Below are 57,671 nucleotides of genomic sequence, written 5' to 3'. Positions count from 1 at the left end.
ACCGCCCCCGGCGGTACGTTTCTGCTCAGATTTCCGCGGTTTCCGCCACGGTCTGCGCAGAAGACGGCGACCGAACGCTGACGCGTCAGGCGTCTTCGTGCTGCACGGCACGGCGCGCGTCCGCGTCGAGCACGCCCCAGCTGATCAGCTGCTCGGTCAGCACCGAGGGCGACTGGTCATAGATCACCGCGAGGGTGCGCAGGTCGTCCTGGCGGATCGACAGCACCTTGCCGTTGTAATCGCCGCGCTGGCTCTGGATGGTCGCGGCGTAGCGCTGGAGGGGGCCCGCCTTCTCGGCCGGCACGTGGGCCAGCCGCTCCAGGTCCAGAACGAGCTTCGGCGGCGGCTCGGCGGCACCGCCGGGCGTGGTGCCCGGCAGCAGCTCCTGCACCGGCACGCCGTAGAAATCGGCCAGCTCGGCCAGGCGCTGCACGGTCACGGCACGGTCGCCGCGCTCGTACGAACCCACTACCACGGCCTTCCAGCGGCCCTGGGACTTCTCCTCGACGCCATGGAGGGAGAGGCCCTGCTGGGTGCGGATGGCACGGAGCTTGGCCCCGAGCTGTTTGGCGTATTCGCTGGACATAAAGCTCCCCAGACAGCGTATCGATATGCGGCTCCGCCGCGGGCTGGTAACTCACTGTGAGGTTACGCAGCGTAATCTGGCTTCGTCAAGCCGAATGGTCCACACCCTGGCCCGCGTGGGGCGGTGGTGAGTGTTTCGCTGGGGCCCTGGTACCGTGAAACACGTTAATCCGACGTCCTTTAATGTCCGTCCCGTGAGGCGGAGAAGGAGGTCCGTTTCGTATGGACGCAAACCGTGACGTGAAACCGGCGGCGAAGCCCACCGGCTCCGCGCGTCCCGTGCTCGAAGCACCGGACATCGCCCGGGTACTGACCCGCATCGCCCACGAGATCGTCGAGCGCGCCAAGGGCGCCGACGACGTGGTGCTCCTCGGCATCCCCACGCGTGGCGTCTTCCTCGCCCGCCGGCTGGCCGCCAAGCTCGAAGAGATCACCGGCGGCAAGATGCCCGTCGGCTCCCTCGACATCACCATGTACCGCGACGATCTGCGGCTCCGCCCGGCCCGCGCGCTCGCCCGCACCGAGATCCCCGGTGACGGGATCGACGGCCGGCTGGTGATCCTCGTCGACGACGTGCTCTTCTCCGGCCGCACCATCCGCGCCGCGCTCGACGCGCTCGGTGACATCGGCCGCCCGCGCGCGGTCCAGCTCGCGGTCCTCGTGGACCGCGGCCACCGTGAGCTTCCGATCCGCGCCGACTACGTCGGCAAGAACCTCCCCACGTCGCTGCGGGAGACGGTCAAGGTGCAGCTCACCGAGGAGGACGGCCGCGACAGCGTGCTCCTCGGCCTCCGCGAGTCCACCGCGGCCGACGAGCAGTAGCGCCACGCCCCACCGCCCGGGTCTCCGGCACCTCGCCCAGGGCCCGAACGGTCCCGGGGCCGTGCCGCCGCATGCCCGGCAGCCGCTCGCCCAGGCACCCCCATACCTCCTCGACCACGGAGTAACCGGATGAAGCGCCACCTCATCTCGGCCGCCGACCTCACGCGCGACGACGCCGTCCTGATCCTCGACACCGCCGAGGAGATGGCGCGGGTCGCCGACCGGCCGATCAAGAAACTGCCCACCCTGCGCGGCCGTACCGTCGTCAACCTCTTCTTCGAGGACTCGACCCGCACCCGCATCTCTTTCGAGGCCGCCGCCAAGCGGCTCTCCGCCGACGTCATCAACTTCTCCGCCAAGGGCTCCTCGGTCTCCAAGGGCGAGTCGCTCAAGGACACCGCCCTGACCCTGGAGGCGATGGGCGCGGACGCCGTCGTCATCCGGCACGGCGACTCCGGCGCCCCGCACCGGCTCGCCACCTCCGGCTGGATCGGCGGCTCGGTCGTCAACGCCGGCGACGGCACCCACGAGCACCCCACGCAGGCGCTGCTCGACGCCTTCACCATGCGCCGCCACCTGGCGGGCGCCGCCGACGGCGGCCCCACCCACCACCAGGGGCCCGGCGACGGCACCGGCCGTGACCTCGAAGGCCGCCGGATCACCATCGTCGGCGACATCCTGCACAGCCGCGTGGCCCGCTCCAACGTGCACCTGCTGACCTCGCTCGGCGCCCAGGTCACCCTCGTCGCGCCGCCCACGCTCGTGCCCTACGGCGTCGAGCGCTGGCCCTGCGAGGTCTCCTACGACCTCGACGCGGTGCTGCCGAAGTCCGACGCCGTGATGATGCTGCGCGTCCAGCGCGAGCGCATGAACGCCGCCTTCTTCCCCACCGAGCGCGAGTACGCGCGCCGGTACGGGCTGAACGGCGACCGGATGGCCCGGATGCCCGAGCACGCCATCGTCATGCACCCCGGCCCGATGAACCGCGGCATGGAGATCACCGCCGAGGTCGCCGACTCCGTGCGCTGCACGGCCGTCGAGCAGGTCGCCAACGGCGTCTCCATCCGGATGGCCGTCCTGTACCTGCTGCTCGGCGGGGCCGTGCTCGACCCCGAGAGCGCGCCCTCGGCACCCGCAGCGTCCGCCACCACCGCCCGCAACGAGGAGAACAAGTAATCATGAGCAAGATCCTTATTCGCGGCGCGAAGGTCCTCGGCGGCGAGCCGCAGGACGTCCTCATCGACGGCGAGACCATCGCCGAGGTCGGCACGGGCCTGTCCGCCGAGGGCGCCCAGGTCATCGAGGCCGACGGCCGGATCCTGCTGCCGGGCCTCGTCGACCTCCACACCCATCTGCGCGAGCCCGGCCGCGAGGACTCCGAGACGGTCCTGACCGGCACCCGCGCCGCGGCGAGCGGCGGCTTCACGGCCGTCTTCGCCATGGCCAACACCTTCCCCGTCGCCGACACCGCGGGCGTCGTCGAGCAGGTCTGGCGGCTCGGCAAGGAGTCCGGCTACTGCGACGTACAGCCCATCGGCGCCGTCACCGTCGGCCTGGAGGGCAAGAAGCTCGCCGAGCTCGGCGCGATGCACGAGTCGGCCGCCGGGGTGCGGGTCTTCTCCGACGACGGCAAGTGCGTGGACGACGCGGTGATCATGCGCCGCGCGCTGGAGTACGTGAAGGCCTTCGACGGCGTCGTCGCCCAGCACGCCCAGGAGCCCCGCCTCACCGAGGGCGCCCAGATGAACGAGGGCATCGTCTCCGCCGAGCTCGGCCTCGGCGGCTGGCCCGCCGTCGCCGAGGAGTCGATCATCGCCCGCGATGTGCTGCTCGCCGAGCACGTCGGCTCCCGCGTGCACATCTGCCACCTCTCCACCGCCGGCTCCGTCGAGATCGTCCGCTGGGCCAAGTCCCGCGGCATCGACGTGACCGCCGAGGTCACCCCGCACCACCTGCTCCTCACCGACGAGCTGGTGCGCTCGTACAACCCGGTCTACAAGGTCAACCCGCCGCTGCGCACCGAGGCCGATGTCATGGCGCTGCGCGAGGCCCTCGCCGACGGCACCATCGACATCGTCGCCACCGACCACGCCCCGCACCCGCACGAGGACAAGGACTGCGAGTGGGGCGCGGCGGCCATGGGCATGGTGGGGCTGGAGACCGCCCTGTCCGTTGTCCAGCACACGATGGTCGACACCGGTCTCCTCGACTGGGAGGCCGTCGCCGACCGGATGTCCGTCCGCCCGGCCGCCATCGGCCGCCTCGAAGGACACGGACGGCCGATCGCCGCCGGGGAGCCCGCCAACCTCACCCTGCTCGATTCCGCTTACCGTGGTGTCGTGGACCCCGCGGGCTTCGCCTCCCGCAGCCGCAACACCCCTTACGAGGGCCGCGAGCTGCCGGGGCGCGTCACCCACACCTTCCTGCGGGGCCGGGCAACGGTCGTGGACGGGAATCTCGCGTGACATCTGCACTGATCAATCTGGCGGCGGAACAGAAGTCCGCGGACGTCACCGACTGGGCCGCGCGCATCGGCTGGGTCGTCGGACTGCTGCTCTTCGTCGCGCTCGTCTACTGGCTGATGCGCGAGGGCTGGAAGTGGCGGGCCACGCTCCAGGGCGACCTGCCCGAGCTGCCCGACGTCCCCGACGAGCCGGGCACGCCCTCGCTCACGATGACCGGGCGCTACCACGGCTCCACCACCGCCGGGCAGTGGCTCGACCGCGTGGTCGCGCACGGCCTCGGCACCCGCAGCCGCGTCGAGCTCACCCTGACGGACCAAGGCCTGGGCGTCGTCCGGCCGGGGGCGCAGGACTTCTTCATCCCCGCTGACCGGCTGCGCGGCGCCCGGCTGGACAAGGGCATCGCCGGCAAGGTCCTCGCCGAGGGCGGCCTGCTGGTGATCACCTGGGAGCACGGCGGCAAGCAGCTGGACTCCGGCTTCCGCTCCGACCGGGCCGCCGAGCACGCGGCCTGGGTCGAGGCGATCGCCACGGCACAAGCACAGCACAACGAGAACCAGACGGAAGGCGCACGATGACGACCTCCACCCGGGGAGCCAGCAAGGTTCCCGCCGTACTCGTCCTGGAGGACGGCCGTACCTTCCGCGGCCGCGCCTACGGGGCCGTGGGGGTGACCTTCGGCGAGGCGGTCTTCAACACCGGCATGTCCGGCTACCAGGAGACCCTGACCGACCCCTCGTACCACCGTCAGGTGGTCGTCATGACGGCCCCGCACGTCGGCAACACCGGCGTCAACGACGAGGACCCCGAGTCCGGCCGCATCTGGGTCGCCGGTTACGTGGTGCGCGATCCCGCCCGGATCCCCTCCAACTGGCGCTCGCGCCGCTCCCTCGACGAGGAACTCGTCGCCCAGGGCGTCGTCGGCATCAGCGGTATCGACACCCGCGCCCTCACCCGCCACCTGCGCGAGAGCGGCGCCATGCGGGTCGGCATCTTCTCCGGCGACAACCTGCCCGACGCGGACACCATGCTCGCCGAGGTGCGCCGGGCCCCCGAGATGAAGGGCGCCGACCTCGCCGCCGAGGTCGCCACCAAGGAGGCGTACGTCGTCCCCGCGATCGGTGCGAAGAAGTTCACCGTCGCCGCGATCGACCTCGGCATCAAGGGCATGACCCCGCACCGGATGGCCGAGCGCGGCATCGAGGTGCACGTGCTGCCCGCCACCGCCACCGCGGAGGACATCTACGCCCTCGACCCCGACGGGGTGTTCTTCTCCAACGGCCCGGGCGACCCGGCCACCGCCGACCACCCGGTCTCCGTGATGCGCAGTGTCCTGGAGCGCAGGACGCCGCTCTTCGGCATCTGCTTCGGCAACCAGATCCTCGGCCGCGCGCTCGGCTTCGGCACCTACAAACTGAAGTACGGCCACCGGGGCATCAACCAGCCCGTGCAGGACCGCACGACCGGCAAGGTCGAGGTCACCGCGCACAACCACGGCTTCGCCGTCGACGCCCCGCTCGACGCCGCGACCGACACCCCCTACGGCCGCGTCGAGGTCTCCCACGTCTGTCTCAACGACAACGTGGTGGAGGGGCTCCAGCTCCTCGACCAGCCGGCTTTCAGCGTCCAGTACCACCCCGAGGCAGCAGCCGGTCCGCACGACGCCGCGTACCTGTTCGACCGCTTTGTGAAGCTCATGGAGGGCCAGCGTGCCTAAGCGCACCGATATCCAGTCCGTCCTGGTCATCGGCTCCGGCCCGATCGTCATCGGCCAGGCAGCGGAGTTCGACTACTCCGGCACCCAGGCCTGCCGGGTGCTGAAGTCCGAGGGCCTGCGGGTCATCCTCGTCAACTCCAACCCGGCCACGATCATGACCGACCCGGAGATCGCCGACGCCACGTACGTCGAGCCGATCACCCCGGAGTTCGTCGAGAAGATCATCGCCAAGGAGCGCCCCGACGCGCTGCTGCCCACCCTCGGCGGCCAGACCGCGCTCAACACCGCGATCTCCATGCACGAGAACGGTGTGCTGGAGAAGTACGGCGTCGAGCTCATCGGTGCCAACGTCGAGGCGATCAACAAGGGCGAGGACCGCGACCTGTTCAAGGGCGTCGTCGAGGCCGTCCGCGCCAAGATCGGCCACGGCGAGTCCGCCCGCTCGGTCATCTGCCACACGATGGACGAGGTCATCGCGGGCGTCGACACCCTCGGCGGCTACCCCGTCGTCGTCCGCCCCTCCTTCACCATGGGCGGCGCCGGCTCCGGCTTCGCCCACGACGAGGACGAGCTGCGCCGCATCGCCGGCCAGGGCCTCACGCTCTCCCCGACCACCGAGGTGCTCCTGGAGGAGTCCATCCTCGGCTGGAAGGAGTACGAGCTGGAGCTGATGCGCGACAAGAACGACAACGTCGTGGTCGTCTGCTCCATCGAGAACTTCGACCCGATGGGCGTGCACACCGGTGACTCGATCACCGTCGCCCCGGCGATGACGCTGACCGACCGCGAGTACCAGCGGCTGCGCGACGTCGGTATCGCGATCATCCGCGAGGTCGGCGTCGACACCGGCGGCTGCAACATCCAGTTCGCCGTCAACCCCGACGACGGCCGGATCATCGTCATCGAGATGAACCCGCGCGTCTCCCGCTCCTCGGCGCTGGCCTCCAAGGCCACCGGTTTCCCGATCGCGAAGATCGCCGCCCGGCTCGCCGTCGGCTACACCCTCGACGAGATCCCGAACGACATCACCGAGAAGACCCCGGCGTCCTTCGAGCCCACGCTCGACTACGTCGTCGTCAAGGTGCCGCGCTTCGCCTTCGAGAAGTTCCCGGCCGCCGACGCCACGCTGACCACCACCATGAAGTCGGTCGGCGAGGCCATGGCCATCGGCCGTAACTTCACCGAGGCCCTGCAGAAGGCGCTGCGCTCGCTGGAGAAGAAGGGCTCGCAGTTCGACTTCGCCTCCGAGCCCGGCGACAAGGCCGAGCTGCTCGCGAAGACCGTGGTGCCGACCGACGGCCGGATCAACACGGTCATGGACGCCATCCGGGCCGGCGCGAGCGCGGAGGAGATCTTCGACGCCACGAAGATCGACCCGTGGTTCGTCGACCAGCTCTTCCTGATCCACGAGATCTCCCAGGAGCTCGCCGCCGCCGAGAAGCTGGAGCCGGGGATCCTCGCCGAGGCCAAGCGGCACGGCTTCTCCGACGCCCAGATCGGTGCGATCCGCGGCCTGCGCGAGGACGTCGTCCGCGAGGTCCGGCAGGCGCTCGGCGTCCGCCCGGTCTACAAGACGGTCGACACCTGCGCCGCCGAGTTCGCCGCGAAGACCCCGTACTTCTACTCGTCCTACGACGAGGAGTCCGAGGTCGCGCCGCGCGAGAAGCCCGCAGTGATCATCCTCGGCTCGGGTCCGAACCGCATCGGCCAGGGCATCGAGTTCGACTACTCCTGTGTCCACGCCTCCTTCGCGCTCAGCGACGCCGGCTACGAGACCGTGATGGTCAACTGCAACCCCGAGACCGTCTCCACCGACTACGACACCTCCGACCGGCTCTACTTCGAGCCGCTCACCCTGGAGGACGTCCTGGAGATCGTCCACGCCGAGACCCTCGCCGGTCCCGTCGCGGGCGTCATCGTCCAGCTCGGCGGCCAGACCCCGCTCGGCCTCGCCCAGGCCCTCAAGGACAACGGCGTGCCGATCGTCGGCACCTCGCCCGAGGCCATCGACCTCGCCGAGGAGCGCGGCGCCTTCGGCCGGGTGCTGACCGAGGCCGGGCTGCCCGCGCCGAAGTACGGCACCGCCTTCTCCTTCGAGGAGGCCAAGGGCATCGCCGCCGAGATCGGCTACCCGGTCATGGTCCGCCCGTCCTACGTGCTCGGCGGCCGCGGCATGGAGATCGTCTACGACGAGCCCTCGCTGGGGGAGTACCTCACCCGCCACGCCGGTCTGATCTCCGAGCACCCGGTCCTCATCGACCGCTTCCTCGACGACGCCATCGAGATCGACGTCGACGCGCTCTACGACGGCCACGAGCTCTACCTCGGCGGCGTCATGGAGCACATCGAGGAAGCCGGCATCCACTCCGGCGACTCCGCGTGCGCGCTGCCCCCGATCACCCTCGGCGGCTTCGACATCAAGCGGCTGCGGAACTCCACCGAGGCCATCGCCAAGGGCGTCGGCGTCCGCGGCCTGATCAACATCCAGTTCGCCATGGCCGGCGACATCCTCTACGTGCTGGAGGCCAACCCCCGCGCCTCCCGGACGGTCCCCTTCACCTCGAAGGCGACCGCCGTGCCGCTCGCCAAGGCCGCGGCCCGCATCTCGCTGGGCGCGACCGTCGCGGAGCTGCGTGCCGAGGGCATGCTGCCCAAGGAGGGCGACGGCGGCACCCTGCCGCTCGACGCGCCGATCTCCGTCAAGGAGGCCGTGATGCCGTGGAGCCGCTTCCGCGACGCCTCCGGCCGCGGCGTGGACACCGTTCTCGGCCCGGAGATGCGCTCCACCGGCGAGGTCATGGGCATCGACAAGGTCTTCGGCACGGCGTACGCCAAGTCGCAGGCCGGCGCCTACGGCGCGCTGCCCACCAAGGGCCGCGCGTTCGTCTCCGTCGCCAACCGCGACAAGCGCTCGATGATCTTCCCGGCCCGTGAGCTGGTCGCCCACGGCTTCGAGCTGCTCGCCACCTCGGGCACCGCCGAGGTACTCAAGCGCAACGGCATCAACGCCACCGTCGTGCGCAAGCAGAGCGAGGGCGAGGGCCCGAACGGCGAGAAGACGATCGTCCAGCTCATCCACGACGGCCAGGTCGACCTGATCGTCAACACCCCGTACGGCACCGGCGGCCGCCTCGACGGCTACGAGATCCGCACCGCCGCGGTCGCCCGCGCGGTGCCGTGCCTGACCACGGTCCAGGCCCTCGCGGCCGCCGTCCAGGGCATCGAGGCGCTCACCCGCGGCGACGTCGGCGTGTGTTCCCTGCAGGAGCACGCGGAGCGCCTGACCGCCGCCCGGCAGTAGTCCTTCCCCCGACCGCCCGCCCTCCCCGCCCCGGGGAGGGCGGGCGGTCCGGAACGGATACCCCGCTCGCCCTACGAAGGTCTGGCCCCATGTACTCCCTCCTCTTCCGACTGCTCTTCCAGCGGATGGACCCCGAGCAGGCTCATCACCTGGCCTTCGGCTGGATCCGCCGCGCCGCCCGCGTCCCGGTGCTGCGCACGTTCGTCGCGGCCGTCCTCGCGCCCCGCCACAAGGCGCTGCGCACCGAGGCGTTCGGCCTGCGCATGCACGGCCCCTTCGGCCTCGCCGCAGGCTTCGACAAGAACGCCACCGCCATCGACGGCATGACGATGCTCGGCTTCGACCACGTCGAGATCGGCACCGTCACGGGCCGGCCGCAGCCCGGCAACCCCAAGAAGCGGCTCTTCCGCCTCGTCGCCGACCGCGCCCTCGTCAACCGCATGGGCTTCAACAACGACGGCTCGGCGGTCGTGGCGGAGCGGCTGGGCGCACGGAAGGCCGCCCTCGGCAAACAGCACAGCCGGACCACTGTCGGCGTCAACATCGGCAAGACCAAGATCGTCCCCGAGGACGAGGCCGTCGCCGACTACGTCACCTCCACCGAGCGCCTCGCCGCGCACGCCGACTACCTCGTCGTCAACGTCTCCTCCCCGAACACGCCGGGGCTGCGCAACCTCCAGGCCACCGAGGCGCTGCGCCCGCTGCTGACCGCCGTGCGCGAGGCCGCCGACCGCACGGTCACCACCCGGCGCGTACCGCTGCTGGTGAAGATCGCCCCCGACCTCGCCGACGACGACGTCGACGCCGTCGCCGACCTCGCGCTCGAACTGGGCCTGGACGGCATCATCGCCACCAACACCACCATCGCCCGCGACGGGCTCGGCCTGAAGACGCCGAAGCGCACGGTGGAGGCCATCGGAGCCGGCGGCCTGTCCGGCGCCCCCCTCAAGGCCCGCTCGCTGGAGGTCCTGAGCCGTCTGTACGCCCGTGTGGGCGACCGGATCACCCTGGTGGGTGTCGGGGGCATCGAGACCGCCGACGACGCCTGGGAGCGCATCCTGGCGGGCGCCACCCTCGTCCAGGGCTACAGCGCCTTCATCTACGAGGGCCCGTTCTGGTGCCGGAAGATCCACCGGGGTCTGGCCGAGCGCCTCGCGGCGAGCCCGTACGCCACCCTCGCCGAGGCGGTGGGCGCTGCCGCGCGGGAGACGACGGCGTGATCTCGCCGCCCGGGTCGCAGCCGACTCGCGCGCCCCGCCCCGCCCCGAACCCCGGAGGAACCCCGTGACCGAGAGCACCCCCCTGGAGCCCTTCGGCGCCCGCCTGCGCCGTGCCATGGACGAGCGCGGCCCGCTGTGCGTCGGCATCGACCCGCACGCCGCCCTGCTCGCCGACTGGGGCCTGTCCGACGACATCGCGGGCCTGGAGCGCTTCACCCGCACCGTCGTCGAGGCCCTGGCCGACCGCGTCGCCGTCCTCAAGCCCCAGTCCGCCTTCTTCGAGCGCTTCGGCTCGCGCGGCATCGCCGTCCTGGAGCAGGCCGTCGCCGACTCCCGGGCGGCCGGCGCGCTGGTCCTGATGGACGCCAAGCGCGGCGACATCGGCTCGACCATGGCCGCCTACGCCGCGACCTACCTCGACCCGGCCTCGCCGCTCTTCTCCGACGCCGTCACCGTCAGCCCCTACCTCGGCTACGGCTCGCTGCGCCCCGCTCTGGACCTGGCCCGTGAGAGCGGCACCGGCGTCTTCGTCCTCGCGCTCACCTCGAACCCGGAGGGCGCGGAGGTCCAGCACGCGGTGCGTGCCGACGGCGCGAGCGTCGCGGCGACGATGCTGGAGCACGTGAAGGCCGAAAACGCCGATGCCGCGCCCATGGGCTCGTACGGCGCGGTGGTCGGCGCGACCCTGGGCGACACGCTCGGCGCGGCCGGCGTGGACCTCGCGATCAACGGTCCGCTGCTCGCCCCGGGCATCGGCGCGCAGGGCGCCACCCCCGCCGACCTGCCCCGGGTCTTCGGCGCGGCCGTCCGCGACGTCGTCCCGAACGTCAGCCGCGGTGTGCTGCGGCACGGTCCGGACGTGACCGCGCTGCGCGCGAGTGCCGCCCGGTTCGCCGGTGAGGTGCGGGACGCCGTGGACACGGCAGCGTCGCGTTAACGCCAAAATTGTTGGTCAGTATGTCCCGAAAAGTCCTGGTCGAGAGAGTCTGACCAGGACTTTTCGTCTGTTCTCGCTGACTGGAGCGGGATCGGCCGCTAGTCTCCGACGAGAGCGAACGAGCAAGCGCGTTGCTCGTTGCTCCGCAGGTGTGGGCCGACTAGGTTCCTCACCGGTCCTTATCCGACAGTTCGACATCCGAGGTGACGTAGGCGTGGCTCTTCCGCCCCTTACCCCTGAACAGCGCGCAGCCGCGCTCGAGAAGGCCGCCGCGGCTCGCCGGGAGCGCGCCGAGGTCAAGAATCGACTCAAGCACTCCGGCGCCTCGCTGCATGACGTGATCAAGCAGGGCCAGGAGAACGACGTCATCGGCAAGATGAAGGTCAGCGCTCTCCTGGAGAGCCTTCCCGGTGTGGGCAAGGTTCGCGCGAAGCAGATCATGGAGCGGCTCGGCATTTCCGAGAGCCGCCGCGTGCGCGGGCTCGGCACGAATCAGATCGCCTCTCTTGAGCGTGAGTTCGGCGGCAAAGCCGCCTGACGTTCCCAGGCACTCCCGGGAACCGGGATAATCGCTGCATGAGTACTGCAGTCTCCCGGGGGACGTCCCCCGTACCCCCGGCCAGACAACCGCGGCTGACCGTGCTCTCCGGCCCCTCCGGGGTCGGTAAGAGCACGGTCGTCGCCCATATGCGCAAGGCACACCCCGAGGTATGGCTCTCGGTCTCCGCCACCACCCGCAAGCCGCGGCCCGGTGAGCGGGACGGCGTCCACTACTTCTTCGTCGACGACGAGCAGTTCGACAAGCTCATCGCCAACGGCGAGCTGCTGGAGTGGGCCGAGTTCGCGGGCAACCGCTACGGCACGCCCCGGCAGGCGGTGCTCGACCGCCTGGAGGCGGGCGAGCCCGTCCTGCTGGAGATCGACCTCCAGGGCGCGCGGCTGGTCCGCACGTCCATGCCGGAGGCCCAGCTGGTCTTCCTCGCCCCGCCGAGCTGGGACGAGCTGGTCCGCCGGCTCACCGGCCGCGGCACCGAGTCGCCGGAGGTCATCGAGCGCCGGCTGGCCGCCGCGAAGATCGAGCTGGCGGCCGAGCCCGAGTTCGACACGACGCTGGTCAACACCTCCGTCGAGGACGTCGCGCGTGAGCTGCTAGCCTTGCTGCGTTGAGCTGGGATTGGCTCGGATAACCGCGCCGACCCCGAGCTCGAAGCTTCACCTCCTTCTCCACCCCCCTTCGGAAGGCAGAGAGTGTCCTCTTCCATCACCGCGCCCGAGGGCATCATCAACCCGCCGATTGATGAGCTGCTCGAGGCAACCGACTCGAAGTACAGCCTGGTGATCTACGCCGCCAAGCGTGCGCGCCAGATCAACGCGTACTACTCGCAGCTCGGCGAGGGCCTGCTGGAGTACGTCGGCCCGCTGGTGGACACCCACGTCCACGAGAAGCCGCTCTCCATCGCGCTCCGCGAGATCAACGCGGGCCTGCTGACCTCCGAGGCCATCGAGGCCCCGGCTCAGTAAGCATTCGGTTTTTCATCACCACAGGCCCGGCAGCGCAGCTGCCGGGCCTGTGGTGTGTCATAGACGCATACGACCGTACGACTGCATGTACGACTGCGCGGGGAGAAGCGAAGCGATGGACAAGCCCAAGGTCGTCCTGGGGGTCAGCGGCGGGATCGCCGCCTACAAGGCGTGCGAGCTGCTGCGCCGCCTCACCGAGTCGGGCCACGACGTCCGGGTCGTACCGACCGCGTCGGCCCTGCACTTCGTGGGCGAGGCGACCTGGTCCGCCCTGTCCGGGAACCCGGCGGGCACCGAGGTGTGGGAGAGCGTCCACGAGGTGCCGCACGTGCGGATCGGGCAGGAGGCCCAGCTCGTCGTCGTGGCGCCCGCCACCGCCGACATGCTCGCCAAGGCCGCCCACGGCCTGGCCGACGACCTGCTGACCAACACCCTGCTCACCGCGCGCTGCCCGGTCGTCTTCGCCCCGGCGATGCACACCGAGATGTGGGAGAACCAGGCCACCCAGGAGAACGTCGCCACCCTGCGCCGCCGGGGCGCGATCGTCATCGAGCCCGCCGTCGGCCGCCTCACCGGCGTCGACACCGGCAAGGGCCGGCTGCCGGACCCGGGCGAGATCTTCGAGGTCTGCCGCCGGGTGCTGGCGCGCGGCGCCGGGCAGAGCGCGGCGGACCTGGCCGGCCGCCATGTGGTGATCAGTGCGGGCGGCACCCGTGAGCCGCTCGACCCCGTCCGCTTCCTCGGCAACCGCTCCTCGGGCAAGCAGGGGTACGCGCTGGCCCGTACGGCCGTCGCCCGGGGGGCCCGGGTGACGCTCGTCGCCGCCAACAGCGAGCTGCCCGACCCGGCCGGCGCGGACGTGGTCCGGGTCGGCACGGCGGTGCAGATGCGCGAGGCGGTCCTGGCGGCCGCGGCGGACGCGGATGCCGTGATCATGGCGGCCGCGGTGGCCGATTTCCGGCCCGAGCGATACGCCGAGGGCAAAATCAAAAAGCGCGACGGACGGGAACCGGAGCCGGTCGCGCTCGTCCGCAACCCCGACATCCTCGCCGAGATCTCGGCGGACCGGGCGCGCCCCGGACAGGTCGTCGTCGGCTTCGCGGCCGAGACCGACGAGGTACTCGCCAACGGTCGGGCCAAGCTCGCCCGAAAGGGCTGTGACCTGCTGGTTGTCAATGAGGTGGGGGAGCGGAAGACGTTCGGTTCCGAGGAGAACGAGGCCGTGGTGCTCGGGGCGGACGGCAGTGAGACCACCGTTCCGCACGGCCCGAAGGAGGCCCTCGCCGACACCGTCTGGGACCTCGTGGCACCGCGCCTCTCCTGAGGTCTGCGGGGGCAGGTGTCGCAGGTCACGCAGGGCTTGATGCGCGACAGGATGCCCCAACCACGGGAACGCCGGATAAACTGACCTCCGGATCCGCGTCGAGCGCAGCTCTCGGCCGGGTCCATAAATGATCAGCCAGCAGCCGCTGCAACCCCAGGGAGCGATGTGTCCCGCCGCCTGTTCACCTCGGAGTCTGTGACCGAAGGTCACCCCGACAAGATCGCTGACCAGATCAGTGACACCATCCTCGACGCGCTCCTGAAGGAGGACCCGACGTCCCGGGTCGCCGTCGAGACCTTGATCACCACCGGCCTCGTGCACGTCGCCGGCGAGGTGACGACGAAGGCTTACGCGCCGATCGCCTCTCTGGTGCGCAACAAGATCCTCGAGATCGGTTACGACTCGTCCAAGAAGGGCTTCGACGGCGCTTCCTGTGGCGTCTCGGTCTCCATCGGCGCGCAGTCGCCGGACATCGCCCAGGGTGTCGACACCGCGTACGAGCAGCGGGTCGAGGGCGACGAGGACGAGCTCGACAAGCAGGGCGCCGGCGACCAGGGCCTGATGTTCGGCTACGCCTGCGACGAGACCCCCGAGCTGATGCCGCTGCCGATCCACCTGGCGCACCGGCTCTCCCGCCGTCTGTCGGAGGTCCGCAAGAACGGGACCATCCCCTACCTGCGCCCCGACGGCAAGACCCAGGTCACCATCGAGTACGACGGCAACAAGGCCGTGCGCCTGGACACCGTGGTCGTCTCCTCGCAGCACGCGTCCGACATCGACCTGGACTCGCTGCTCGCTCCCGACATCCGCGAGTTCGTCGTCGAGCACGTCCTCAAGGAGCTGATCGAGGACGGCATCAAGCTCGACACCGAGGGCTACCGCCTCCTGGTCAACCCGACCGGCCGCTTCGAGATCGGCGGCCCGATGGGCGATGCCGGTCTGACCGGCCGCAAGATCATCATCGACACCTACGGCGGCATGGCCCGTCACGGCGGCGGTGCCTTCTCGGGCAAGGACCCGTCCAAGGTCGACCGCTCCGCCGCGTACGCGATGCGCTGGGTCGCGAAGAACGTGGTCGCCGCCGGTCTCGCCACGCGCTGCGAGGTGCAGGTCGCGTACGCGATCGGCAAGGCCGAGCCGGTGGGTCTGTTCGTCGAGACCTTCGGGACCGCCACGGTCGAGGTCGAGAAGATCGAGACCGCGATCGCCGAGGTCTTCGACCTCCGTCCGGCCGCGATCATCCGCGACCTGGACCTGCTCCGTCCGATCTACGCGCAGACCGCCGCGTACGGCCACTTCGGCCGTGAGCTGCCCGACTTCACGTGGGAGCGCACGGACCGCGTGGACGCGCTGAAGAAGGCCGCGGGCCTGTAAGGCTCCGCTGCCCCACGCTGTACGACGACGGCCCCGGACCGCTTGGTCCGGGGCCGTCGTGCTGCCGCGGCCGCTCCCGCGAGTCCCGTCACCGCCCCTGATCCCGGGCACCCCGGCAGCACGCCGCCCCCTGTCAGTGGCGTCTGCTAAGACTGAGGCTGTGAGCAGCGAGAACGGGCGACCCGGGGAGCCCGCGGGGGAACAGGCGGAGCAGCTCGCGTTCCTGCGCGAGACCGTACGCAAGGCCAAGGTGCCGCGGGCCAAGCCGCGCACCTGGCGGGGGGCCGAGCTGGCCAAGGAGCTGCCCGTCGCGCGCGTCCTGGTCGACAAGGGCCCGGTCCACCTCGACCGCCTGTGGGACTACGCGGTGCCGCTGGAGCTGGACGCCGACGCGCAGCCGGGCACGCGGGTGCGGGTGCGCTTCGGCGCGGGCACCCGCAACGTGCGCGGCGGCCGCCGGGAGGGCGGCGGGCTGCTCGACGGCTACATCGTCGACCGGGTGGCCGAGTCCGACTATCAGGGCCCGCTGGCCGCCATCGCCCAGGTGCTGTCCCCGGAGCCGGTGCTCGGCCCCGCCCTGTTCCAGCTCTGCCGGTCCGTCGCGGACCGTTACGCGGGCTCCCTCGCCGATGTCCTGCAGCTGGCCGTGCCGCCCCGGCACGCCCGTATCGAGGCCGAGGCGTCGCCCGAGCCGGCGGCTCCGCCCGCGCGGCCGGAGCCCGGCAGCTGGGCCCGCTATCCGACGGGGCCCGCCTTCCTCGACGCCGTGGCACGGGGTGACGCCCCCCGGGCGGTGTGGACCGCGCTGCCCGGCCCGCACTGGCCCGAGGAGCTGGCGCGGGCCGCCGCCGCGGCGCTCGCCTCGCGCCGCGGCGCGCTGATCGTCGTGCCGGACGGCCGGGCCGCGGCCCGGGTCGACGCCGCGCTCACCGCACAGCTCGGCACCGGCCGCCATGTGCTGCTGACCGCCGACACCGGGCCCGAGGAGCGTTACCGCCGCTGGCTCGCGGTCAGCCGTGGTTCCGTACGGGCCGTGGTGGGCACCCGGGCCGCGATGTTCGCCCCCGTCCGCGACCTCGGCCTCGCGGCCATCTGGGACGACGGCGACTCCAGCCACAGCGAGCAGCACGCCCCGCAGCCGCACGCGCGCGAGGTGCTCCAGCTGCGGGCCGCGCACGAGAAGGCCGCGTTCCTGCTCGGCGGGTTCGGCTGCACGGTCGAGGCGGCGCAGCTCGTGGACACCGGCTGGGCACTGCCGCTGACCGCCCCGCGCGAGCGGGTGCGGGCCACCGCCCCCCTGATCCGCACGGTCGGGGACGCCGACCAGGCGCGGGACGAGGCGGCCCGCGCCGCCCGGCTGCCCACGCTCGCCTGGCAGGCCGCCCGGGAGGGCCTCAAGCACGGCCCCGTGCTCGTCCAGGTGCCGCGCCGTGGGTACGTGCCCCGGCTGGCCTGTGAGCGGTGCCGGGAGCCCGCCCGGTGCACGCACTGCGCCGGCCCGCTGGAGGCGCGCGAGGATGACGGCGCGCTGCACTGCACGTGGTGCGGGCTCCAGGCCCGGGACTGGCACTGCGGGGAGTGCGGGGGCTTCCGGCTGCGCGCACAGATCGTGGGGGCCCGGCGCACCGCCGAGGAGCTGGGCCGCGCGTTTCCCGCCGTGCCCGTACGGACCTCCGGGCGCGACCACGTGCTGGACACGGTTCCGGACCGGCCCGCCATCGTCGTCTCCACACCCGGCGCCGAGCCCGTGGCCGAGGGCGGTTACGCGGCGGCCCTGCTGCTGGACGGCTGGGCCCTCCTCGGCCGCCCCGACCTGCGGGCGGGCGAGGAGGCGCTGCGCCGCTGGCTCGGCGCGGCGGCCCTGGTGCGGGGCCAGGACGCGGGCGGCACCGTGGTCGTCGTCGCCGAGCCGACGCTGCGGCCCGTGCAGGCGCTGGTCCGCTGGGACCCGGCCGGACACGCGGTGCGTGAGCTGGCCGACCGCGCCGAGCTGGGCTTCCCGCCCGTGTCCCGGATGGCCGCGGTCGCCGGCCCCCCGGAGGCCGTCGCCGAGCTGATCGCCGCGGCGCGGCTGCCGGACGGCACCGAGGTGCTCGGCCCGGTGCCGCTGCCGGTGACGGCGCCCGGCCGGCCGCGCCGCGCGGGTGACCCGCCACCGGGGGAGAGCTGGGAGCGGGCCCTGCTGCGGGTGCGCCCCGGGCAGGGGGCCGAGCTGGCCGCCGCCCTCAAGACGGCCCAGGCGGCGAGGCTGGCGCGCCGTGACGGGGAGCCCGTCCGCCTGCGCATCGATCCTCCGGACATCGGCTAGCCGGGCCCGCCCGGCGTCGGCGACGCTAGCCCCGGACGGCTGCCGGACGGCTGCCCGCGGCAGCCCGGACGCGTGGTGCCCTCGGGCGGCTTGCCGCGCCGGTGTCGGCCGTCGCGCCGGCCCGTCAGCCGTTGCGCGGGCCCGGGAAAGCCGGGGGGCGGGGCTCGTCGCGGTGGGGCACGGCCGGCTGGCCCGGCATGGAGCGGGCGGCGGGGACGATCGGCACGGACTGCGGCTCGGCGGTGCGCACCGCCTCGGTGCTCTCGGCGGGGACCTGGCCGTTGCTGCGGCGGGCGCCGTAGCGGCGGTGCACGGCCTGCTTGGTGACGCCGAGCGCCGAACCCACCGCGTCCCACGAGAAGCCCAGCGAACGGTCGAAGTCCACCGCCGCCGTCACCAGCGTCTCGACGCTGTCGCGCAGTTCCTGCGCCAGCCGGACGGTCGGGGCGGGGGCGCGCCCGTAGACGACGAAGCCCGCGGAGGGGCCCGTGCGGCGGGGACGGTAGACATTGCCCAGCTGGGCGGTGAGGGTACGCAGCGCGTCCACCTGTCGGCGGACCCGCTCGATGTCCCGCACCAGAAGATGCAGGCTGGCCCGTGCCTGGGCGTCGTGGGTTGCGTGGTCGGCCATGAACAAGCCTCTCGGACCGGCGGTGAAAAGGACGGAGAAAGCGGAGCAAACGGAAAAGGTGCGAGCGGACCGAGAACGGGAGCGGGCCGCGGCAGCGGCCCGTTTTCGGTCAATCTCTCTTGACCACAACGCGCCACAGCCCGCCGGGTCACGGTATGGGGGCGCACGTCAGATGAAATGGGGCGCGCGGCGCCCCCTTACGCCCCTCGATTCCGGGCCTTCCGGCACGGCGGACGAGGGAGCGGACCCTGGCCCGGCACCCGGCCCGGCCCCGGAGCGGCCCGCCTGTGGTCCGGCCCGTGGTCCGCCCGTGATCACCGCACTAGACTGGGGCGCCGTTCCGCTCGGCGCTTGAGAGGTAGTTCGCCACCCATGAGGCTCGTCTTCGCCGGTACCCCCGAGGTCGCCGTACCCGCCCTCGACGCCCTGCTCGCCTCGGACCGGCACGAGGTCGTCGCCGTGGTCACCCGGCCCGACGCCCCCGCCGGGCGCGGCCGCCGGCTCGTCGCGAGCCCCGTCGCCCAGCGCGCGGAGGAGGCCGGGATCGAGGTGCTCAAGCCCGCCAAGCCGCGCGAGCCGGACTTCCTCGCCCGGCTCCGCGAGATCGCCCCCGACTGCTGCCCGGTCGTCGCCTACGGCGCGCTGCTGCCCAAGGCCGCCCTGGAGATCCCCGCCCACGGCTGGGTCAACCTGCACTTCTCGCTGCTGCCCGCGTGGCGCGGCGCGGCCCCCGTGCAGCACGCGATCCTCGCGGGCGACGAGGTCACCGGAGCCTCCACCTTCCTGATCGAGGAGGGGCTCGACTCCGGACCCGTCTTCGGCGTGCTGACCGAGCAGGTCCGGCCCACCGACACCAGCGGCGACCTGCTCACCCGGCTCGCGTTCGCCGGGTCCGGGCTGCTCCTGGCGACCATGGACGGCATCGAGGACGGCACCCTCAAGGCCGTGCAGCAGCCCGCCGACGGCATCTCCCTCGCCCCGAAGATCAATGTCGAGGACGCCCAGCTGGACTGGTCCGCGCCGGCCCTGCGCGTCGACCGCGTGGTGCGCGGCTGCGCCCCCGCCCCCGGCGCCTGGACGCTCTTCCGGGGTGAGCGGCTGAAGGTCATGTCGGTGGCCCCGGCCCCCGACCGCACCGGCCTGGCGCCCGGCGAGATCGCCGCCGCGAAGAACTCCCTGCACGTCGGCACCGGTTCGCACGCCGTGGAGCTCCTGTGGGTCCAGCCGCAGGGGAAGAAGCCGATGAAGGCCGCCGACTGGGCCCGCGGTGTCCGTATCGCCGCAGGCGAGCGGCTCGGCGGCGCGTAAGCGCAGCGCGTACGCTGGACCCCTTCACCACCCCAGCTCCGGAGCACCTTTCGTGAACGATCGCGCGCCGCGTCGCCAGCCCAGCCGCCCTGCGAAGCCCTACCGCCGTCCCCAGAAGGACCCGGTGCGGATCCTGGCCTTCGAGGCCCTGCGGGCCGTGGACGAGCGGGACGCGTACGCGAACCTCGTGCTGCCGCCGCTGCTGCGCAAGGCCCGCGAGGGCGGCGGCTTCGACGCGCGGGACGCGGCGCTGGCCACGGAGCTGGTCTACGGCACGCTCCGCCGCCAGGGCACCTACGACGCGATCATCGCGTCCTGCGTCGACCGGCCGCTGCGCGAGGTGGACCCCCCAGTGCTGGACGTGCTGAGCCTCGGCGCGCACCAGCTGCTCGGTACGCGCATCCCCGCCCACGCCGCGGTGTCGGCCAGCGTCGAGCTGGCGCGGGTCGTCCTCGGCGACGGCCGGGCCAAGTTCGTCAACGCGGTGCTTCGGAAGATCACCGCTCATGACCTCGACAGTTGGCTGGAACGAGTCGCTCCGCCGTACGAGGACGACGCCGAGGCGCACCTCGCCGTCGTCCACTCGCACCCGCGCTGGATCGTCTCCGCCCTGTGGGACGCCCTCGGTGGCGGCCGGGCCGGCATCGAGGATCTGCTGGAGGCCGACAACGAACGGCCCGAGGTCACCCTCGTCGCCCGCCCCGGGCGCTCGACGGTCGAGGAGCTGCTCGCCGCGGTGGGCGAGGACTCGGGCCTGCCCGGCCGCTGGTCGCCGTACGCCGTGCGGCTCGCCGAGGGCGGCGAGCCCGGCGCGCTCCAGGCCGTCGCCGAGGGCCGCGCGGGCGTCCAGGACGAGGGCAGCCAGCTGGTCGCCCTCGCCCTGGCCAACGCCCCGGTGGAGGGCCCCGACGCCCGCTGGCTGGACGGCTGTGCGGGGCCCGGCGGCAAGGCCGCGATGCTCGGCGCGCTCGCCGCGCAGCGCGGCGCGAGCCTGCTGGCCTCCGAGAAGCAGCCGCACCGCGCCCGGCTCGTCGAGCGGGCCCTGGCCGGCAACCCCGGCCCGTACCAGGTCATCGCCGCGGACGGCACCCGCCCGCCGTGGCGCCCGGAGTCCTTCGACCGGGTCCTCGTCGACGTGCCCTGCACCGGCCTCGGCGCGCTGCGCCGCCGCCCCGAGGCCCGCTGGCGCCGCCGCCCCGAGGACCTGGACGGCTTCGCACCGCTCCAGCGCGGGCTGCTGCGCGAGGCGCTGGCCGCCGTCCGGGTCGGCGGCGTGGTCGGCTACGCGACCTGCTCCCCGCATCCGGCCGAGACCCGCGCGGTCGTCGAGGACGTGCTCAAGGGCCGGGGCGGCCCGGCGGCGAGCGCCGAGTGGATCGACGCCCGGCCGCTGATGCCGGGTGTGCCCGCACTGGGCGACGGCCCCGACGTCCAGCTGTGGCCGCACATGCACGGCACGGACGCCATGTACCTGGCCCTGCTGCGCCGGACGGCCTGACGGCCGGTGGCGGGTGCACCTCCGCTGCGCGGCGGTGTCCTCAAGCGCCGGACGGGCTGCTGTGCTATGTCCTCAAGCGCCGGACGGGCTGGTTTTGGCTGATGTCAGCCGCCCTCAGCCAAAACCAGCCCGTCCGGCGCTTGAGGACGCGCCCGCAGGGCGCCCGCCGCCGTAGGCGGCACGACGGTCCGCAGTCGGCGGCGGAACCTTTCCTTCCGCCAAGCCGGCGGAGCCGATTGCTGACTCCGGCGTCAAGACCACGCCGCGGGCATGGCAGGCTTGGGGCATGGCCGTGCAGATCAACCCCAGCATCCTGTCCGCGGACTTCGCCCGCCTCGCCGAGGAGGCGGAGGCCGTCAAGGGCGCCGACTGGCTCCATGTCGACGTGATGGACAATCACTTCGTGCCCAACCTGACGCTCGGCGTGCCGGTCGTCGAGTCGCTGAGCCGGGCCACCGGGACACCGCTGGACTGCCATCTGATGATCGCGGACCCGGACCGCTGGGCGCCGCAGTACGTCGAGGCCGGGGCGGGGTCCGTCACCTTCCACGCCGAGGCCGCCGCCGCGCCGGTGCGCCTCGCGCGGGAGATCCGGGCCAAGGGGGCGCGGGCCTCCATGGCGCTCAAGCCGGCGACGCCGATCGAGCCGTACGAGGATCTGCTGCCCGAGCTGGACATGCTGCTGATCATGACGGTGGAGCCCGGCTTCGGCGGGCAGGCGTTCCTCGACATCATGCTTCCGAAGATCCGCCGGACCCGTGAGCTGATCTCGCGGCACGGTCTGGAGCTGTGGCTCCAGGTCGACGGCGGGGTCTCGGCCGACACCATCGAGCGGTGCGCGGAGGCCGGCGCGGACGTCTTCGTCGCCGGATCCGCCGTGTACGGCAAGGAGGACCCGGCCGCGGCCGTGCGGGCGCTGCGCGCGCAGGCGGAGGACGCCACCGCCGCGGCGGCCTGGGCCTGCACGCACTGAGCCTTCGGCCCGCTCGCCCGAAATGCTGAGGGCGAAGGTCAAGGCCTGATCAAGGACCGCCGTTTCTGACAGGATGACGGTGATAAGTCCACAGCTTCAACGTAGTGAGGAGACCGCGGTGTCGACGGGCCGTTCAGCCACGCCGATGGGGCCCGCCGAGCTGGTGCAGGCGGCGGCCATGGCCCGCCGTTTCTACCTCGAGGGCAAGTCGAAGATCCAGATCGCCGAGGAGTTCGGCGTGAGCCGCTTCAAGGTGGCCCGGGTGCTGGAGACGGCTCTCGAGCGCGATCTCGTGCGGATCGAGATCCGGGTGCCCGCCGAGCTGGACGCGGAGCGTTCCGACGCCCTGCGCGCCCGCTACGGCCTGCGGCACGCGGTCGTCGTCGAGTCCCCGGCCGACGCGAGCGATGACGCGCCCGACCCGGAGAACCTCGGCGAGGTGGCCGCAGACCTGCTCGGCGAACTGGTGAACGAGGGCGATGTGCTCGGCCTCGCCTGGGGCCGCTCGACCATCCACATGGCCGCGGCCCTGCACCGGCTGCCGCCGTGCACGGTCGTCCAGCTCACCGGCGTCTACGACGCGGGCACCGCCGAGCGCGGCTCGGTGGAGGCCGTGCGCCGGGCGGCGCAGGTGTCCGGCGGCGAGGCGCACCCGATCTACGCCCCGATGCTGCTCCCCGACTCGGCCACCGCCGCTGCGCTGCGCGGCCAGACCGGCATCGCCCGCGCCTTCGACTACTTCGACAAGGTCACCGTCGCCGCCGTCTCCATCGGCTCGTGGGCGCCCGGCATCTCGACCGTCTACGACATGCTCGGCGAGGAGGAGCGCGCGCACTACGCCTCGCTCGGGGCGGCCGCCGAGATGTCCGCGCACCTCTTCGACGCCGAGGGCCGCCGCATCGGCCGTGATCTGGGTGAGCGCTGCATCACCGTCGAGGCCGACCGGCTGCGCCGCATACCGGAGGTCGTCGCGATCGCCGGCGGGCTCCGCAAGGCGGCGGCGATCGGCGCGGTGCTGCGCTCCGGGCTGGTCACCAGCCTGGTCACGGACACCGCCGCGGCGGACTATCTGCTGCTGGAGACCGGACCGGGCCCCCGCCCGGCCCTGGACCGCGCGGACCCGGACGGCGCGTAGCGCCCGGCCGGCGATCTTCGCGGGCCCCCGGCGTCCGGCACGCGCCTCACCGCGTCGGGAGAAGCCGCCCGAGTACGACCGGTACGCGGGCGAGCCTCCGCAGGGCGATCGCACCCTCCACCGGGCCCCGCCGGACCGGCCCCGGCGCGCGGGGCGGGGGCGCCGACCGGGAGCCACCCCCGCCCGGACCCGGCGTTTTGGAGAATCGGACCACGCCGTCCCGTGCAGCCTGGACGTTCGTCCCGGGCATCGCATTCAGGTCGACATGGGACAATGAAGTACGTGCTCTTTCCTCGGCATGAGCTTGTCGAGGGTCACCTCCGAACGACTTGGATGTTCAGCACGTGCGTTTCCTCAATGACCAGAAGCCGCCGTACGACCTGACGTACGACGATGTGTTCATGGTGCCGAGCCGCTCCGCGGTCGGTTCCCGGCAGGGCGTCGACCTGTCGGCGCCGGACGGGACCGGCACCACCATCCCGCTCGTGGTCGCCAACATGACCGCGATCGCAGGCCGGCGGATGGCCGAGACGGTCGCCCGCCGCGGTGGCCTCGTCGTCATCCCCCAGGACATTCCGATCGAGGTCGTCACCGACGTCATCTCCTGGGTCAAGAGCCGGCACCTGGTGCTCGACACCCCCATCGTCCTCGCCCCCACCCAGACCGTCGCCGACGCGCTGTCGCTGCTGCACAAGCGGGCGCACGGCGCGGGCGTCGTCGTCGACGGCGAGCAGCGTCCGGTCGGTGTCGTCACCGAGTCGGACCTGACCGGTGTGGACCGCTTCACCCAGCTGACCGAGGTCATGTCGACGGAGCTGCTGCTCCTCGACGCCGACATCGACCCGCGCGAGGCGTTCAACCAGCTCGACGCGGCCCACCGCAAGCTGGCCCCCGCGGTCGACAAGGACGGCCGTCTCGCCGGCATCCTGACCCGCAAGGGCGCCCTGCGCGCGACGCTGTACACCCCCGCCACCGACGCGGAGGGCAAGCTGCGCATCGCCGCGGCCGTCGGCATCAACGGCGATGTGGCCGGCAAGGCCAAGCAGCTGCTGGAGGCCGGTGCGGACACGATCGTCGTGGACACCGCGCACGGTCACCAGGAGTCGATGATCAGCGCGATCAAGGCGGTCCGCGCGCTCGACCCGCGGGTCCCGATCGTGGCGGGCAACATCGTCGCCGCCGAGGGCGTACGCGACCTCATCGAGGCCGGCGCGGACATCATCAAGGTCGGTGTGGGCCCCGGCGCCATGTGCACCACCCGCATGATGACCGGTGTCGGCCGTCCGCAGTTCTCCGCCGTCCTGGAGTGCGCCGCCGAGGCCAAGAAGTTCGGCAAGCACGTCTGGGCCGACGGCGGCGTCCGGCACCCGCGCGACGTGGCCATGGCGCTCGCCGCCGGCGCGTCCAACGTGATGGTGGGCTCCTGGTTCGCCGGTACGTTCGAGTCCCCGGGTGACCTCCAGCAGACCGCCGAGGGGCGGCTGTACAAGGAGAGCTTCGGCATGGCCTCGGCCCGCGCCGTGCGCAACCGCACGAGCGAGGAGTCGGCCTACGACCGGGCGCGCAAGGGCCTGTTCGAGGAGGGCATCTCCACCTCCCGCATGTTCCTCGACCCGGCCCGCCCGGGCGTCGAGGACCTGATCGACTCGATCATCGCGGGCGTCCGCTCCTCCTGCACCTACGCGGGCGCGGGCTCCCTGGAGGAGTTCGCCGAGCGCGCCGTCGTCGGCGTGCAGAGCGCCGCGGGTTACGCGGAGGGCAAGCCGCTGCACGCCAGCTGGCAGTAACGATCAGCGAACATTTACGCGGACGGCCGAGCGGCCGACCGCTGAGCGTTCCCGACGGGGCGTGGCCATCCGGCTGCGCCCCGTCGCCGTTTTCCGACGGTCGCCCGCGTCCGGCGGGCCGTTTTTATGCCGCGCGAATGTCCGCCCATGCCCGTGAATTCCTTCCGAACTCGCGCCGAACATCTCGGATCGGGAGGTTCCCGCAGGTTCCTCCCGCGCGGCCGCCCGGCGGCGACATGTACCGATTCATGATGAGGCGTGCAACGATCACCCATTCCGGGCCCCCGCGCGCAACGTTCGTACGCGCATACGCAAGGATGGTGCATTACGAGCGCAGGCACCCACCTCGTAGGGTCTGCGCTGTACGTGGAGTGGCGGGTACCGCTTGCTCGGCGGTCCCCCTCGTTTTCCGGGTTTCGGCTTCGCCATGCCCGCACCCCCCGAGTGGCCCGCCGTCGGCCCCTGCCCTCGGCCGGCAGCGATGAACGGAGCCACCCAGTGTTGGACCAGGGCACAGCGCCACCCGCCTCGGACGACGCCCAGTCGTCCCCGCGGCCCACCGCCGGTCTCGGCGCCCGCCTCATGCGGCGCAAGCCCGTCGAGCGGCTGGTGTCCGAGGGCGGTCAGGGCGAGGGCGGCTCGCTGCGGCGCTCGCTGGGCATGTGGCAGCTCACGATGATCAGCATCGGTGCCACGCTCGGCACCGGCATCTTCGTGGTCCTCGGCGAGGCCGTGCCCAAGGCCGGCCCGGCCGTGGTCATCTCGTTCGTCATCGCCGGCCTCACGGCCCTCTTCTCGGCCCTGTCCTACGCGGAGCTGGCCGGCACCATCCCGGTCTCCGGCTCCTCGTACTCCTACGCCTACGCGACCCTCGGCGAGATCATCGCCTGGGTCTGCGGCTGGTGCCTGATCCTGGAGTACGGCGTCTCCGTCGCGGCGGTCGCCGTCGGCTGGGGCGAGTACCTCAATGAACTGCTCGACGGCACGATCGGCGTGACCATCCCCGCCGCGCTGTCCAACCCGCCCGGCACCGACGGCGGCTACTTCAATCTGCCCGCGCTGCTCGTCGTCCTGCTGTGCATGGCCTTCCTGCTCGGCGGGGCCAAGGAGAGCGCCCGCGCCAACACCATCATGGTCGGCGTGAAGATCGCGGCGCTGCTGCTCTTCTGCGCCGTCGCCTTCATGGGCATCCGCGCCGGCAACTACAAGCCGTTCATGCCGCTCGGCCTCGGTGGCGTCTCCGCCGCCGGTGCCAGCCTGTTCTTCTCCTACATCGGCTTCGACGCCGCCTCCACCGCGGGCGAGGAGGCCAAGAACCCGAAGAAGGACCTGCCCAAGGCGATCATGCTGTCGCTGCTCATCGTGACCGCGATCTACGTCCTGGTCGCCGCGATCGCCGTCGGCGCCATGCCGTGGGGTGACTTCGAGGGCTCCGAGGCCGCGCTCGCCGGGATCATGAAGGACGTCACGGGCCAGAGCTTCTGGGCCGTGCTCCTCGCCGCCGGTGCCGTCATCGCCATCGCCAGCGTCGTCCTGACCGTCCTCTACGGCCAGACCCGCATCCTCTTCGCGATGTCCCGCGACGGGCTCGTCCCCAAGACCTTCTCCAAGGTCCACGAGAAGACCGGCGTGCCGCGCGCGAACACCATCATCGTCTCGGTGTTCTGCGGTCTCCTCGCCGCGGCCGTGCCGCTGGGCGAGCTCGCCAACGCCACCAGCATCGGCACGCTCTTCGCCTTCGCGCTGGTCAACGTCGCCGTCATCGTGCTGTTCTTCACCCGTCCGGACATGAAGCGCAGCTTCAAGGTGCCGCTGTCCGGGATCCGGATCCCGCTCGGCTCGCGCCGGGTGCCGCTCGCCCCGGTCTTCCCGGCCATCGGCTTCGGCTTCTGCGTGTACATGATGCTGAACCTGCCCGGCATCACCTGGCAGTGGTTCGGCGGCTGGATGGCGGTCGGACTCGTGATCTACTTCCTGTACGGGAAGAGCCGCTCGCGGCTCGCCCTGGAGGAAACGCAGGTAACCCTAGAGAAGTGATCCACCCGCAGTGCGACTGAACGATCTCGACGAACGCATCGTCCACGCCCTCGCCGAGGACGCCCGGCGCTCCTACGCCGACATCGGCACCGAGGTCGGTCTGTCCGCGCCCGCCGTCAAGCGGCGCGTGGACAGGCTGCGCGCCGAGGGAGCCATCACCGGCTTCACCGTCCGGGTGGACCCGGCGGCGCTCGGCTGGGAGACCGAGGGCTTCATCGAGATCTACTGCCGCCGGAACACCTCGCCCGAGGCGATCCACCGCGGACTGTCGCGCTACCCGGAGGTGGCGTCCGCCTCGACCGTCACCGGTGAGGCGGACGCCATCGTCCAGGTCTTCGCCTCCGACATGCGCCACTTCGAGCGCGTGCTGGAGCGCATCGCGGGGGAGCCGTTCGTCGAACGCACCAAGTCGGTGCTGGTGCTCTCCCCGCTGCTGCGCCGCTTCAGCTCCGGCGCGCCCTCCTGAGCGGGCTCGCCGTGCGGCACCCCGTCGCGCGCGGCACGCGGCCGGTACCCGCGCCATGAGCCACGATCCCGGTGCGGGCGGGCCGCGGGCCGCGGTGAACCTGTCGAGAATCGACCTCAATCTGCTCGTCGCCCTCGACGCGCTGCTCGCCGAGGAGTCCGTCACCGCGGCCGCCGACAGGCTCGGTCTGTCCGGCCCCGCGATGAGCCGCACCCTCGGCCGGATCCGCCGGGCCCTCGGCGATCCCGTGCTCGTCCGTGCCGGGCGGCACATGGTCCCCACCCCGCGCGCCCTCGCCCTGCGCGCCCCCGTCCGCCGGCTCCTCGACGACGCCCGCTCGCTCTTCGCGGCCGAGGAGCCCGCCGACCCCTCCGGGCTGGAGCGCGTCTTCACCCTCAGCGCCCACGACAGCAACGTGCTGGCCTTCGGCGCCGCCCTGTTCGACCGGGCCTCCCGCGAGGCCCCGGGCGTCACCCTGCGCTTCCTCGCCGAGGGCTCCACCGGCGTGGCGCCCCTGCGCGACGGGTCCATCGACCTGGAGATCGGGGTCGTCGACCGCGACGAGCCGGAGGTCCGCGTCGAGCCGCTGCTCGAGGACCGGATGGTCGGCGTCGCCCGCCCCGGCCACCCGCTGCTGGAAGGGACCGTGACACCGCGCCGCTTCGCCGCCGCGAGCCATCTGCTGGACTCCCGGCGCGGCAGGCGCTCCGGCCCGATCGACGACGCCCTCGCCGCCCACGGGCTGCGCCGCCGCATCCTCGGCACCGTGCCCACCTTCGGCGCGGCGCTGCACGTCCTCACCGGCACCGACGCCGTCGGGATCGTCTCCGAGCGGCTCGGCGCACCGGCCGCGGCCGCCCTGGGCCTGAGGACCTTCGAGATCCCGCTGGAGCTGCCGCCGCTGGAGATCTCCATGGCCTGGCACCCGCGGCACGAGGCGGACGGCGGCCACCGCTGGCTGCGCGGCCTGGTGCGCGACGCGGTGTCGGCCTTCGGCCGACCGGCGTAGGGCAGGCCTGTCCGGCGGTTCTTCGGCTGCGGGCCGGCTGTGCCGCCTGCGGCGGCGGGCGCCCTGCGGGCGCGTCCTCCATCACCGGACGGGCTCGACGGGCACCCCGCGCAACGAATCGGCGCGAAGGGCGGCCAACGCGCAACGAATCGTCCGTCGGTGCGCAACGGTCGCGCCTTGTCCGGTCGAGAGAGCGCCCCGTACCGTCAGAGCGTCATGGCTGCTGGTCAGCCACATCCGCCCCATCGGCTGAAGAGGACGCATGACGCCGCTGCGTATCGCGCTGTACCAAGGCCCCAGCGGCGTTCCCACCTCCACCGCCGACAGCCTCGCCGCCCTGGCCGGCGCCGCCCGCCGCGCCGCGGCCGCCGGCGCCCGGCTGCTGCTCACCAGTGAGCTGTACCTCACCGGCTACGCCCTCGGCGACGCGGTGCGGGACCTCGCCGAGCCCGCCGACGGCCCCGGCGCCCGCGCCGTCGCGCGGATCGCCACCGAGCACGGCCTGGCCATCGGCTACGGCTACCCCGAGCGCGACGGCGCCGACCCGGCGGTGATCTTCAACTCCCTCCAGCTCATCGGGCCGGACGGCGAGCGCCTCGCCAACTACCGCAAGACGCACCTCTTCGGTGACTTCGAGACCACCTTCTTCCGGCCCGGCGACGAGTCCGTCGTCCAGGCCGACTTCGAGGGGCTCCGGCTCGGCCTGCTGATCTGCTACGACGTCGAGTTCCCCGAGCCCGTACGGGCCCACGCGCTGGCGGGCACCGAGCTGCTGCTCACCCCGACCGCGCTGATGCGCCCGTACGAGATCGTCCCGCAGACGATCGTGCCGGCCCGCGCCTGGGAGAGCCAGCTCTACATCGCCTACGCCAACCGCTGCGGCACCGAGGGCGACTTCTCCTTCGCGGGCCTCAGCTGCCTCGCCGCCCCCGACGGGACGGTACGGGCACGGGCGGGGGCCGACGAGGACCTGATCGTGGCCGACGTCGACCCCGCACTGCTCAAGGCCTCCCGCGCGGAGAACACCTATCTGAGCGACCGCCGCCCCGAGCTGTACGGACGGCTCACCTGACCTGAGCCGGCCCGGCCCCGGGCCCGTCACCTCAGCACCCCCCCCCGCTCTTCCCCTGCCCTTCCGCACCCCCTGCCAGTAGGAGTCCCGCCGATGACGTCCACGGTGCCCACCGCCGTCCACGACGAGCAGCACGAGGCCCAGGCCTCGCCGCCGATCACCATGTTCGGCCCGGACTTCCCGTACGCCTACGACGACTACCTCGCCCACCCGGCGGGCCTCGGCCAGATACCGGCGACCGAGCACGGCAGCGAGGTCGCCGTCATCGGCGGCGGGCTGTCCGGCATCATCGCCGCGTACGAGCTGATGAAGATGGGCCTCAAGCCCGTCGTCTACGAGGCGGACCAGATCGGCGGGCGGCTGCGGACGGTCGGTTTCGAGGGCTGTGACGCCGAGGGCGACAGCGGGCCGCTGACCGCGGAGATGGGCGCCATGCGCTTCCCGCCCTCCTCCACCGCCTTCCAGCACTACATCGACCTCGTCGGGCTGGAGACCAAGCCGTTCCCCAACCCGCTCGCGCCCGACACCCCCTCCACGGTCGTCGACCTCAAGGGCGAGTCCCACTACGCCGTCACCGTCGACGACCTTCCGCAGGTCTACCGCGACGTGATGAACGCGTGGAACGCCTGTCTGGAGGAGGGCGCGGACTTCTCCGACATGAACCAGGCCATGCGCGAGCGCGATGTGCCGCGCATCCGTGAGATCTGGGCGAAGCTCGTCGAGAAGCTCGACAACCAGACCTTCTACGGCTTCCTCTGCGAGTCCGAGGCCTTCAAGTCCTTCAAGCACCGCGAGATCTTCGGCCAGGTCGGCTTCGGCACGGGCGGCTGGGACACCGACTTCCCCAACGCCATCCTGGAGATCCTGCGCGTCGTCTACACCGAGGCCGACGACCACCACCGCGGCATCGTCGGCGGCTCGCAGCAGCTGCCGCTGCGCCTGTGGGAGCGCGAGCCCGAGAAGATCGTCCACTGGGCGCAGGGCACCTCGCTCTCCTCCCTGCACAACGGCGAGCCGCGTCCCGCCGTGACCCGGATGCACCGCACGGCCGGCAACCGCATCACGGTCACCGACGCGACCGGTGACATCAGCACCTACCGCGCGGCCGTGTTCACCGCGCAGTCCTGGATGCTGCTGTCGAAGATCGAGTGCGACGACTCGCTCTTCCCCATCGACCACTGGACGGCGATGGAGCGCACCCACTACATGGAGTCCTCCAAGCTCTTCGTGCCCGTCGACCGGCCGTTCTGGCTGGACAAGGCCGTCGACGACGAGGGAAACGAGACCGGCCGTGACGTCATGTCGATGACGCTCACCGACCGGATGACCCGCGGCACGTACCTGCTGGACGACGGCCCGGACAAGCCGGCCGTCATCTGCCTGTCGTACACGTGGTGCGACGACAGCCTCAAGTGGCTGCCGCTCTCGGCGAACGAGCGGATGGAGGTCATGCTCAAGTCGCTGGGCGAGATCTACCCGAAGGTCGACATCCGCCGTCACATCATCGGCAACCCGGTCACCGTCTCCTGGGAGAACGAGCCCTACTTCATGGGCGCGTTCAAGGCCAACCTGCCGGGCCACTACCGCTACCAGCGGCGTCTGTTCACCCACTTCATGCAGGACCGCCTCCCCGAGGACAAGCGCGGCCTGTTCCTCGCGGGCGACGACATCTCCTGGACGGCCGGCTGGGCCGAGGGCGCGGTGCAGACCGCGCTCAACGCGGTGTGGGGCGTGATGAACCTCTTCGGCGGCGCCACGGACGCCACGAACCCCGGCCCCGGTGACGTCTACGACGAGATCGCGCCGGTGGAACTGCCGGAGGACTGACCCCGACCGACACCGGTGCACCGAGACCGCTGAAGGGCCCTGGAACCACCCCGGTTCCGGGGCCCTCGGCCTTTCCCGCCTCAGCCCAGCGGGGTGAGCAGACAGCGCCCCACCAGGCCGACGCTCGCGTCGACGCGGTCGGTGAACTCCGCCGCCAGATCCGGCAGTCCGCGCACCGCCCACAGCGCGCGGAACGACGCCCACGCCGCGTCCCGCGCGGCCTCCAGGCTCCACGAGCCCACCAGATGCGTCAGCGGATCGGCGACGTCCAGCAGATCCGGACCGGGCATCAGCTCCTCACGGATCCGCTCCTCCAGGGCGACGAGCAGATGGCCGATCCGGTCGAAGTCACCCTCCAGCGCGCGGGGTTCGACGCCCAGGATCCGGCAGGTGTCGGCGAGGGCGAGCGCCAGGTCGTGACCGATGTGGGCGTTGATACCCGCCAGCGCGAACTGCAGCGGGCGCACGGCCGGGTGGCCGCGCATCTGGAACAGCGGCCGCCAGCAGGCGGGCGGCCGCCGGCCCGAGGAACAGCGGTCCACCGCCGCGAGATACCGCCCGGCGAAGCGGACGTCCAGCTCCGCCGCCGCCACCGCGTTCCCGAACGCCCCCGCGCTCACGCACCGGCCGATCTCCTCGGTGACCGACAGGTACACCCGGTTGAAGACGGCCACCCCGTCACCCGGGGGCAGCGCCGCCTGAAGGTCGCGCATCCGCGCCAGCACCCCGTCGATCCCGGTGGGCACGTGCGACTGTGCCCGCGTCGTCGTCATGCGCACAGAGTGACAGGCGCGTACGGAACGTAGGGGGACGCGGACGGCGGTGCACCGGAACGGATGAACGGCGCCCGCCGGGCGGTCGGGGTGGGGTCAGCCCGCGCGGCCCGCCGGCCCCTCGCCGGTGGCGTCGTCGTAGCCGCTCGTGCCGGCGTCCAGCAGCGGCTCCTGCTGCTTGAGGTGGGCCGGTGCCAGGGCGCGCAGCACGTGGTAGCCGGTGATGACGACGATCGTGCCGAGCGCGATACCGCTCAGCTCGAAGTTGTCGCTGATCTTCAGGCTCACCCCGCCGACGCCGATGATGACGCCCGCCGCGACCGGCACCAGATTCAGCGGATTGCGCAGGTCCACCTTGTTGTGCACCCAGATCTGCGCGCCGAGCAGGCCGATCATGCCGTACAGAATGACGGTGATACCGCCCAGCACACCACCCGGCACGGCCGCGACGACCGCGCCGAACTTCGGGCACAGACCGAACAGCAGCGCGAAACCGGCCGCGGCCCAGTAGGCGGCGGTGGAGTAGACGCGGGTGGCCGCCATGACGCCGATGTTCTCGGAGTAGGTGGTGTTGGCCGGGCCGCCGACCGCCGTGGAGAGCATCGTCGCCGCGCCGTCCGCGGCGATCGCGGTGCCCAGCTGGTCGTCCAGTGGATCGCCGGTCATCTCGCCGACCGCCTTGACGTGACCGGCGTTCTCCGCGATCAGGGCGATGACGACGGGCAGTGCCACCAGGATCGCGGACCAGCCGAAGCTCGGGGCGTGCAGCGACGGCAGGCCGACCCAGTCCGCCGTGGAGACACCCGACAGGTCCAGCCGCCAGTGGTCGACGGCCTCCGGGCCGCCGTGCACCGAGTGGATCTTCCCGAAGACCCGGTCCAGGACCCAGGAGAGGGCATAGCCGAAGAGCAGTCCGAGGAAGATCGCGACGCGCGACCAGAAGCCGCGCAGGCACACCACGGCCAGACCGGTGAAGAGCATGGTGAGCAGTGCCGTCCACTGGTCCTGCGGCCAGTACGTGCTCGCCGTGACCGGGGCGAGGTTGAACCCGATCAGCATCACCACGGCACCGGTCACCACCGGCGGCATCGCCGCGTGGATGATCCGCGCGCCGAACTTCTTCACCGCGAGACCGCTGAGGAACAGCACCGCGCCGACCACCAGGATCGCGCCGGTGACGGCCGCGCTGCCGCCGCCCTGCGCCCGGATGATGGCCGCGACACCGACGAAGGAGAGGCTGCAGCCCAGATAGCTGGGTACCCGGCCGCGGGTCGCCAGCAGGAAGACGATCGTGGCGACGCCCGACATCATGATCGCGAGATTCGGGTCGAGACCCATCAGAACGGGTGCGACGAACGATGCGCCGAACATGGCGACCACGTGCTGCGCGCCGAGGCCCGCGGTGCGAGGCCACGAGAGCCGTTCGTCGGGCCTGACCACGGCTCCGGGGGCGGGGGTGCGCCCGTCGCCGTGCAGAGTCCAGCGCACGCCGAGGCCCATGGTTACTCCCTGTGTTCTTGAAATGGATCCGGACCATGCTAAGCGGGGGCGTCCGGTGCTTCCTGCCGCCGTGGGCGCCCGGTTGGCGCAGCGGGTTGCGACGACCGGCCCAATTCGCCCCCCGTACGACTGTATGACCCGATACATCCGCTAGCGCCCGAGATGTGCGAGGTATGCGTCCCAGTGTCCGATTCCTGCAAGACCGGGAGACATACATGCGTAAGCTCGTCGGCCGCACCGCGGCCGCCGCGATCGTCGCCGCGGCCACTATCGTGCCGATGTCGGGGGTGGCTCAGGCCGCACCGCAGGCCCCCGCCGCGGCGTGGGGTCACGACGACGACGACCGTAACGGCCACGACCGGGACGGTGACTGCCACCGTCGCTGCGGCGGCGGCCACCACAACGGCCATCACAACGGCAACGGCCACCACAACGGCAATGGCCACCACAACGGCAATGGCCACCACAACGGCCACTACAACGGCCACCACAACGGCGGCCACGACAACGGCCACGACAACGGTGGACACCACAACGGCTGGGGCGGCCACAACGGCGGCCACAACGGCTGGGGCGGCTACTTCGGCGGTCACTCCAACGGCCACAACAGCGGCCTCTGGGCCTGGCTGGGCGGCTGGGGCGGCTGGGGCGGCGGCTGGGGCCACGGCCACAACGGCGGCCACCACAATGGCCACGACAATGGTGGGCACCACAACGGCTGGGGCGGCCACCACGGCAAGTGGAGCCACAACGGCGACCACAAGTGGGGCCACAACGGCCACAACGGCCACAACGGCGACCACAACGGCAAGTGGGGCCACCACAACGGCGACAACGGCCACCACAAGGGCGACCACAACGGCCGCGACCACAAGTGGGACAACGGCCGCGACCACAACGGGCACCACAACGGCGACCACAACGGGCGCAACGGCCGCGACTGCGACCGGGGCCACCACAACGGCCACCACAACGGGCGCCACAACGGACACGACAACGGCCACTACAACGGCCACAACAACGGGCACCACAACGGCGGCCACTACAACGGCCACGACAACGGTGGACACCACAACGGTGACTACGGCCACCACGGGAAGAACCACGGCGGCCACGGCCAGGACCACAACCTGCTGATCATCAGCCTCTGACAGCCGGCAGACGACGGTCCGCACCGCGGGCCGTACGCCGGGCCCCTCGTGGGCCCGTCGTACGGCCCGCGGAGTCGTGTCCGGGTACCGGGCGGGAAGGGGCGTCAGGTCTTCGTGGCGGAGGCCGTGCGGTGCGCGCTCGCCTCGCGGGCCGGAGCCCGCAGGACACCCGCTCCGACCACCAGCCCCGCGGTCAGGGCGGTCACCACCGTGAACGAGACCATCAGCGACGTGGCATCGGCGATCTGCCCGATGGCCGCCGGGGCGATCAGGCCCGAGGTGTACGTGACCGTCGCGACGGTGGCGATCGCCCGGCTGGGGTCCGAGCCGCTGCGGCCGGCCGCGGCGAAGGCCAGCGGGACGACGACGGCGATGCCGAGGCCGATGAGACCGAAACCGGCGATGGCGGGCACCGGGCCGGCCGCGGTGACCACCAGCACCCCGCCCGCGGTCGCGGCCACGCCGCCCACCCGCACGGTACGCACCGGCCCGAAGCGCCGTACCGCCGCGTCACCGGCGAACCGGGCCGCCGCCATCGTGCACGAGAACGCCGTGGTGCACGCGGCCGCCAGGCCCGGCCCGGAGCCGACGGCCTCCCGGAGATAGACCGCCGACCAGTCCAGGCTCGCCCCCTCGGCGAAGACCGCGCAGAACCCGACCGCGCCGATCAGCAGCGCGGAGCGCGGTGGCAGCAGAGCCTGTCGCCGCCCTCCGCCCGGCTCGGCCGCCGGCCGTTCGTCCGGGGGCGTGCGCAGATCGAGGACCCAGCGGCAGGCGGCCGCGCCGATGACGGCCAGGGCACCCGCGGCGAGGGCGAACTGGATCCGGGCGTCGATGCCGGCGTGCGCGGCGACGGCGCCCACCGCCGACCCCACGAGCCCGCCGACGCTCCACATCCCGTGCAGTGAGGACATGATCGAGCGGCCCAGACGGTCCTCGGTCTGCACCCCGAGCGCGTTCATGGCGACGTCCGCCATCCCGGCCGTCGCGCCGTACACCGCCAGCGCCCCGCACAGGGCCAGCAGGCCGGGGGCGAAGGCGGGCGGCACGAGGGCGGCGCACCACAGGACCAGCAGACCGCGCAGCGCGGCCCGTGAGCCGAAACGGCGGCTGACCCGGCCCGCGAGCGGCATCGCGACCGAGGCGCCGATCGCGGGGAAGGCCAGCGCGAGTCCGAGCTGCCCGGGGCTGATGCCCGCGTGCTCCTGGACCCACGGGACGCGGGCGGCGAAATTGCCGGTGACGGCGCCGTGCACGGCGAAGACCGTGGCCACGGCGATCCGCGCGCGGCGCACCCGGGGGTCCGGACGGCTGTGTGTGGTGCTCATCGCTCCGCATCCTTCCCGACGGGCCCGCGCGGGTCGACCCCGTGTACGCGGTCGGCGCCGGGGGCCGGCCCCGGGGGAACGGGCGGGAGGGCGCCCCGGGGCCGGCCGGTGGGGGACGGGTGGACCTCAGCAGCTGCCGAGGTTCTGCCACACCCCCCATTCGCCGGTGGTGCCGGGCTCTTCGCCCCGCGTCCACCATTTGGCCTTCCAGGAGTGGCCCTTCCAGGAGACGGTGGCGCCTCCGTTGTAGGCGTTCGCGCTGTTCCAGGACGGTGCCGCGCAGGCGCCGCCGGTGGGGGTGGCGGTGGGCGTCGGGGTGGGTGTCGGTGTGGGGGAAGCCGTCGGGGTGGCGGTCGGGGTCGGGGTGGGGCCGCCCGGGTCGACGACGGTCGTGCCGCGTGCCAGGTCACCGGCGAGGGCGTAGGTCTTCCCGCCGAAGCTCACGGTCCAGTTCGAGGGGGTGGCGGCCGGCAGGTAGTAGACGAAGTCGAGGTCCGCCGAGGCCCCCGGTGCGAGCGGCTGACGGTCCGGCAGTTTCACCGAGACCCGGTGGTAGTCGCCCTTGAGGCCGCCGATGTTGTGCGAGGCGGTGTGGTCGCTGCGGACGACCTTCAGGCCCCAGCCGGACTGGTCCTTGGCGTTGCCCGGTGCGGAGGTGCCGTAGTCGAACTGGAACTCCGAGCCGCCGGGGACGGTGGCCTTGGTGCGGTTGGTGATGCGGACCTTCGGGTTGATCGGGTAGTTGGAGTCGCCGAGCGGGAAGTTCGTGAGGCTCACCTCCAGGTCGAGTGCCTCGGCCGGCATCGCGGTGGTGGCCCGCCGGTCGCCGTAGCCGGGGGCGGACCTGAAGGCGTCGTACAGCGCGGTGGTGAGCGTGTCGCCCACCTCGTACTGCCCCTTGGCGGCGTTCCAGTCGTAGTCGCCCGCGAGCTCCCAGATCATCGTGCCGCCGAGCCCCTTGTCGACCACGTACTGGGCCTTGGCCTTGACCGACTGCTCGTCCTCGGTGGAGAGGAAGACCTTCTTCTCGGCGTTCCAGAGCCAGGGGGCGGTCAGTGTGGTGTCGTAGTGGCGGGTGTAGCTGCCGGTGAGCTTGGTGCCGGCCGGGAATCCGTACTTTCCGGCGTAGTCCCCGACGACGCCCTTCTCCAGGTTCTTCGCGTGCCACATCGGGTTCGAACCGGCCGGGGACTCCTTGCCGTCGTCGTCCTTGTCGTGCCAGAGGTTGTCGATGCCGACCGCGCCGTCACCACAGCTGGTCAGGCCGGAGCCGGCGGGACAGGAGGTGGCCTTCGCGGTGCCCCACAGGCCGTTCGTACCGCCGGTGACGTTCTTCCAGCCGCGGGTGTAATAGGGCAGACCGAGATTGACCCGCCCGGGGGGCAGGGCCCCGCGGAAGTAGTGGTACGCCCAGTCGCCGTTCAGATATCCGGTGCCGCCGTACTGTGCCGTGGAGTAGACGCCCCACTTGGCGAGTTCCGCGTCCTTGCCGTCGTCGTACAGCGCGGCGTTCGGCCCGACGAATTCGTTCCAGGCGCCGTGCAGGTCGTACGACATCACGTTGACGTAATCCAGGTACTTCGTCGTCTGGTACGTCTCCATGCCGCGCAGCAGATACGCGGACGACGGTGCGGCGACGGACAGCAGATAGTGCTTCCCGTCCGCGGCGCCGGCCCGGTCGAGCTTTTCCCGGAGCGTCTTCATCAGCGCCGCGTAGCCCTTGTTGAGACCGCCCCGCCGGGCGTTGGCGAGGGCCCAGTCCTTGGGGTTCCCGGCGTCCTTCATGGACGTCGGGTATTCGTAGTCGATGTCGACGCCGTTGAATCCGTATTTCTTGACGAACGCGACGGCGGAGTCCGCGAAGGTGTCGATCCCGGCCTGGTTCACCGAGCCGTCGGCGTTCGTCGCGGTGCGGTAGAAACCACCGGCGTCGACGCGCTTCCCGTTCTCGTCGATATAGCCGCCGGTCTCCGCCCAGCCGCCCACCGAAATGAGCGTCCGGACGTTCGGGTGCTGCTTCTTGAATTTGCTCAGCAGATTGAAGTGGCCGCGGTAGGGGAGGGCCGGGTCCATTTCGGCGCCCGCCACCCCCGGCCAGGTCATGCCGGTGGCGGGGTTGGCGGCGCCGTCGGCGCCGACGGAGATCTTGTTGCCGGCGTCGACGTGCGCGAAGGCGTAGTTGAGGTGGGTGACCTTGTCCCACGGGATGTCGGAGGCGAGATACGCGGGGGTGCCGTCCTTGCCGGTGCGCCAGCCGGTGAAGTAGCCGATGATGCGGCGCTGGTGGTCGGCGCCCATTTTCTCGCGGCCGGCGGAGTCGTAGACCGAGCAGTACGGGACGTTCACGCCCGGGGTGGCGTAGAGGCCGTCGGGGCGGCAGGCTGCCTGGTCCTCGGCGTGCGAGGCGGTCGCCGTGAGGGTGCCGAGCAGCAGTCCGGTGACGGCGGCGCCGGCCGCGGCGAGGGTGATGCGGGTCCGGCCCGGAAGGGCTGACGGGTGGGGTCTCCTGCGGGGTCTCTTGTGGAACAACACGATCGGTTTCCTCCAGTGGGGGGCTCGGCTGAGCGGTGCGTGGGGGGTGCGACGTGCTGTGGCCCGTGGTCTGCGCAGACCGGCGGGCCGTCTCCTCGGAGGTGTGGCAGAGGTTAAGAGGACTAGACCAGTGCGTCAATAGGTCTGAACCAAGTCCTGAACGGCGGGTCAGTAAGCGGAATCCGGGCTGCCTGCCGAGGGTCGCCGCCGTGGTCGCCCGGGACCGGTCGGGCGGCCGTCCAGCTCCGGTCCAGCCCTGGTCCAGCTCCCGTCCAGTCGGGGTCCAGCTCGGGGGCGCCGTGTCAAATCCCCGTGGACATCGCGGCGCCCGGCGGCGTACGCTCGGAGTCGTCGGAGCTGCGGAATGATCAAACCCGCAGGTCAGACGCCATGTACCATAAGGTCGAAAGTTTTTTACGCAGCGCACTCCGGGGTCGGTGAAAGTCCGAACCGGCGGTTACAGTCCGCGACCCGTCCGCAGCCAGCGGCCGGTTGACCAGGTGAAATTCCTGGACCGACGGTTAAAGTCCGGATGGGAGGCAGTGCGCGGCGGGCACGCATCGGCACACCGTCGCAAGGTGGTCCGTCCCCTCGTGGACGACGGCTCCATCCTGACCTTCGGTGTATCTCCCCGTTGCGGTGTACCCGCTCTTCGTCGTCCCGTACGACAGCCCCGGAGTCCGTGCCCGAAGAGGCAGGAGGACCCCGGTGGGCACCGTGACCGAAGCCGAAGCGATGCGACGCGCCATCGCGCTCGCCGCCCGCGGCCTTGGCTCCACCAGCCCCAACCCCGTCGTCGGCTGCGTCGTCCTCGACGCCGCGGGCCGCACGCTCGGCGAGGGCTGGCACCGCCGCGCCGGCGGTCCGCACGCCGAGGTCGAGGCCCTGCGCGACGCAGCGGAAGCCGGTCACGACGTCACCGGTGCCACCGCCGTCGTCACCCTCGAACCCTGCAACCACACCGGCCGCACGGGGCCCTGCGCCCAGGCGCTCATCGACGCGGGCATCCGGCGCGTCGTCTACGCCGTCGCCGACCCGAACCCCACCGCCACCGGCGGGGCCGCAACCCTCGAGGCCGCCGGGGTCGACACCGCGGGCGGTCTCCTCGCCGACGAGGCCGCGGCCGGCAACACCGCCTGGCTCACCGCGGTCCTGCGCCACCGCCCGTTCGTGCAGTGGAAGTACGCCGCCACCCTCGACGGCCGCAGCGCCGCCGCCGACGGCAGCAGCCGCTGGATCACCTCCGCCGAGTCCCGCGCCGACGTCCACCGGCTGCGCGCCGAGGCCGACGCCGTCGTGGTCGGCTCCGGCACCCTGCGCGCCGACGACCCGCACCTGGCGGTGCGCGGTATCGACGGCGCGAGCCAGCCGCTGCGCGTCGTCGTGGACACCCACGCCACGATCCGGCCCACGGCCCGGGTCCTCGACGCGGCGGCACCCACGCTCGTGGCCGTCGCCGAGGACGCCGACACCCGCCACCTGCCGGGCGCCCTGACCGTACGCCTGCCGCGGGACGGGAACGGCCTCGACATCCCCGCCCTGCTCGCCGAGCTGTACGCCCGCGAGGTGCGCTCGGTCCTGCTGGAGGGCGGCGCGACCCTCGCCGGGGCGTTCCTCGCGGCCGGGGTCGTCGACCGGGTCGTCGGCTATCTCGCCCCCGCCCTCCTCGGCGCCGGACCGGCCGTCCTCGGCGACGCCGGAATCGGCACGATCGCACGGGCGTTGCGCCTCGACGTCACCGACGTCGCCCGGCTCGGCCCCGATCTGCGGATCACCGCCACCCCGCTCGCCGTCCCGCTCGTCCCCCCTCTTGTCTCCGTCCCCGCCACCACCCCCGAAGGGAACTGACGTGTTCACCGGAATCGTCGAAGAACTGGGTGAGGTCGTCGCCGTCGAGAACCTCGGCGACTCCTCCCGGTTCACGCTGCGCGGACCCCTCGTCACCGAGGGCGCCAAGCACGGTGACTCGATCGCCGTCAACGGCGTCTGCCTCACCGTCGTGGACACCGCCGACGGCGCGTTCACGGCCGACGTCATGGCGGAGACCCTGAAGCGCTCCAGCCTCGGCGCCCTCGGCGCCGGCTCCCGCGTCAACCTCGAACGCCCCATGGCGCTCGGCGGCCGCCTCGGCGGTCACCTCGTCCAGGGCCACGTCGACGGCACCGGCACCATCATCGAGCGGCAGCCCGGCGAGCACTGGGAGATCGTGAAGATCGCCCTGCCCGCCGAGCTCAGCCGCTACGTCGTGGACAAGGGCTCCATCACCGTCGACGGCATCAGTCTGACCGTCGTTCAGGCCGGCGCCGACTTCTTCACCGTCAGCCTCATCCCCACCACCCTCGAGCTGACCACCCTCGGCGCCAAGGGCGTCGGGGAGCCGGTCAACCTCGAAGTGGACGTCCTCGCCAAGTACGTCGAGCGCCTTCTCGGCACCGCCGACCGCACCCCCGGGGAGCCGGTCGCATGAGCGCCGTCGACTGGCTGAACGGCCAGGCCTTCGAGGTCTTCGGCCAGCGCGTCATCTGGTCCGACATGATCGGCAACACCATCGGGCTCGTCGCGCTCGCCCTCGGCTGGCGGCGTTCCATATGGACCTGGCCCGCCCAGTTCCTCTCCGGCCTCATCCTCGTCGCCGCCTACGCCTCCGCGCAGCTCAGCGGCGGCGTGGGCAAGCAGCTCCTCGTCATCGGCGTCGCCCTGTGGGGCTGGCGGCAGTGGCACCGCGGCCGGCAGCGCGCCCAGGACGGATCCATCGCGATCCGCTTCGCCACCTGGCGCGAGCGCGCCCTGCTGCTCGCCGGCACCGCCGTCGGCACCCTGGCCGTCGGCGGCCTCTTCACCGCCGTGCCCGAACTGTCCTGGAACCCCTGGCCGGACGCGTACATCTTCGTCGGCACCCTCGCCGCGATGGTCGCCCAGGCCCGCGGGCTCGTGGAGTTCTGGTTCGCGTGGCTGCTCGTCGACCTCGTCGGCGTCCCGCTCGCCTTCGACAGCGGCCTCGCCTTCTCCGGTCTCGTCTACGTCGTCTATCTCGCCCTCGTCCTGTGGGGCATGCGCGATTGGTGGCTGCGCTCGCGCACGAGCGTCAAGCCCGCACTGGAAGGAGTGGCAGCATGACCGTCCTGGAGAGCTGGTTCACGGCCGAGGACCTCACCCTCGATCCCGTCGAGCGCGCCATCGCCGACATCGCGGCCGGCCGCCCCGTCGTCGTCGTCGACGACGAGAACCGGGAGAACGAGGGCGATCTCGTCGTCGCCGCCGAGAAGGTCACCACCGAGACCATCGCCTTCATGATGTCCGAGTGCCGCGGCCTGATCTGTGTCCCCCTGGAGCAGCCCGACATCGACCGGCTCGACCTGCCGCAGATGGTCCGGGACAACACCGAGTCGATGCGCACGGCCTTCACCGTCTCCGTCGACGCCACCCGGGACCACGGCGTCAGCACCGGCATCTCCGCCGCCGACCGCGCCACCACCATCCGCCTGCTCGCCGACCCCACCACCACCCCCGGCGACTTCGTCCGCCCCGGCCATGTCTTCCCGCTGCGCGCCAAGCCCGGCGGGGTCCTCGTCCGCAACGGCCACACCGAGGCCGGCGTCGACCTCGCCCGCCTCGCCGGGCTGCGCCCCGCCGCCGCCATCGTGGAGATCGCGGGCGAGGACGGCGCCATGCTGCGGCTGCCCGAGCTGATCCCCTTCGCCCGCAAGCACGGCCTGTCGATCATCTCCATCGAGGACCTGATCGCCTACCGCCGGTCCGCCGAGCCCACCGTCCGGCGCGAGGCCGAGACCCGGCTGCCCACCGCCTTCGGTGACTTCCGCGCCTTCGGCTACCGCTCCACCGTCGACGGCGTCGAGCACATCGCCCTGGTCTCCGGCGACATCGGCGACGGCGAGGACGTCCTGGTCCGGGTCCACTCCGAGTGCCTGACCGGCGACGTCTTCGGCTCGCTGCGCTGCGACTGCGGTCCCCAGCTCCAGGCCTCGCTGCAGCGGATCACCGCCGAGGGACGCGGCGTCGTCCTCTACCTCCGCGGCCACGAGGGACGCGGTATCGGGCTGATGTCCAAGCTGCGCGCCTACGAGCTCCAGGAAGGCGGCCGTGACACCCTCGACGCCAACCTCGAACTCGGTCTCCCGGCCGACGCCCGTGACTACGCCGCCGGCGCGCGGATCCTCACCGATCTCGGGGTGCGTTCGCTGCGGCTGATGACCAACAACCCCGACAAGACCGCGGCCCTGGTCCGGCACGGCCTGAAGGTCACCGGCCGGGAGCCGATGCCCGTCCAGGCGGGTGAGCACAACCTGCGCTATCTGCGCACCAAGCGGGACCGCATGGGCCACGACCTGCCCTGGCTGGACACCGACGAGGTGTCCCCCTGCGGCAATCAGTGATCCGCCGTGCGTCTCCCGTTACGCAAGAGACCTGAAAACCCCCACAGCCGACAACAGCCCCATGGCACGAGCAGGAAACCGAGGACAGACGTGAGCGGCAAGGGCGCCCCCGAGCTGAGTGTGAAGAACTGCCAGGACCTGCGGGTCGCCGTGATCGCCGCGCAGTGGCACGAGAAGGTGATGGACGGTCTCGTCGACGGCGCCCTGCGCGCCCTGCACGACCTCGGCATCGACGAGCCGACCCTGCTGCGCGTCCCCGGCAGCTGGGAGCTGCCGGTCGTCGCCAAGGCCCTCGCCGGCCGCGGCTACGACGCGGTCGTCGCCCTCGGCGTCGTCATCCGGGGCGGCACCCCGCACTTCGAGTACGTGTGCCAGGGCGTGACCCAGGGCCTCGCCCAGGTCTCCGTCGACACCGGCGTCCCCGTCGGCTTCGGCGTCCTGACCTGCGACACCGAGGAGCAGGCCCTGGACCGGGCGGGCATCGAGGGCTCGAACGAGGACAAGGGCCACGAGGCGGTCACCGCGGCCGTCGCCACGGCGGTGATCCTCCGTTCGGTCTCCGAGCCCTGGCACTGACAGCGGGAGCGGACCCCGTAGGGTAGGAGCACCATGTCCAAGAAGACGTTCGAGGAGCTGTTCACCGAGCTCCAGCAGAAGGCCGCCTCCGGCGACCCCGCCACCTCCCGCACCGCCGAACTGGTCGACAAGGGCGTCCATGCCATCGGCAAGAAGGTTGTCGAGGAGGCCGCCGAGGTGTGGATGGCCGCCGAGTACGAGGGCGCCGACGCCACGGCCGAGGAGATCTCCCAGCTCCTGTACCACGTTCAGGTGATGATGGTCGCCCGGGGCATCTCGCTCGACGACGTCTACGCCCATCTGTAGACGCCCGCCCGTTCGACGAGCCCCGCGGTCGCCCGCACCCCCTGTACGCCCCAGCAGTTCCCCGCAAGTCCCGCATTCCCCACGCACAAAGGAAACCGACCTCATGCTGCGCATCGCCGTTCCCAACAAGGGTTCTCTCTCCGAGCCTGCGTCGGCGATGCTCCATGAGGCCGGCTACCGCCAGCGCAAGGACCGCAGGGAACTGGTGCTGGTCGACGCGGCCAACGACGTCGAGTTCTTCTTCCTGCGCCCCCGTGACATCGCCGTCTACGTCGGCTCCGGCAAGCTCGACATCGGCATCACCGGCCGCGATCTGCTGCTGGACTCCGGTTCGCAGGCCGAGGAGATCATGCAGCTCGGCTTCGCCGGGTCGACGTTCCGCTACGCCACCCGCCCGGGCACGGCCACGGACGTCAGCGAGTTCGGCGGGATGACCGTCGCCACCTCCTTCTCCGGCCTGGTCACCAAGCACCTCGCCGACCACGGCGTGGCCGCCTCCGTCGTGCACCTCGACGGCGCGGTCGAGACGGCCATCCAGCTCGGCGTCGCCGAGATCATCGCGGATGTCGTCGAGACCGGCACCACCCTGCGCAACGCCGGGCTGGAAATCATCGGCGAGCCGATCCTGGAGTCCGAGGCCGTCGTGATCCGGCGCGCCGGTGCCCCCGCCGATGACCCCAAGGTGCAGCAGTTCCTCCGCCGTATGCAGGGCGTCCTCGTCGCCCGCCGCTACGTGATGATGGACTACGACATCCGGGTCGAGCACGTGGAGCGTGCCGTCGCCCTCACCCCCGGCCTGGAGTCGCCGACCGTCTCCCCGCTGCACCACGAGGGCTGGGTCGCCGTCCGCTCGATGGTCCCGGCCACCGATGCCCAGCGCATCATGGACGAGCTGTACGAGCTGGGTGCCCGCGCCATCCTCACCACGGGCATCCACGCCTGCCGCCTCTGATTCCGCGCACGGGCCGGCGCCGAGTGGAGCCGGCCCGGCCCGACCGCGAAAGAACGTACGCCGTGCCTTCCCCCGTACCCCCGACCGGCCTGCCGGACCTGCCGGTCGTCTTCCGCCCGACCCGCACCCGGATCGTGCTGCTCAGCATCGGCGCCGCCCTGCTCGCCGTGCTGACGGTGATGTCGCTGGCGCTGCCGGCCCTGAACCCGGGGGACCGGGCCTCCTTCATCGGCACCGGACTGCTGGTCTTCGGCGTGCTCGCGCTGCTCAGCCGCCCCAAGGTGGTCGCCACGCGCGACGGGGTGACGGTCGTGAACCTGACGACGAAGCGCCGGCTGGCCTGGGCGGAGATCGTCCGGGTCAATCTGCGCGCCGGTGACGCCTGGGTCCACCTCGACCTCGCCGACGGCACCAGCCTGCCGGCCATGGGCATCCAGCCCGGTGTCTCCAAGGACCGGGCGATCGCCGACGCCCGCGCCCTCCGCTCGCTCGCCGAGACATTCGGAACCGGTACCTCCGCGACCTGAGGGTGGTTGCCCGCCCCCGTCGGGGACTCCTTGATTACTCTGGTGCCACGGGCACGACCTGCCCCGCCCCGCACCGAAGCGGCCGCGTTCCCCGCGCGGCACGCGCGGGAGCACCTGCGAACCAAGGAGTGAATCCCTCCGGCAATGGACGGATCGTCCTGTAGTACCTGCGCCGCCCCCCACCGCGAGGCGGCGTCATGAGTATCATCGTGTCACTGCTGCTGCTCGCGGCGGCACTGCTCCTCATCCTCGCGAACGGCTTCTTCGTCGCCGCCGAGTTCGGTCTGGTGACCGTCGACAAGCCGGCGGCCGAACGGGCCGCGGCCGAAGGTGACCGCCGGGCCCGTTCCGTGGTCGCGGCCCTGCGGGAGCTGTCCTTCCAGCTCTCGGGCACCCAACTGGGCATCACCATCACCTCCTTGGTGGTCGGCATGCTCGCGGAGCCCGCCCTCGGCCATCTGCTCACCGGGCCGCTCGGCGCGGCGGGCCTGCCGCACGGCGCCGCCCCGGGCGTCGCCGTCGTGATCGGCATGCTGGTGGCCTCCGCCGTGCAGATGATCATCGGCGAGCTGGTGCCCAAGAACTGGGCGGTCTCCAGACCACTGCAGGTCGCACGCTTCGTCGTCGGCCCGCAGAGCGCCTTCGCCCACTTCTTCCGGCCCGTGATCACCCTCCTCAACACCGTCGCCAACCGGCTCGTGCGCGCCCTGGGCGTGGAGCCCGCCGAGGAGCTGGCCTCCGCCCGCACCCCCGGCGAACTCGTCTCGCTCGCCCGACACTCGGCCCGGGCCGGCGCCCTGGAGCAGGACACCGCCGACCTCTTCGTGCGGACCCTCTCCCTCGGAGACCTGACCGCCCAGCACGTCATGACGCCCCGGGTGAAGGTCAGCGCCCTCCAGTCCTCGGCGACCGCCGAGGACGTCCTCAACCTCACCCGCGCCACCGGCCTCTCCCGCTTCCCGGTCTACCGCGAGCGGCTGGACGAGGTCGTCGGCATGGTCCACCTCAAGGACGCCCTCGCGGTGCCCGGTCACGAACGGCTGCGCACCCCGGTCGGGCGGATCGCGGTGGCCCCCATGCTGGTCCCCGGGACGCTGCCCGTGCAGCCGCTGCTGGAGCAGCTGCGCAGCGAACAGCCGATAGCCGTCGTCGTCGACGAATACGGCGGCACGGCCGGGGTGGTGACCCTGGAGGACATCGTCGAGGAGCTGGTCGGCGAGGTCCGTGACGAGCACGACCACGCGGACGCCCACCTTCCGGAACTGGCCCCCGTCCCCTGCGAGGAGGGCCGGTCCGCGTGGGACGCCGACGGCGGCTGCCGGGTCGACACCCTGCGCCGCATCGGCCTGGAGGCGCCGGACGGCCCGTACGAGACCGTCGCCGGACTCGTCGCCGACCTGCTCGGCCGCATCCCCGCCCCCGGTGACACCGCCGAGCTGCCCGGCTGGCGGCTCTCGGTGCGCCAGGTCGGACACCACCGCGCCGAGCGGGTACGTCTCCTGCGCACCGCCGCGGTGCCCGCACCGCTGGGGGGATCGCGATGAGCGTGCTGCAACTCCTCTTCGCCCTGCTGCTGGTGCTGGCCAACGGCTTCTTCGTCGGTGCGGAGTTCGCGCTCGTCTCCGTGCGCCGCAGCCAGATCGAGCCCCGGGCCGCCGAGGGCTCCGCCCGGGCCCGTACGGTCCTGACCGGGCTCGAGAACCTGCCGCAGATGATGGCCGCGGCCCAGTTCGGCATCACCGTCTGCTCGCTGACGCTCGGCGCGGTCGCCGAACCGACCGTCGCGAAGCTGCTGGAGCCCCTCTTCCACACCGTGGGGCTGCCCGAGGGGCTGATCCACCCGCTGGGCTACGTCATCGCCCTGGCCCTGGTGGTCTTCCTGCACCTGGTCATCGGTGAGATGGTGCCGAAGAACCTGGCCATGTCGGCCCCCGACCGGGCGGCCCTGTGGCTGGGCCCGGGGCTCGTGACCTTCGCCCGGCTCTGCCGGCCGGTCACCGCCCTCCTCGGCGCGTGCGCGCACGGGGTGCTCCGGCTCTTCCGCGTCGAGCCCAAGGACGAGGTGGAGGCGGTCTTCACCAGTGAGCAGCTCACCCATCTGGTCGAGGACTCCCGCCAGGCCGGACTCCTCGAACCGGCCGAGCAGGAGCGCCTGGAGGACGCCCTGGGGCTGGGCAGCCGCCCGGTCACCGACGTCCTTTTGGACCCGGCCACCCTGGTGACCGTCGCCCCGACGGTCACCCCCCGGCAGATCGAGGAGCTGACCGTACGGACGGGCTACTCCCGCTTCCCGGTCCGCGCGCCCGGCGGCGCCTTCATGGGCTATCTGCATGTGAAGGACGTCCTGGACCTGGAGGACCGGGACCGGGCCGTGCCCCAGCACGTCTGGCGGCGGGTCGAGACCCTGCGGGCGGAGTTGCCCCTGGACGACGCGCTGACCGTGATGCGCAGGGCGGCTTCGCACCTGGCGGCCGTCACCGACGCCTCCGGGCGGGTGCTGGGCGTGGTCGCACTGGAGGACGTGCTGGAGATGCTGGTCGGCGAGGTCCGTGACCCCGCGCACCGGAGGGCGTCCCCGCGCCCGGCCGAGGCCCCGCCCGGCACCCGGCTGAACCGCCCCCGCGCGGCGGCCGCGATGCCGGCCGAAGCCCTCGCCGCGCTGCCCGAGGAGAGGTCCGAGGAGCGGCTCGACGAGAGGCTCCGGGAAGGCTCCCAGGAGAGGTCCCAGGAGAGGTCCCAGGAGAGGGATGCCATCCCCGCGGAGCGGGACGCGATGGCCGGCTGAGGCTGAGGCCGAGGGCGGGACGGGTCCGGTCGTGACCGGACCCGTCCCGCCCTCACGGTGGTGGGTCCTGCGGGTCGCGGGTCATCGGCCCGCGGCCCGACAGGACCTCGCCGTACGCCTGCATCAGATCCGGCAGCCGCAAGGTGGCCAGGTCGTCGCGGGTCGGCGTGCCCGCGTAGCCCGACAGCCGCAGATCGCGGTAGGCGCAGCTCTTCTCGTACAGGGTGCGCAGGAAGCGGCCGTTGCCCAGCTCGTCGATCCAGCCCTGGGCGACCACGTGGCCGCTGATGCTGCGCAGCTCCTCCAGGGCCTCCTCGTCCCACTTGTCGCCGTTCTCCCCGGCCAGCACCTCGCCGATGCGGGTCAGCTCCAACGGGCGATAGCTGGGGAAGTCCACCCGGGTGGTGAAGCGGGAACCGAGCCCCGGATTGGCGGCCAGCAGCCGGTCCATGCCCTCCGGGTAACCCGCCAGGATCACCACCAGCCGGTCCCGGTTGTCCTCGGCGCGCTTGAGCAGCACCTGCAGCGCCTCGTCGCCGTACGCGTCGCCCTTGCTGTAGCCCGAGTTGGACAGGCTGTACGCCTCGTCGACGAACAGCACCCCGCCGAGCGCCGAATCGATCAGCTCGTTGGCCTTGACCGCGGTCTGGCCGAGAAACTCACCGACCAGGTCGGCGCGCTGCGCCTCGACGAGGTGGTCACCGCCCAGCAGCCCGAGGGCGTAGAACACCCGTCCGAGAATCCGGGCGACCGTGGTCTTGCCGGTGCCCGAGGGGCCGGAGAAGACGAAATGACGCTTGGGAGGCTGCACGGGCAGCCCCTGACCGGCACGCAACCGCGCCATGTGCAGCTGCGCGGAGAGCGCCCGCACCTGCCGCTTGACCGGCTCCAGCCCCACCATCCGCTCCAGCTCGGCCAGGGCCTTCGCCAGCAGGACGGGATCGGAGCGGCCGGGCAGCGGCTGGGTGGTGGGCTGGGCCGGAATACGGATCTTCTCGCGCACGCCGTCGGCGTCGACCGGCGCGGTGCCGGTGGGCTCCGGGTCCGTACCGGTCAGGACGTCCCGCCCGTCGAGGGTGTCGGGGGCGGCCAGCAGATCCGGGTCGCCGGGAGGATCGACGGGGTCCTGGCCCGAGCCCCCCAGCGGCACCGGGGCGAGGTCGTTGTGGTCGTCCAGACCGTTCCCGTCCGCGATGGCGGTGAGCCGCGCCGAGGTGTCCATGAAGGAGGGGTCCACCCGGTGCACGGCCCGGTAGAGGGGGAGGGCGGCGGCGCTGCGCCCGGTCCCCTCGTGGGCCCGGGCCAGCCAGTAACGCAGCTCCTTGCGCTGCGGCTGCTCGCTGCGGCAGCGCATCAGCGCGGCGGACAACAAGGGCTCCGCCTGCCCGAACATCTCCAGCCGCACCCGGGCCATGCCGCCGAACAGCCCCGCCTCGATGCCCAGCAGCGGGTCGCCCAGCAGCGGCTCGGTGTGCCGTACGAGCTGCTCCCAGTCCTTGACCAGATAGGCACGGCAGGCGTGCAGGAAGCGCACCTGCGGGTCCGCCTCGACCGGTGGACAGCCGGCCAGCGCCCGGTCCAGCTCCGGCACATGTCGGCCGTCGAGCCAGTGCGAGGCGTGCGCGAGCAGCAGGTCACGGCCGCTCTCCAGCACGGGCTGGACCCACCAGCCGAGCCAGTACCAGGAGTTGAGGGTGCGCCGGTGGCGGGCGCGCTGCTCGCCGAACCGGTCCCGGTGGCGGTACATGCGCAGCAGCGCGGTGGTGGTGTCGGCGCGCAGCGCGTGCAGGCCGAGCCAGGCGTCGGCCATCCCCGGGTCGGCGTGGACCGCGGCCCGGAACTCCTCCTCGGCCTGCGCGTAGGCGCCCATCGTGTAGGCGTCGACGGCGCGCAGCCAGGCGAGATCGGCCGGGGCGGGTGGGCCCTGCATGCCGAAATCCATCACGTCCCCCACAAACCGTTCCCCCGTAGCGTGCTGCCGGGCGAGTACCTGGCGCGCCTTTCCGAACCGCTGTGCTGTGGACGGGAGTTGACCAGTGTGCCAGTGCACCCGCCGATAGGTGCACCGACTCGCATCGTACCTGCGCAGGCGGCATCGGCCGAAGGGTGGCGCACCGCCGATCGCGGCATGATCGCGGCGTGAAAGCGATCCCGCGGTGAAGGGCCGACAGGGGCCGGGGCCGGGAAGGGGTCCGGAATGCGGTCACTCAGGGTGACACGTGGCGAGCGAACGATGGCGCAAAGCGCCCAAATCGCAAGGGTGGAGGTGGTACGAAGCCCCCGATCACGGGGGAACAACCGGGGGCCTCGCGTCCGCAGGCGGCCAGCGTGGGCCGCACATTGAGAACGTAAGTCCTGTACGCCCCCTCGGTCAAGCGAAGTTGAGGCACTCGGCGGGGATCGGCCGGGGGTGTCGGGCGAGGTGACCGCCGATGGTCACGGACGGTGACGATCGGGGGAGCTCAAGGGGATCCATGGGGCCCCGGCAGCACCTCGTACCCCTCCGGACGCTGGTGCACCAGGAGTTCCGCATACGGGCGCGTGGGGTCGGTCGCGAAATGTTCGCGCTCCGCTCGCTTCCAGCCGTCCCAGAATGTGGACATGCCCGGGCCGTCACGAAGTTGACCCCGCTCCCAGGAGCTCACATCCGTCAACTCCATCCACATCAGACACGCCAGATACGGCCGCAGCGCCCGGCGTCCCGCCCCGACCCCCTCGACGATCACGACCGGCGCCGCGGCCAGCTCGCGTTCGCCCGCGAACCGGCGCGCGACCCAGTCGTAGGTGCGATAGCGAGCGGTCTCCCCGCGGGAGAGGGGAGCCAGAATCCATGCGTCCAGCCGGTCGGACCAGTCGAAGAGCTCCTCGTGGGTGGCCAGATCGTCCAGATGCAGTACGGGGGCGCCGCCCAGCGCCGCCGCGAGCCGGCCGCTGAAGGTGGTCTTCCCCGACCCCGCGTGCCCGTCCACGGCGACGAGCCGTACCGGCCCGACGGACGGGGGCAGCGCCCGGAGCCGACGCGCCAGGGCGTCGAGCGCGGGCGGGGTGTGCGGGCCGGGGCGGAGAGGATCGTTCACCGGACCACCCTAGGACGCCCCGGGAGCATCGGGGCGCGGCCACGGCTCGCGCACAGCGGAACCGGCTCGCGGTATTGGGGACGCGCCCCACGGGGAATCACTGGCCCATGTCGCCGAAGCCCAGCAGACCCGCGCCCGCCGATCAGCCCCCGACCCCTCCCGACCCGCCTACCCCTTCTATCTCACTCGCCCCGCGCCGCAGCGTGCTCGTCGCGGCCCTCGGGGTCGCGGCGGCCGCGACGGTCGCGGCCGCGTCCTCTCTCACGGCCGTCACCCCCGCGTTCGCGGCCGCACCCGGAGACGGCCCCAGGGCCGGGGAGCCAACCGTCGACTACCACGCCTGGACGACCCTCGCCGACTGGCGGCGCGGCAGAGCCGCGGGCACCCGGGTCCGCTCGGGGACCCGCCCCGGGGTGGTGATCGACCGGCCCGTCGGCACCTTCGAGTACACCGACCCGCACACCCGCACCACGGCCACCTGGGAGTACGCCACATGGACCGCACCGGTCCGCGTCCTGCCCACGCCCGCGACCGAACTCGTCGCCTCCTGGAACGCCCGCACCCCCGCCGGCACCTGGCTCCAGGTGGAGCTGCGCGGTACGTACACCGACGGCGCGACGACCCCGTGGTACGTCCTCGGCCGGTGGACCTCGGGTGACGCTACCGGCGACATCCGGCGCACCTCCGTCGACGGACAGGGCGACGGCAGGAGCAACGTCTCCACCGACACCCTCGCCATCGACCAGCCCGGGAGCGGACTGCGCTTCACCTCTTACGAGCTGCGCCTCACCCTTCATCGCAAGCCGGGCACCGATCTCACCCCGACGGTCTGGCGGCTCGGCGCGATGGGCTCCGACATCCCCGACCGCTTCACGGTGCCCGCCTCGCGGCCGGGGGAGGGGGCGGGGCGGACGCTGGCGGTGCCGCGCTACTCGCAGGAGATCCACAAGGGGCAGTACCCCGAGTACGACAACGGCGGCGAGGCGTGGTGCAGCCCGACCTCCTCGCAGATGGTCCTCGAGTACTGGGGCCGCGAGCCCACCGCCGAGGACCTCGCCTGGGTCAACCCCGCCTACGAGGACCCGCAGGTCTGCCACGCGGCCCGCTTCACCTACGACTACCAGTACGCGGGCTGCGGCAACTGGCCCTTCAACGCCGCGTACGCCGCCACGTACCGCGACATGCAGGGCCTGGTCACGCGGCTGCGGTCGCTGCGCGACCTCGAGAAGCTGATCCGCGCGCGGATCCCCGTGATCACCTCCCAGTCCTTCCTGGCCTCCGAGCTCGACGGCGCGGGGTACGGCACGGCGGGCCACCTGATGTGCGTCGTCGGCTTCACCGAGGCGGGCGACGTGATCGCCAACGACCCGGCGAGCCCGTCGAACGCGGCGGTCCAACGCGTCTACAAGCGCCGCCAGTTCGAGAACATCTGGCTGAGGACCAAGCGCTACAACGCGCAGGGCCAGGTCAGGAGCGGTACGGGCGGCGTCTGTTACCTCTACTTCCCGACGCGCCCGGCGGCACGGCAGCTCGCGGCCCTGGCCGAACTCGGCATTCGCTGAGGGGCAGTTGCCGACGGCTCCGCTCCTGGACGGCTACCCCGCCGATGCCGGCATTCGGGCGTCCGTACGATCGTCGCGACGCATGCGCATCACGGCACCACCCGTATCGCAGGCGTCACTTCATTCATACGGTGCTGGAGGGGAACGCAACCATGAGTCGGGTCACCACTGTCCTGCCGGGCGTCTTGCCGGGAATCCGTCGGGCCCGGAAGGAGGAGAGGGAGGAGATCAGCCGGCTGCTGGGCGAGGCGTTCATGGCGGACCCGGTCAGCGGCTGGGTCTTCCCGGACGAGGAGCACCGGCGGGCCGTCCATCCGCGCTTCTTCGGCGTGTTCCTGGACGCGGCGCTGCGCGACGGCTGGGTCGACGTGATGGAGGACCACTCGGCGGCCGCGCTGTGGCTGCCGGTGATGGTGGGGGAGACGGCTGGTGCCGGCGCTGATGCCGGTTCCGGCGGTGGTTCCGGCAGTGGTTCCGGCAGTGGTGAGGGCGACGGCCACGACGAGATGACCGAGGCGCTGGCGGCCGCGGACCCGGGCAACGAGCGCACCCGGATCGTGGGCGAACTGACGGCGCTCGCCCACCCGACGGACCGGTCGCACTACTACCTGCCCAACATCGTCGCCGCCCCCGGCCGCACGGGCGAGGGACGGGGCAGCGCGCTCCTCGAGGCCGTACTGGAGCGTTGCGACCGGGAGGGCATGCCCGCGTATCTGGAGGCGAGCAACACGCGGAGCAAGGCGCTGTACGAGCGCCACGGCTTCGTGTTCACGGGCAGGACCGTCGACCTGCCGGGCGGCCCGCCGATGTGGCCGATGTGGCGGGAGCCGCGCGGCTGACGCTCGGGCGCGCGTCCCCGGCCGGGGCATCGGTATGACAACCCGTCGATGCCCCGGCTTCGGGGTACCCCCGCACGCCTGTCACCTCGCCCCTTCATATGATCATTTGGGTGATGTGATCGATGATGTGGTTCAAAACGTGATGGACCACGCACACCGACGCACCGAGAAGTGATGCCGAGGGCCTGCGGGCCGTGTGGAGAACACCCGATGGGGGAGACGCATGTCACGCGTGTGGGTGGTTTCGCGCGGCCTTCGAGGACGCACTCGCGGGGGGTGCGGGAAAGCGGTGGCCGAATGCGGACCGCCGATTTCCGCTTGCTTCTTCCATTCGAACGAACGATCAGTAGCCTCTGCTCAAGACCCCTGCGATGAGCTGGAGAGACCGACTGATGGAGCGTCCACTCTGGGCCCCTCATGGCATCGACCTGTCCGTGCCGAGCGTGTCCCGCATCTACGACTACTACCTGGGCGGCTCGCACAACTTCGAGGTCGACCGTGAGGCCGGACGACGCGCCATCGAGGCTTTTCCGGGGCTGCCGAAGATCATGCAGGCCAACCGGGCCTTCATGCGGCGCGCCGTGCGGTACGCCGTCGGCCGGGGCGTGACCCAGTTCCTCGACATCGGCTCCGGCATACCGACGTTCGGCAACGTCCATGAGGTGGCGCGGGCCGCGGCCCCCGAAGCGCGCGTCGTGTACGTCGACCACGACCCGGTCGCCGTCGCGCACAGCCGGGCCGTGCTGGCGGGGGACGAGCGGACCGCCGTCGTCGCCGCCGATCTGCGGGCGCCGCATGACATCCTGGCCGCCGACGAGGTGGCCCGGCTCCTGGACCTGCGCCGGCCGGTCGCGTTGCTGCTCGTCGCCGTGCTCCACTTCATGGAGGACCGGGACGAGCCCTGGAAGGCGGTGGCCGAGCTGCGTGACGCGCTCGCGCCGGGCAGTCTGCTGGCCCTGACCCACGCGTCGACCGACGGGGGTCCGATGAAGCCGGAAGAGGGGGAAGAGGTGCAGGGTGTCTACCGCGGGGTCGGCTCCCCGCTGCTGATGCGCTCGAAGGGGGACGTGGCGGGATTCTTCGAAGGGTTCGAGATGGTCGAGCCGGGCCTCGTGCCCCTCTCGGCCTGGCGGCCCGACGCGAACGACGACTCGCCCGACTGCGCCGGTTACGCGGGAGTGGGGCGCAGACCGTGACCATGACGCCGGGCGTCAGAACGCCGGTCGGGGGCGGCGCGGGGAGAAGCGGTCCGCGGGTCCGTACCGGGACCGGGCATACGGTCCTGGACGAGGCCGTGGACATAGCCGTGGATAAGGCCGTGAACAGGACGATGGACAGGGCAACAGGCGGTACGACGGGCAGGTCCGGCGGGGGCGGGACGTGGGAGGGCGGCATCGGGGCGCAACCTGACGGAGGCGGGAGCGGAAGCGGGAACGGGGGCGTGGGCATCGTGCGGCCCCGCGGTGTCGCCGCGGCCGGCGACGCGACGGGGTCCGGCGACGAGGGCAGGTCCGGCGACGTCGCCGCGAGGGACGACCGTCTCCAGCGGTTCGCGGCGATCTGGAGCCGGGCCGTCTACCCGGCCACGACGACGTCCATGACGCGTGCCGAGTTCGAGGACTACCTCGTCCCGCTCGCGGGCCGGCTCAGCGAAACCCTGCGCGCGCAGCCTTTCGACCCCCGGCCCGCCGCCGAGGTGGGCGTCGCCCTGGTCCAGGCGCACTGCACCGACCCCGATGCCCTTCCGCTGATCCTCAACGTCATCGACGCCTATCTGGTGCTGTACTGCCCGCCCGACGACGCCATGCCCGCCGAGGAGAGCCGCGCCCGCTGCTCCCGCCTCCAGCACGCCGTGGCCGCCGGCTTCGCCCGCGCCCTGCGTGAGCGCACCCTCGCCGAGCAGGAGGCGATCTCCCGTGCGGCGCTCGCCGCGGCGGCCGAGACCGAGCGGGCCCTGCACACGAGCGAGGCCCGGTTCCGCGCGGTGTTCGAGGGCGCGGCCATCGGCGTGGGCATCGCCGACGTCAAGGGCCGCATCACGGACGTCAACGAAGCCCTCACCCGGATGTTCGGCAGCATGGAACACCATGTGAGGGGCCGCAACGTCGGTGAGATGGTGCACCCCGACGACTCACCCGAAGTCTGGGGCCTGTACCGGGAGCTGGTCCGCGGCGACCGTGACCGCTACCGCGTCGAGAAGCCGTACTACCGCACCGACGGCAGCGTCCTGTGGGCCGATCTCACGGTCTCCCTGCTCCGTGACGCCGCGGGCGAGCCCCAGTACCAGCTCGCGCTCCTGGAGGACATCACCGAGCGCCGCGTGCTGCACGAGCGGCTGCGCTACGAGGCCACCCACGACGCCCTCACCGGCCTGCCCAACCGCACCCTGTTCTTCGAGCGCCTCGACCGGGCCCTCGAACCCGGCGGCGACGGCGCCCGCTTCGGCCTGTGCTACCTCGACCTCGACGGCTTCAAGGCCGTCAACGACAGCCTTGGCCACGCGGTCGGCGACCGACTGCTCCTCGCCGTCGCCGAACGGCTGCGCTCCTGCGCCACCGAGCCGGACGAACTCGTCGCCCGCCTGGGCGGCGACGAATTCGTGGCCCTGGTCACCGGGCCCGCCGCGCAGAGTGACGTGACCGCCCTCGCCCGCCGGATGCTGGCCGCGCTCGCCGAGCCCGTGACCATCGACGGCCGCGACCTGTCCGTACGGGCGAGCATAGGCATCGTCGAAGGACCGGCCGGCGAACTGGGCGCCGCGGAGGTGCTGCGCAGCGCCGACATCACCATGTACCGCGCCAAGGCCGCCGGCGGCAACCGCTACGAGCTCGCCGACGCCGACTCGGACGCCCGCGTCATCGCCCGGCACAGCCTCACCAACTGCCTGCCGGCGGCGCTCGACAACGGCGAGTTCTTCATCGAGTACCAGCCGCTGGTACGGCTCACCGACGGCACCGTACGCGGCGCGGAAGCGCTCGTCCGCTGGCTGCACCCGCTGCACGGGGTCCTCGGTCCGGACCAGTTCATCCCGCTCGCCGAGAGCACCGGCCTCATCGTGCCGCTCGGCCGCTGGGTGCTGGAGGAAGCCGCCCGACAGGCCCGTGCCTGGCGCAGCGAGGGCATGTGCCGGGGCCCGATGCGGGTCAACGTCAACCTCTCCCCGTCCCAGCTCCGCTACCCCTCCCTCGTCCCCGACACGGTCGCGGTCCTGAAGAACGCCGGCCTGGACCCCTCGGCCCTCTGCCTGGAGGTCACCGAGAACGCCCTCATCGGCGCCGACGAGGAAGAGCTGCGCCCCTTGCGCCAACTCGCCGACATGGGCGTCGACATCGCCCTCGACGACTTCGGCACGGGCTACTCCAACCTCTCCTACCTGCGCCGACTGCCCGTCAGCACCCTCAAGCTCGACCGCTCGTTCACCCGCGGCATGCAGTGCTCACCCGCGGACCCGGTCGATGTGAAGATCGTGGAGGGCATCGTCTCGCTCGCCCACACCCTCGATCTGTCGGTCACGGTCGAGGGCGTGGAAACCGGCATACAAGCCGACCATCTCCGGTTACTCGGTTGCGACACCGCGCAGGGCTGGTACTACGCCCGCCCCGGCCCGCCGGAACGCCTCCACACGCTCTCGCACGTGGACGCGACCACCTGAGGGCCCCGCTCCTCCAGCAACCGGGTCTCCTCATCGGTCAGCAACCGCGACCGGATCAGGAACCGCACCCCTTCGGGGGCCTCGAGCGAGAACCCGCTGCCGCGCCCGGGCACCACATCCACCGTGAGGTGGGTGTGGCGCCACCGCTCGAACTGGTCGGCCGACATCCAGAAGCCGACCGCCTCCGCTACCCCCTCGACGTCCAACTCCGCGAGCAGCACATCGGACGCACCCGTACGGAACTCTCCCCGCGGGTAACACATCGGCGAGCTGCCGTCACAACACCCCCCGGACTGATGGAACATCAGCGGCCCGTGCTCGGCACTCAGCCGCCGCAGCAACCGTGCCGCGCCCGGCGTGAGCGCGATCCGGGAGACACGTATCGAGCTCATCGCGCACCCCT

Annotated in this window: 47 protein-coding genes, 1 pseudogene and 1 riboswitch; of the genes and pseudogenes, 39 read left to right on the top strand and 9 right to left on the bottom strand. The window is 72.1% G+C overall.

What is annotated here, in order from left to right; all coding sequences use genetic code 11:
* Positions 1-85: 85 nt before the first annotated feature.
* The gene (bldD, locus tag JO379_RS06730; protein ID WP_004948690.1) at positions 86-586 is read right to left on the bottom strand and encodes a transcriptional regulator BldD; all 501 of its coding nucleotides are present in this window, start codon (positions 584-586) and stop codon (positions 86-88) included.
* Between the two features lie 221 nt (positions 587-807).
* Here bldD and pyrR point away from each other — a divergent pair, with 221 nt between their 5' ends.
* The 14 genes from pyrR to JO379_RS06660 all read left to right on the top strand — a co-directional run bounded on the left by pyrR (position 808) and on the right by JO379_RS06660 (position 17,571).
* The gene (gene pyrR, locus JO379_RS06725) at positions 808-1,407 is read left to right on the top strand and encodes a bifunctional pyr operon transcriptional regulator/uracil phosphoribosyltransferase PyrR (protein ID WP_209514337.1); all 600 of its coding nucleotides are present in this window, start codon (positions 808-810) and stop codon (positions 1,405-1,407) included.
* 129 nt (positions 1,408-1,536) lie between these two features.
* On the top strand, positions 1,537-2,583 hold the full coding sequence (locus JO379_RS06720; protein WP_130876859.1) for an aspartate carbamoyltransferase catalytic subunit: 1,047 nt from the start codon (positions 1,537-1,539) through the stop codon (positions 2,581-2,583).
* Positions 2,584-2,585: 2 nt separating this feature from the next.
* The gene (locus tag JO379_RS06715) at positions 2,586-3,872 is read left to right on the top strand and encodes a dihydroorotase (RefSeq protein WP_130876858.1); all 1,287 of its coding nucleotides are present in this window, start codon (positions 2,586-2,588) and stop codon (positions 3,870-3,872) included.
* On the top strand, positions 3,869-4,447 hold the full coding sequence (locus JO379_RS06710; RefSeq protein WP_130876857.1) for a PH-like domain-containing protein: 579 nt from the start codon (positions 3,869-3,871) through the stop codon (positions 4,445-4,447). Before JO379_RS06715 ends, JO379_RS06710 begins: the two co-directional genes overlap by 4 nt.
* Positions 4,444-5,586, top strand: coding sequence for a glutamine-hydrolyzing carbamoyl-phosphate synthase small subunit (gene carA, locus JO379_RS06705; RefSeq protein WP_130876856.1), 1,143 nt, complete (start codon positions 4,444-4,446; stop codon positions 5,584-5,586). The genes JO379_RS06710 and carA overlap by 4 nt, the downstream gene beginning before the upstream one ends.
* Positions 5,579-8,887 (top strand): carbamoyl-phosphate synthase large subunit, encoded by a 3,309-nt coding sequence (gene carB, locus JO379_RS06700; protein ID WP_209514335.1) that lies wholly within the window; start codon positions 5,579-5,581, stop codon positions 8,885-8,887. Before carA ends, carB begins: the two co-directional genes overlap by 8 nt.
* A gap of 89 nt (positions 8,888-8,976) precedes the next feature.
* Positions 8,977-10,107 carry a quinone-dependent dihydroorotate dehydrogenase gene (locus JO379_RS06695; protein WP_209514333.1) on the top strand — a complete coding sequence of 377 codons (1,131 nt, stop codon included), beginning with the start codon at positions 8,977-8,979 and terminating at the stop codon, positions 10,105-10,107.
* Positions 10,108-10,222: 115 nt separating this feature from the next.
* Positions 10,223-11,044 carry an orotidine-5'-phosphate decarboxylase gene (gene pyrF / locus JO379_RS06690; protein WP_242625971.1) on the top strand — a complete coding sequence of 274 codons (822 nt, stop codon included), beginning with the start codon at positions 10,223-10,225 and terminating at the stop codon, positions 11,042-11,044.
* A gap of 214 nt (positions 11,045-11,258) precedes the next feature.
* Positions 11,259-11,582 carry an integration host factor gene (locus tag JO379_RS06685; protein WP_130876853.1) on the top strand — a complete coding sequence of 108 codons (324 nt, stop codon included), beginning with the start codon at positions 11,259-11,261 and terminating at the stop codon, positions 11,580-11,582.
* A gap of 38 nt (positions 11,583-11,620) precedes the next feature.
* Positions 11,621-12,211 (top strand): guanylate kinase, encoded by a 591-nt coding sequence (gmk, locus tag JO379_RS06680; protein ID WP_130876852.1) that lies wholly within the window; start codon positions 11,621-11,623, stop codon positions 12,209-12,211.
* An 81-nt stretch (positions 12,212-12,292) separates the two neighbouring features.
* Positions 12,293-12,565: a DNA-directed RNA polymerase subunit omega gene (rpoZ, locus tag JO379_RS06675; RefSeq protein WP_004948662.1), complete on the top strand. Its 273-nt coding sequence runs from the start codon at positions 12,293-12,295 to the stop codon at positions 12,563-12,565.
* Positions 12,566-12,680: 115 nt separating this feature from the next.
* Positions 12,681-13,889, top strand: coding sequence for a bifunctional phosphopantothenoylcysteine decarboxylase/phosphopantothenate--cysteine ligase CoaBC (gene coaBC / locus JO379_RS06670; protein ID WP_130876851.1), 1,209 nt, complete (start codon positions 12,681-12,683; stop codon positions 13,887-13,889).
* 165 nt (positions 13,890-14,054) lie between these two features.
* On the top strand, positions 14,055-15,263 hold the full coding sequence (gene metK / locus JO379_RS06665) for a methionine adenosyltransferase (protein ID WP_130876850.1): 1,209 nt from the start codon (positions 14,055-14,057) through the stop codon (positions 15,261-15,263).
* Between the two features lie 160 nt (positions 15,264-15,423).
* Positions 15,424-17,571: a primosomal protein N' gene (locus JO379_RS06660; protein WP_130876849.1), complete on the top strand. Its 2,148-nt coding sequence runs from the start codon at positions 15,424-15,426 to the stop codon at positions 17,569-17,571.
* A gap of 124 nt (positions 17,572-17,695) precedes the next feature.
* Here JO379_RS06660 and JO379_RS06655 read toward each other — a convergent pair whose 3' ends face one another.
* Entirely contained in the window at positions 17,696-18,202 is a 507-nt protein-coding gene (locus tag JO379_RS06655) for a hypothetical protein (RefSeq protein ID WP_130876848.1), read from the bottom strand.
* A 372-nt stretch (positions 18,203-18,574) separates the two neighbouring features.
* On the opposite strand from JO379_RS06655, the gene fmt reads away from it, so the two are divergent.
* From fmt to JO379_RS06605, 10 genes are all read left to right on the top strand, one after another.
* Entirely contained in the window at positions 18,575-19,510 is a 936-nt protein-coding gene (fmt, locus tag JO379_RS06650) for a methionyl-tRNA formyltransferase (protein ID WP_209514331.1), read from the top strand.
* Between the two features lie 52 nt (positions 19,511-19,562).
* Positions 19,563-21,008: an RsmB/NOP family class I SAM-dependent RNA methyltransferase gene (locus JO379_RS06645; protein WP_130876846.1), complete on the top strand. Its 1,446-nt coding sequence runs from the start codon at positions 19,563-19,565 to the stop codon at positions 21,006-21,008.
* 286 nt (positions 21,009-21,294) lie between these two features.
* Complete coding sequence (gene rpe / locus JO379_RS06640) at positions 21,295-21,981, top strand: ribulose-phosphate 3-epimerase (RefSeq protein ID WP_130876845.1); 687 nt, start codon at positions 21,295-21,297, stop codon at positions 21,979-21,981.
* 145 nt (positions 21,982-22,126) lie between these two features.
* Positions 22,127-23,116, top strand: a complete 990-nt coding sequence (locus JO379_RS06635) for a sugar-binding transcriptional regulator (protein ID WP_207303863.1) — start codon at positions 22,127-22,129, stop codon at positions 23,114-23,116.
* A 344-nt stretch (positions 23,117-23,460) separates the two neighbouring features.
* Positions 23,461-24,903 carry a GuaB1 family IMP dehydrogenase-related protein gene (locus JO379_RS06630; RefSeq protein ID WP_278046269.1) on the top strand — a complete coding sequence of 481 codons (1,443 nt, stop codon included), beginning with the start codon at positions 23,461-23,463 and terminating at the stop codon, positions 24,901-24,903.
* A gap of 498 nt (positions 24,904-25,401) precedes the next feature.
* Positions 25,402-26,940: an amino acid permease gene (locus JO379_RS06625; protein WP_130876842.1), complete on the top strand. Its 1,539-nt coding sequence runs from the start codon at positions 25,402-25,404 to the stop codon at positions 26,938-26,940.
* Positions 26,941-26,950: 10 nt separating this feature from the next.
* The gene (locus JO379_RS06620; RefSeq protein WP_095580789.1) at positions 26,951-27,406 is read left to right on the top strand and encodes an Lrp/AsnC family transcriptional regulator; all 456 of its coding nucleotides are present in this window, start codon (positions 26,951-26,953) and stop codon (positions 27,404-27,406) included.
* Between the two features lie 55 nt (positions 27,407-27,461).
* Complete coding sequence (locus tag JO379_RS06615) at positions 27,462-28,415, top strand: LysR family transcriptional regulator (protein WP_209514329.1); 954 nt, start codon at positions 27,462-27,464, stop codon at positions 28,413-28,415.
* A gap of 262 nt (positions 28,416-28,677) precedes the next feature.
* Positions 28,678-29,487, top strand: coding sequence for a carbon-nitrogen hydrolase family protein (locus tag JO379_RS06610; RefSeq protein WP_130876840.1), 810 nt, complete (start codon positions 28,678-28,680; stop codon positions 29,485-29,487).
* Positions 29,488-29,580: 93 nt separating this feature from the next.
* Positions 29,581-31,314, top strand: a complete 1,734-nt coding sequence (locus JO379_RS06605) for a flavin monoamine oxidase family protein (RefSeq protein WP_209514327.1) — start codon at positions 29,581-29,583, stop codon at positions 31,312-31,314.
* Between the two features lie 80 nt (positions 31,315-31,394).
* Here JO379_RS06605 and JO379_RS06600 read toward each other — a convergent pair whose 3' ends face one another.
* Together JO379_RS06600 and JO379_RS06595 are read right to left on the bottom strand one after the other, a co-directional pair.
* Positions 31,395-32,087, bottom strand: a complete 693-nt coding sequence (locus tag JO379_RS06600; protein WP_130876838.1) for a DUF5995 family protein — start codon at positions 32,085-32,087, stop codon at positions 31,395-31,397.
* A 96-nt stretch (positions 32,088-32,183) separates the two neighbouring features.
* Entirely contained in the window at positions 32,184-33,587 is a 1,404-nt protein-coding gene (locus JO379_RS06595; protein WP_130876837.1) for a uracil-xanthine permease family protein, read from the bottom strand.
* A 215-nt stretch (positions 33,588-33,802) separates the two neighbouring features.
* Here JO379_RS06595 and JO379_RS06590 point away from each other — a divergent pair, with 215 nt between their 5' ends.
* Positions 33,803-34,738, top strand: a complete 936-nt coding sequence (locus tag JO379_RS06590; RefSeq protein WP_209514325.1) for a hypothetical protein — start codon at positions 33,803-33,805, stop codon at positions 34,736-34,738.
* Positions 34,739-34,842: 104 nt separating this feature from the next.
* Here the strand turns inward: JO379_RS06590 and JO379_RS06585 are convergent, their stop codons facing one another.
* Both JO379_RS06585 and JO379_RS06580 read right to left on the bottom strand, forming a co-directional pair.
* On the bottom strand, positions 34,843-36,066 hold the full coding sequence (locus JO379_RS06585; protein ID WP_209514323.1) for an MFS transporter: 1,224 nt from the start codon (positions 36,064-36,066) through the stop codon (positions 34,843-34,845).
* A 126-nt stretch (positions 36,067-36,192) separates the two neighbouring features.
* Complete coding sequence (locus JO379_RS06580; RefSeq protein WP_307841909.1) at positions 36,193-38,598, bottom strand: chitinase C-terminal domain-containing protein; 2,406 nt, start codon at positions 38,596-38,598, stop codon at positions 36,193-36,195.
* 419 nt (positions 38,599-39,017) lie between these two features.
* Positions 39,018-39,148, top strand: a riboswitch (FMN riboswitch).
* 185 nt (positions 39,149-39,333) lie between these two features.
* On the opposite strand from JO379_RS06580, the gene ribD reads away from it, so the two are divergent.
* The 10 genes from ribD (at position 39,334) to JO379_RS06530 (ending at position 48,138) form a co-directional block, all read left to right on the top strand.
* Positions 39,334-40,446, top strand: coding sequence for a bifunctional diaminohydroxyphosphoribosylaminopyrimidine deaminase/5-amino-6-(5-phosphoribosylamino)uracil reductase RibD (gene ribD, locus JO379_RS06575; RefSeq protein WP_130877071.1), 1,113 nt, complete (start codon positions 39,334-39,336; stop codon positions 40,444-40,446).
* Position 40,447: 1 nt separating this feature from the next.
* Complete coding sequence (locus JO379_RS06570; RefSeq protein WP_209514320.1) at positions 40,448-41,065, top strand: riboflavin synthase; 618 nt, start codon at positions 40,448-40,450, stop codon at positions 41,063-41,065.
* Positions 41,062-41,715: a nicotinamide mononucleotide transporter family protein gene (locus JO379_RS06565; RefSeq protein WP_130876833.1), complete on the top strand. Its 654-nt coding sequence runs from the start codon at positions 41,062-41,064 to the stop codon at positions 41,713-41,715. The genes JO379_RS06570 and JO379_RS06565 overlap by 4 nt, the downstream gene beginning before the upstream one ends.
* Positions 41,712-42,992, top strand: coding sequence for a bifunctional 3,4-dihydroxy-2-butanone-4-phosphate synthase/GTP cyclohydrolase II (locus JO379_RS06560; RefSeq protein ID WP_130876832.1), 1,281 nt, complete (start codon positions 41,712-41,714; stop codon positions 42,990-42,992). The genes JO379_RS06565 and JO379_RS06560 overlap by 4 nt, the downstream gene beginning before the upstream one ends.
* A 90-nt stretch (positions 42,993-43,082) precedes the next feature.
* Positions 43,083-43,568 carry a 6,7-dimethyl-8-ribityllumazine synthase gene (gene ribH / locus JO379_RS06555; RefSeq protein WP_130876831.1) on the top strand — a complete coding sequence of 162 codons (486 nt, stop codon included), beginning with the start codon at positions 43,083-43,085 and terminating at the stop codon, positions 43,566-43,568.
* Positions 43,569-43,601: 33 nt separating this feature from the next.
* Positions 43,602-43,874, top strand: a complete 273-nt coding sequence (locus JO379_RS06550) for a phosphoribosyl-ATP diphosphatase (protein WP_087929011.1) — start codon at positions 43,602-43,604, stop codon at positions 43,872-43,874.
* Between the two features lie 103 nt (positions 43,875-43,977).
* Positions 43,978-44,826, top strand: a complete 849-nt coding sequence (gene hisG / locus JO379_RS06545; RefSeq protein WP_130876830.1) for an ATP phosphoribosyltransferase — start codon at positions 43,978-43,980, stop codon at positions 44,824-44,826.
* Positions 44,827-44,888: 62 nt separating this feature from the next.
* Complete coding sequence (locus tag JO379_RS06540; RefSeq protein WP_207303853.1) at positions 44,889-45,353, top strand: PH domain-containing protein; 465 nt, start codon at positions 44,889-44,891, stop codon at positions 45,351-45,353.
* A gap of 197 nt (positions 45,354-45,550) precedes the next feature.
* Positions 45,551-46,897 carry a hemolysin family protein gene (locus JO379_RS06535; protein WP_209514318.1) on the top strand — a complete coding sequence of 449 codons (1,347 nt, stop codon included), beginning with the start codon at positions 45,551-45,553 and terminating at the stop codon, positions 46,895-46,897.
* Entirely contained in the window at positions 46,894-48,138 is a 1,245-nt protein-coding gene (locus tag JO379_RS06530; RefSeq protein ID WP_245381398.1) for a hemolysin family protein, read from the top strand. Before JO379_RS06535 ends, JO379_RS06530 begins: the two co-directional genes overlap by 4 nt.
* A 52-nt stretch (positions 48,139-48,190) precedes the next feature.
* Here JO379_RS06530 and JO379_RS06525 read toward each other — a convergent pair whose 3' ends face one another.
* Complete coding sequence (locus JO379_RS06525) at positions 48,191-50,080, bottom strand: AAA family ATPase (RefSeq protein ID WP_130877068.1); 1,890 nt, start codon at positions 50,078-50,080, stop codon at positions 48,191-48,193.
* A 520-nt stretch (positions 50,081-50,600) separates the two neighbouring features.
* On the bottom strand, positions 50,601-51,215 hold the full coding sequence (locus tag JO379_RS06520; RefSeq protein ID WP_130876829.1) for a uridine kinase family protein: 615 nt from the start codon (positions 51,213-51,215) through the stop codon (positions 50,601-50,603).
* A 203-nt stretch (positions 51,216-51,418) separates the two neighbouring features.
* Here JO379_RS06520 and JO379_RS06515 point away from each other — a divergent pair, with 203 nt between their 5' ends.
* The 4 genes from JO379_RS06515 (at position 51,419) to JO379_RS06500 (ending at position 57,268) form a co-directional block, all read left to right on the top strand.
* A complete protein-coding gene (locus JO379_RS06515; protein WP_307841908.1) occupies positions 51,419-52,777 on the top strand; it encodes a C39 family peptidase in 1,359 nt (452 codons plus the stop codon).
* A 152-nt stretch (positions 52,778-52,929) separates the two neighbouring features.
* Positions 52,930-53,616 carry a GNAT family N-acetyltransferase gene (locus JO379_RS06510; RefSeq protein ID WP_209514315.1) on the top strand — a complete coding sequence of 229 codons (687 nt, stop codon included), beginning with the start codon at positions 52,930-52,932 and terminating at the stop codon, positions 53,614-53,616.
* A 392-nt stretch (positions 53,617-54,008) separates the two neighbouring features.
* Positions 54,009-54,812 (top strand): SAM-dependent methyltransferase, encoded by an 804-nt coding sequence (locus tag JO379_RS06505; protein ID WP_130876826.1) that lies wholly within the window; start codon positions 54,009-54,011, stop codon positions 54,810-54,812.
* A 254-nt stretch (positions 54,813-55,066) separates the two neighbouring features.
* Entirely contained in the window at positions 55,067-57,268 is a 2,202-nt protein-coding gene (locus tag JO379_RS06500) for a putative bifunctional diguanylate cyclase/phosphodiesterase (protein WP_209518558.1), read from the top strand.
* Between the two features lie 26 nt (positions 57,269-57,294).
* Here the strand turns inward: JO379_RS06500 and JO379_RS06495 are convergent.
* Positions 57,295-57,660: pseudogene (locus JO379_RS06495) on the bottom strand (DUF779 domain-containing protein); the annotation flags it as partial.
* Between the last annotated feature and the right edge of the window lie 11 nt (positions 57,661-57,671).

This window comes from Streptomyces syringium, from assembly GCF_017876625.1.
Classification (GTDB): Bacteria; Actinomycetota; Actinomycetes; order Streptomycetales; family Streptomycetaceae; genus Streptomyces; species Streptomyces syringius.
Note: the sequence above shows the minus strand (reverse complement) of the source record. Positions and strands in the feature narration are given on the sequence as shown.

Excerpts from the sequence above, each read along its gene's own strand:
- bldD (WP_004948690.1), bottom strand. The coding sequence starts at position 586 with ATGTCCAGCGAATACGCCAAACAGCTCGGGGCCAAGCTCCGTGCCATC.
- pyrR (WP_209514337.1), top strand. The coding sequence starts at position 808 with ATGGACGCAAACCGTGACGTGAAACCGGCGGCGAAGCCCACCGGCTCC.
- JO379_RS06720 (WP_130876859.1), top strand. The coding sequence starts at position 1,537 with ATGAAGCGCCACCTCATCTCGGCCGCCGACCTCACGCGCGACGACGCC.
- JO379_RS06715 (WP_130876858.1), top strand. The coding sequence starts at position 2,586 with ATGAGCAAGATCCTTATTCGCGGCGCGAAGGTCCTCGGCGGCGAGCCG.
- carA (WP_130876856.1), top strand. The coding sequence starts at position 4,444 with ATGACGACCTCCACCCGGGGAGCCAGCAAGGTTCCCGCCGTACTCGTC.
- JO379_RS06695 (WP_209514333.1), top strand. The coding sequence starts at position 8,977 with ATGTACTCCCTCCTCTTCCGACTGCTCTTCCAGCGGATGGACCCCGAG.
- pyrF (WP_242625971.1), top strand. The coding sequence starts at position 10,223 with ATGGACGAGCGCGGCCCGCTGTGCGTCGGCATCGACCCGCACGCCGCC.
- gmk (WP_130876852.1), top strand. The coding sequence starts at position 11,621 with ATGAGTACTGCAGTCTCCCGGGGGACGTCCCCCGTACCCCCGGCCAGA.
- coaBC (WP_130876851.1), top strand. The coding sequence starts at position 12,681 with ATGGACAAGCCCAAGGTCGTCCTGGGGGTCAGCGGCGGGATCGCCGCC.
- JO379_RS06655 (WP_130876848.1), bottom strand. The coding sequence starts at position 18,202 with ATGGCCGACCACGCAACCCACGACGCCCAGGCACGGGCCAGCCTGCAT.
- fmt (WP_209514331.1), top strand. The coding sequence starts at position 18,575 with ATGAGGCTCGTCTTCGCCGGTACCCCCGAGGTCGCCGTACCCGCCCTC.
- rpe (WP_130876845.1), top strand. The coding sequence starts at position 21,295 with ATGGCCGTGCAGATCAACCCCAGCATCCTGTCCGCGGACTTCGCCCGC.
- JO379_RS06635 (WP_207303863.1), top strand. The coding sequence starts at position 22,127 with ATGGGGCCCGCCGAGCTGGTGCAGGCGGCGGCCATGGCCCGCCGTTTC.
- JO379_RS06615 (WP_209514329.1), top strand. The coding sequence starts at position 27,462 with ATGAGCCACGATCCCGGTGCGGGCGGGCCGCGGGCCGCGGTGAACCTG.
- JO379_RS06610 (WP_130876840.1), top strand. The coding sequence starts at position 28,678 with ATGACGCCGCTGCGTATCGCGCTGTACCAAGGCCCCAGCGGCGTTCCC.
- JO379_RS06605 (WP_209514327.1), top strand. The coding sequence starts at position 29,581 with ATGACGTCCACGGTGCCCACCGCCGTCCACGACGAGCAGCACGAGGCC.
- JO379_RS06600 (WP_130876838.1), bottom strand. The coding sequence starts at position 32,087 with ATGACGACGACGCGGGCACAGTCGCACGTGCCCACCGGGATCGACGGG.
- JO379_RS06595 (WP_130876837.1), bottom strand. The coding sequence starts at position 33,587 with ATGGGCCTCGGCGTGCGCTGGACTCTGCACGGCGACGGGCGCACCCCC.
- JO379_RS06590 (WP_209514325.1), top strand. The coding sequence starts at position 33,803 with ATGCGTAAGCTCGTCGGCCGCACCGCGGCCGCCGCGATCGTCGCCGCG.
- JO379_RS06585 (WP_209514323.1), bottom strand. The coding sequence starts at position 36,066 with ATGAGCACCACACACAGCCGTCCGGACCCCCGGGTGCGCCGCGCGCGG.
- ribD (WP_130877071.1), top strand. The coding sequence starts at position 39,334 with ATGCGACGCGCCATCGCGCTCGCCGCCCGCGGCCTTGGCTCCACCAGC.
- JO379_RS06565 (WP_130876833.1), top strand. The coding sequence starts at position 41,062 with ATGAGCGCCGTCGACTGGCTGAACGGCCAGGCCTTCGAGGTCTTCGGC.
- JO379_RS06560 (WP_130876832.1), top strand. The coding sequence starts at position 41,712 with ATGACCGTCCTGGAGAGCTGGTTCACGGCCGAGGACCTCACCCTCGAT.
- JO379_RS06550 (WP_087929011.1), top strand. The coding sequence starts at position 43,602 with ATGTCCAAGAAGACGTTCGAGGAGCTGTTCACCGAGCTCCAGCAGAAG.
- hisG (WP_130876830.1), top strand. The coding sequence starts at position 43,978 with ATGCTGCGCATCGCCGTTCCCAACAAGGGTTCTCTCTCCGAGCCTGCG.
- JO379_RS06535 (WP_209514318.1), top strand. The coding sequence starts at position 45,551 with ATGAGTATCATCGTGTCACTGCTGCTGCTCGCGGCGGCACTGCTCCTC.
- JO379_RS06530 (WP_245381398.1), top strand. The coding sequence starts at position 46,894 with ATGAGCGTGCTGCAACTCCTCTTCGCCCTGCTGCTGGTGCTGGCCAAC.
- JO379_RS06525 (WP_130877068.1), bottom strand. The coding sequence starts at position 50,080 with ATGGATTTCGGCATGCAGGGCCCACCCGCCCCGGCCGATCTCGCCTGG.
- JO379_RS06510 (WP_209514315.1), top strand. The coding sequence starts at position 52,930 with ATGAGTCGGGTCACCACTGTCCTGCCGGGCGTCTTGCCGGGAATCCGT.
- JO379_RS06505 (WP_130876826.1), top strand. The coding sequence starts at position 54,009 with ATGGAGCGTCCACTCTGGGCCCCTCATGGCATCGACCTGTCCGTGCCG.